This window comes from Elusimicrobiota bacterium (assembly GCA_040757695.1).
Lineage (GTDB): Bacteria > Elusimicrobiota > UBA8919 > UBA8919 > UBA8919 > JBFLWK01.
The window spans coordinates 1-57,671 of sequence record JBFLWK010000006.1; the positions used below are offsets into that span (position 1 = coordinate 1).

General features: G+C 34.8%; 63 protein-coding genes and 3 pseudogenes (1 of these 66 running past the window's edge). 2 read left to right on the top strand and 64 right to left on the bottom strand.

What is annotated here, in order from left to right; all coding sequences use genetic code 11:
• Window positions 1–117 precede the first annotated feature (117 nt).
• The 49 genes and pseudogenes from AB1349_01870 to AB1349_02110 form a co-directional block, all read right to left on the bottom strand.
• Entirely contained in the window at window positions 118–462 is a 345-nt protein-coding gene (locus tag AB1349_01870) for a methyltransferase domain-containing protein (GenBank protein MEW6556085.1), read from the bottom strand.
• Window positions 443–1,072, bottom strand: coding sequence for a class I SAM-dependent methyltransferase (locus AB1349_01875; protein MEW6556086.1), 630 nt, complete (start codon window positions 1,070–1,072; stop codon window positions 443–445). The genes AB1349_01870 and AB1349_01875 overlap by 20 nt, the downstream gene beginning before the upstream one ends.
• Before the next feature lie 17 nt (window positions 1,073–1,089).
• Complete coding sequence (locus tag AB1349_01880) at window positions 1,090–1,839, bottom strand: class I SAM-dependent methyltransferase (protein ID MEW6556087.1); 750 nt, start codon at window positions 1,837–1,839, stop codon at window positions 1,090–1,092.
• A 90-nt stretch (window positions 1,840–1,929) separates the two neighbouring features.
• Complete coding sequence (locus AB1349_01885; GenBank protein ID MEW6556088.1) at window positions 1,930–3,315, bottom strand: hypothetical protein; 1,386 nt, start codon at window positions 3,313–3,315, stop codon at window positions 1,930–1,932.
• 255 nt (window positions 3,316–3,570) lie between these two features.
• A complete protein-coding gene (locus AB1349_01890) occupies window positions 3,571–4,371 on the bottom strand; it encodes a polysaccharide deacetylase family protein (protein ID MEW6556089.1) in 801 nt (266 codons plus the stop codon).
• On the bottom strand, window positions 4,368–5,342 hold the full coding sequence (locus tag AB1349_01895; GenBank protein MEW6556090.1) for a methyltransferase domain-containing protein: 975 nt from the start codon (window positions 5,340–5,342) through the stop codon (window positions 4,368–4,370). The genes AB1349_01890 and AB1349_01895 overlap by 4 nt, the downstream gene beginning before the upstream one ends.
• Window positions 5,339–6,451 carry a glycosyltransferase family 4 protein gene (locus AB1349_01900; GenBank protein ID MEW6556091.1) on the bottom strand — a complete coding sequence of 371 codons (1,113 nt, stop codon included), beginning with the start codon at window positions 6,449–6,451 and terminating at the stop codon, window positions 5,339–5,341. Before AB1349_01900 ends, AB1349_01895 begins: the two co-directional genes overlap by 4 nt.
• A gap of 39 nt (window positions 6,452–6,490) precedes the next feature.
• Window positions 6,491–7,489, bottom strand: coding sequence for an SGNH/GDSL hydrolase family protein (locus tag AB1349_01905; GenBank protein MEW6556092.1), 999 nt, complete (start codon window positions 7,487–7,489; stop codon window positions 6,491–6,493).
• A 16-nt stretch (window positions 7,490–7,505) separates the two neighbouring features.
• Window positions 7,506–8,954 carry an oligosaccharide flippase family protein gene (locus AB1349_01910; GenBank protein MEW6556093.1) on the bottom strand — a complete coding sequence of 483 codons (1,449 nt, stop codon included), beginning with the start codon at window positions 8,952–8,954 and terminating at the stop codon, window positions 7,506–7,508.
• Entirely contained in the window at window positions 8,947–9,489 is a 543-nt protein-coding gene (locus tag AB1349_01915; GenBank protein ID MEW6556094.1) for an HAD hydrolase family protein, read from the bottom strand. The genes AB1349_01910 and AB1349_01915 overlap by 8 nt, the downstream gene beginning before the upstream one ends.
• A gap of 2 nt (window positions 9,490–9,491) precedes the next feature.
• On the bottom strand, window positions 9,492–10,526 hold the full coding sequence (locus AB1349_01920) for an N-acetylneuraminate synthase family protein (GenBank protein MEW6556095.1): 1,035 nt from the start codon (window positions 10,524–10,526) through the stop codon (window positions 9,492–9,494).
• A gap of 4 nt (window positions 10,527–10,530) precedes the next feature.
• The gene (locus AB1349_01925) at window positions 10,531–11,421 is read right to left on the bottom strand and encodes an ROK family protein (GenBank protein ID MEW6556096.1); all 891 of its coding nucleotides are present in this window, start codon (window positions 11,419–11,421) and stop codon (window positions 10,531–10,533) included.
• A 2-nt stretch (window positions 11,422–11,423) separates the two neighbouring features.
• Window positions 11,424–12,590 carry a polysaccharide pyruvyl transferase family protein gene (locus tag AB1349_01930; protein MEW6556097.1) on the bottom strand — a complete coding sequence of 389 codons (1,167 nt, stop codon included), beginning with the start codon at window positions 12,588–12,590 and terminating at the stop codon, window positions 11,424–11,426.
• 4 nt (window positions 12,591–12,594) lie between these two features.
• The gene (locus AB1349_01935) at window positions 12,595–14,271 is read right to left on the bottom strand and encodes an N-acetylneuraminate synthase family protein (GenBank protein ID MEW6556098.1); all 1,677 of its coding nucleotides are present in this window, start codon (window positions 14,269–14,271) and stop codon (window positions 12,595–12,597) included.
• Window positions 14,255–15,103, bottom strand: a complete 849-nt coding sequence (locus AB1349_01940) for a class I SAM-dependent methyltransferase (GenBank protein ID MEW6556099.1) — start codon at window positions 15,101–15,103, stop codon at window positions 14,255–14,257. The genes AB1349_01935 and AB1349_01940 overlap by 17 nt, the downstream gene beginning before the upstream one ends.
• Complete coding sequence (locus AB1349_01945) at window positions 15,090–16,958, bottom strand: hypothetical protein (GenBank protein MEW6556100.1); 1,869 nt, start codon at window positions 16,956–16,958, stop codon at window positions 15,090–15,092. The genes AB1349_01940 and AB1349_01945 overlap by 14 nt, the downstream gene beginning before the upstream one ends.
• Window positions 16,959–16,976: 18 nt before the next feature.
• Window positions 16,977–18,116, bottom strand: a complete 1,140-nt coding sequence (locus AB1349_01950; protein ID MEW6556101.1) for a DegT/DnrJ/EryC1/StrS family aminotransferase — start codon at window positions 18,114–18,116, stop codon at window positions 16,977–16,979.
• Window positions 18,117–18,268: 152 nt separating this feature from the next.
• The gene (locus AB1349_01955; protein MEW6556102.1) at window positions 18,269–19,012 is read right to left on the bottom strand and encodes a class I SAM-dependent methyltransferase; all 744 of its coding nucleotides are present in this window, start codon (window positions 19,010–19,012) and stop codon (window positions 18,269–18,271) included.
• On the bottom strand, window positions 19,006–19,821 hold the full coding sequence (locus AB1349_01960) for an SDR family oxidoreductase (protein ID MEW6556103.1): 816 nt from the start codon (window positions 19,819–19,821) through the stop codon (window positions 19,006–19,008). The genes AB1349_01955 and AB1349_01960 overlap by 7 nt, the downstream gene beginning before the upstream one ends.
• The gene (locus AB1349_01965) at window positions 19,818–20,597 is read right to left on the bottom strand and encodes a glycosyltransferase family protein (protein ID MEW6556104.1); all 780 of its coding nucleotides are present in this window, start codon (window positions 20,595–20,597) and stop codon (window positions 19,818–19,820) included. Before AB1349_01965 ends, AB1349_01960 begins: the two co-directional genes overlap by 4 nt.
• 29 nt (window positions 20,598–20,626) lie before the next feature.
• Window positions 20,627–20,755, bottom strand: a pseudogene (locus AB1349_01970) (GDP-mannose 4,6-dehydratase).
• Window positions 20,756–20,757: 2 nt separating this feature from the next.
• Entirely contained in the window at window positions 20,758–22,056 is a 1,299-nt protein-coding gene (locus tag AB1349_01975) for an ATP-binding protein (protein MEW6556105.1), read from the bottom strand.
• A 274-nt stretch (window positions 22,057–22,330) separates the two neighbouring features.
• Window positions 22,331–23,395, bottom strand: coding sequence for a GNVR domain-containing protein (locus AB1349_01980; GenBank protein MEW6556106.1), 1,065 nt, complete (start codon window positions 23,393–23,395; stop codon window positions 22,331–22,333).
• 68 nt (window positions 23,396–23,463) lie between these two features.
• The gene (locus AB1349_01985; GenBank protein ID MEW6556107.1) at window positions 23,464–25,548 is read right to left on the bottom strand and encodes an SLBB domain-containing protein; all 2,085 of its coding nucleotides are present in this window, start codon (window positions 25,546–25,548) and stop codon (window positions 23,464–23,466) included.
• Window positions 25,549–25,827: 279 nt separating this feature from the next.
• The gene (locus tag AB1349_01990; GenBank protein ID MEW6556108.1) at window positions 25,828–27,681 is read right to left on the bottom strand and encodes a nucleoside-diphosphate sugar epimerase/dehydratase; all 1,854 of its coding nucleotides are present in this window, start codon (window positions 27,679–27,681) and stop codon (window positions 25,828–25,830) included.
• Window positions 27,678–28,781, bottom strand: coding sequence for a DegT/DnrJ/EryC1/StrS family aminotransferase (locus tag AB1349_01995; GenBank protein ID MEW6556109.1), 1,104 nt, complete (start codon window positions 28,779–28,781; stop codon window positions 27,678–27,680). Before AB1349_01995 ends, AB1349_01990 begins: the two co-directional genes overlap by 4 nt.
• Window positions 28,778–29,779 carry a pyruvate dehydrogenase complex E1 component subunit beta gene (locus AB1349_02000; protein MEW6556110.1) on the bottom strand — a complete coding sequence of 334 codons (1,002 nt, stop codon included), beginning with the start codon at window positions 29,777–29,779 and terminating at the stop codon, window positions 28,778–28,780. Before AB1349_02000 ends, AB1349_01995 begins: the two co-directional genes overlap by 4 nt.
• Window positions 29,763–30,746 (bottom strand): thiamine pyrophosphate-dependent dehydrogenase E1 component subunit alpha, encoded by a 984-nt coding sequence (locus AB1349_02005; GenBank protein ID MEW6556111.1) that lies wholly within the window; start codon window positions 30,744–30,746, stop codon window positions 29,763–29,765. Before AB1349_02005 ends, AB1349_02000 begins: the two co-directional genes overlap by 17 nt.
• Window positions 30,743–31,333, bottom strand: a complete 591-nt coding sequence (locus AB1349_02010) for a sugar transferase (GenBank protein MEW6556112.1) — start codon at window positions 31,331–31,333, stop codon at window positions 30,743–30,745. Before AB1349_02010 ends, AB1349_02005 begins: the two co-directional genes overlap by 4 nt.
• Complete coding sequence (locus AB1349_02015; GenBank protein ID MEW6556113.1) at window positions 31,330–31,509, bottom strand: hypothetical protein; 180 nt, start codon at window positions 31,507–31,509, stop codon at window positions 31,330–31,332. The genes AB1349_02010 and AB1349_02015 overlap by 4 nt, the downstream gene beginning before the upstream one ends.
• 59 nt (window positions 31,510–31,568) lie before the next feature.
• A pseudogene (locus AB1349_02020) lies at window positions 31,569–32,683 on the bottom strand (IS630 family transposase).
• A gap of 57 nt (window positions 32,684–32,740) precedes the next feature.
• Complete coding sequence (locus tag AB1349_02025) at window positions 32,741–32,920, bottom strand: hypothetical protein (protein ID MEW6556114.1); 180 nt, start codon at window positions 32,918–32,920, stop codon at window positions 32,741–32,743.
• Window positions 32,921–32,923: 3 nt separating this feature from the next.
• Entirely contained in the window at window positions 32,924–33,634 is a 711-nt protein-coding gene (locus tag AB1349_02030; GenBank protein MEW6556115.1) for a class I SAM-dependent methyltransferase, read from the bottom strand.
• A gap of 1 nt (window position 33,635) precedes the next feature.
• The gene (locus tag AB1349_02035) at window positions 33,636–34,682 is read right to left on the bottom strand and encodes a glycosyltransferase (protein ID MEW6556116.1); all 1,047 of its coding nucleotides are present in this window, start codon (window positions 34,680–34,682) and stop codon (window positions 33,636–33,638) included.
• Window positions 34,683–34,721: 39 nt separating this feature from the next.
• Window positions 34,722–36,065: a BNR-4 repeat-containing protein gene (locus AB1349_02040; protein MEW6556117.1), complete on the bottom strand. Its 1,344-nt coding sequence runs from the start codon at window positions 36,063–36,065 to the stop codon at window positions 34,722–34,724.
• 10 nt (window positions 36,066–36,075) lie between these two features.
• Complete coding sequence (locus tag AB1349_02045; GenBank protein ID MEW6556118.1) at window positions 36,076–36,996, bottom strand: glycosyltransferase family 2 protein; 921 nt, start codon at window positions 36,994–36,996, stop codon at window positions 36,076–36,078.
• Complete coding sequence (locus tag AB1349_02050) at window positions 36,989–38,275, bottom strand: O-antigen polymerase (protein ID MEW6556119.1); 1,287 nt, start codon at window positions 38,273–38,275, stop codon at window positions 36,989–36,991. The genes AB1349_02045 and AB1349_02050 overlap by 8 nt, the downstream gene beginning before the upstream one ends.
• A gap of 1 nt (window position 38,276) precedes the next feature.
• Window positions 38,277–39,749 carry a lipopolysaccharide biosynthesis protein gene (locus tag AB1349_02055; GenBank protein ID MEW6556120.1) on the bottom strand — a complete coding sequence of 491 codons (1,473 nt, stop codon included), beginning with the start codon at window positions 39,747–39,749 and terminating at the stop codon, window positions 38,277–38,279.
• Window positions 39,750–39,875: 126 nt separating this feature from the next.
• A pseudogene (locus AB1349_02060) lies at window positions 39,876–40,043 on the bottom strand (N-acetyltransferase).
• Window positions 39,992–40,165 (bottom strand): hypothetical protein, encoded by a 174-nt coding sequence (locus AB1349_02065; GenBank protein MEW6556121.1) that lies wholly within the window; start codon window positions 40,163–40,165, stop codon window positions 39,992–39,994. Before AB1349_02065 ends, AB1349_02060 begins: the two are co-directional and overlap by 52 nt.
• Before the next feature lie 13 nt (window positions 40,166–40,178).
• The gene (locus tag AB1349_02070) at window positions 40,179–40,343 is read right to left on the bottom strand and encodes a hypothetical protein (protein MEW6556122.1); all 165 of its coding nucleotides are present in this window, start codon (window positions 40,341–40,343) and stop codon (window positions 40,179–40,181) included.
• A gap of 6 nt (window positions 40,344–40,349) precedes the next feature.
• Window positions 40,350–40,484, bottom strand: a complete 135-nt coding sequence (locus tag AB1349_02075; GenBank protein MEW6556123.1) for a hypothetical protein — start codon at window positions 40,482–40,484, stop codon at window positions 40,350–40,352.
• Complete coding sequence (locus tag AB1349_02080; GenBank protein MEW6556124.1) at window positions 40,481–40,828, bottom strand: nucleotidyltransferase domain-containing protein; 348 nt, start codon at window positions 40,826–40,828, stop codon at window positions 40,481–40,483. The genes AB1349_02075 and AB1349_02080 overlap by 4 nt, the downstream gene beginning before the upstream one ends.
• Window position 40,829: 1 nt before the next feature.
• Entirely contained in the window at window positions 40,830–41,462 is a 633-nt protein-coding gene (locus AB1349_02085; protein ID MEW6556125.1) for a DapH/DapD/GlmU-related protein, read from the bottom strand.
• Window positions 41,459–42,268: a Wzz/FepE/Etk N-terminal domain-containing protein gene (locus AB1349_02090; GenBank protein ID MEW6556126.1), complete on the bottom strand. Its 810-nt coding sequence runs from the start codon at window positions 42,266–42,268 to the stop codon at window positions 41,459–41,461. The genes AB1349_02085 and AB1349_02090 overlap by 4 nt, the downstream gene beginning before the upstream one ends.
• A gap of 93 nt (window positions 42,269–42,361) precedes the next feature.
• Window positions 42,362–42,592, bottom strand: coding sequence for a GxxExxY protein (locus tag AB1349_02095; protein MEW6556127.1), 231 nt, complete (start codon window positions 42,590–42,592; stop codon window positions 42,362–42,364).
• Window positions 42,593–42,595: 3 nt separating this feature from the next.
• Window positions 42,596–43,735, bottom strand: coding sequence for a DegT/DnrJ/EryC1/StrS family aminotransferase (locus AB1349_02100; protein ID MEW6556128.1), 1,140 nt, complete (start codon window positions 43,733–43,735; stop codon window positions 42,596–42,598).
• 8 nt (window positions 43,736–43,743) lie between these two features.
• Entirely contained in the window at window positions 43,744–44,706 is a 963-nt protein-coding gene (locus AB1349_02105; GenBank protein MEW6556129.1) for a KpsF/GutQ family sugar-phosphate isomerase, read from the bottom strand.
• Window positions 44,703–45,239, bottom strand: a complete 537-nt coding sequence (locus tag AB1349_02110; GenBank protein ID MEW6556130.1) for a winged helix-turn-helix transcriptional regulator — start codon at window positions 45,237–45,239, stop codon at window positions 44,703–44,705. Before AB1349_02110 ends, AB1349_02105 begins: the two co-directional genes overlap by 4 nt.
• A 110-nt stretch (window positions 45,240–45,349) precedes the next feature.
• On the opposite strand from AB1349_02110, the gene AB1349_02115 reads away from it, so the two are divergent.
• The gene (locus tag AB1349_02115; protein MEW6556131.1) at window positions 45,350–46,900 is read left to right on the top strand and encodes a sodium-dependent transporter; all 1,551 of its coding nucleotides are present in this window, start codon (window positions 45,350–45,352) and stop codon (window positions 46,898–46,900) included.
• A gap of 109 nt (window positions 46,901–47,009) precedes the next feature.
• The gene (locus AB1349_02120) at window positions 47,010–47,675 is read left to right on the top strand and encodes an HAD family acid phosphatase (GenBank protein MEW6556132.1); all 666 of its coding nucleotides are present in this window, start codon (window positions 47,010–47,012) and stop codon (window positions 47,673–47,675) included.
• Window positions 47,676–47,694: 19 nt separating this feature from the next.
• On the opposite strand, the gene AB1349_02125 is transcribed toward AB1349_02120, so the two are convergent.
• The 15 genes from AB1349_02125 to htpX all read right to left on the bottom strand — a co-directional run.
• Window positions 47,695–48,027 (bottom strand): helix-turn-helix transcriptional regulator, encoded by a 333-nt coding sequence (locus tag AB1349_02125; protein MEW6556133.1) that lies wholly within the window; start codon window positions 48,025–48,027, stop codon window positions 47,695–47,697.
• A gap of 65 nt (window positions 48,028–48,092) precedes the next feature.
• Window positions 48,093–48,800, bottom strand: a complete 708-nt coding sequence (locus AB1349_02130; GenBank protein ID MEW6556134.1) for an NlpC/P60 family protein — start codon at window positions 48,798–48,800, stop codon at window positions 48,093–48,095.
• Between the two features lies 1 nt (window position 48,801).
• On the bottom strand, window positions 48,802–49,185 hold the full coding sequence (locus AB1349_02135) for a tetratricopeptide repeat protein (protein ID MEW6556135.1): 384 nt from the start codon (window positions 49,183–49,185) through the stop codon (window positions 48,802–48,804).
• A gap of 47 nt (window positions 49,186–49,232) precedes the next feature.
• Window positions 49,233–49,979, bottom strand: coding sequence for a LysM domain-containing protein (locus AB1349_02140; protein ID MEW6556136.1), 747 nt, complete (start codon window positions 49,977–49,979; stop codon window positions 49,233–49,235).
• Between the two features lie 68 nt (window positions 49,980–50,047).
• Window positions 50,048–51,574, bottom strand: coding sequence for a YifB family Mg chelatase-like AAA ATPase (locus AB1349_02145; GenBank protein ID MEW6556137.1), 1,527 nt, complete (start codon window positions 51,572–51,574; stop codon window positions 50,048–50,050).
• A gap of 20 nt (window positions 51,575–51,594) precedes the next feature.
• A complete protein-coding gene (locus tag AB1349_02150; protein ID MEW6556138.1) occupies window positions 51,595–52,989 on the bottom strand; it encodes a tetratricopeptide repeat protein in 1,395 nt (464 codons plus the stop codon).
• Window positions 52,990–52,992: 3 nt separating this feature from the next.
• A complete protein-coding gene (locus AB1349_02155) occupies window positions 52,993–53,361 on the bottom strand; it encodes a YraN family protein (protein MEW6556139.1) in 369 nt (122 codons plus the stop codon).
• The gene (locus tag AB1349_02160; protein MEW6556140.1) at window positions 53,339–53,953 is read right to left on the bottom strand and encodes a ribonuclease HII; all 615 of its coding nucleotides are present in this window, start codon (window positions 53,951–53,953) and stop codon (window positions 53,339–53,341) included. Before AB1349_02160 ends, AB1349_02155 begins: the two co-directional genes overlap by 23 nt.
• The gene (rplS, locus tag AB1349_02165; GenBank protein ID MEW6556141.1) at window positions 53,937–54,314 is read right to left on the bottom strand and encodes a 50S ribosomal protein L19; all 378 of its coding nucleotides are present in this window, start codon (window positions 54,312–54,314) and stop codon (window positions 53,937–53,939) included. The genes AB1349_02160 and rplS overlap by 17 nt, the downstream gene beginning before the upstream one ends.
• 133 nt (window positions 54,315–54,447) lie before the next feature.
• The gene (gene trmD, locus AB1349_02170) at window positions 54,448–55,140 is read right to left on the bottom strand and encodes a tRNA (guanosine(37)-N1)-methyltransferase TrmD (GenBank protein ID MEW6556142.1); all 693 of its coding nucleotides are present in this window, start codon (window positions 55,138–55,140) and stop codon (window positions 54,448–54,450) included.
• Window position 55,141: 1 nt separating this feature from the next.
• Window positions 55,142–55,372 (bottom strand): KH domain-containing protein, encoded by a 231-nt coding sequence (locus tag AB1349_02175; GenBank protein ID MEW6556143.1) that lies wholly within the window; start codon window positions 55,370–55,372, stop codon window positions 55,142–55,144.
• A gap of 13 nt (window positions 55,373–55,385) precedes the next feature.
• Window positions 55,386–55,655, bottom strand: a complete 270-nt coding sequence (gene rpsP, locus AB1349_02180) for a 30S ribosomal protein S16 (protein MEW6556144.1) — start codon at window positions 55,653–55,655, stop codon at window positions 55,386–55,388.
• Between the two features lies 1 nt (window position 55,656).
• On the bottom strand, window positions 55,657–56,310 hold the full coding sequence (gene rpe, locus AB1349_02185) for a ribulose-phosphate 3-epimerase (GenBank protein MEW6556145.1): 654 nt from the start codon (window positions 56,308–56,310) through the stop codon (window positions 55,657–55,659).
• 307 nt (window positions 56,311–56,617) lie between these two features.
• Complete coding sequence (locus AB1349_02190; GenBank protein MEW6556146.1) at window positions 56,618–57,364, bottom strand: PASTA domain-containing protein; 747 nt, start codon at window positions 57,362–57,364, stop codon at window positions 56,618–56,620.
• Window positions 57,365–57,671, bottom strand: the final stretch of a protein-coding gene (gene htpX / locus AB1349_02195; GenBank protein ID MEW6556147.1) for a zinc metalloprotease HtpX. The gene runs 560 nt beyond the window's last position; only the last 307 of its 867 coding nucleotides appear in the window; the start codon falls outside the window, past its right edge; it ends in the stop codon at window positions 57,365–57,367. It abuts the gene before it with no gap.

Sequence of the window (57,671 nt, forward strand, 5' to 3'; positions counted from 1 at the left end):
AGTTCATATACAGCGTGACTTGCTCGTCTTAGCTCCACATATTACATTATACAAAATTTGGCAAAATTTGTCGGTCGCCTTCATCCCCGCAGCAAGCTGCGGGGTATTCGGCGACATTTAAATAAATGTTTCATCCGGATATGGAATTGATGAAACATTTGCGGCTACAAAATCTACATTTTGTTCTAGATGATAATTTCTAGCAATTTTTTTGGCTTCTTCTATAAAAAGCGGGGATATATCAATTCCAACACCTTTAAACCCTTTTTCTGCCAGTTTCAAAACCGCATAGCCAGTTCCACAGCCAACATCAAGAAAAAAACTATCAGTAGATTCTGGTTCTAAAAGCGACAGATAATTTCTAAAATAATCATCTTTATGCTTGTTTAATCTTTTGAGGTATTCTTCTGATGTTTTATAGAATTCTAATAGTTGTTCTTCGTCAAATTTTTTTTGTATCATCAATTTTTCTCCCTATTACCCAGAACGCATTTGACCACCATATACTACATACAAGTGGAAGTCTCTGGACAAGCCACAAAAGCCACCACAGATAAAGTTTTCTTACCCAGTTGATATCAATAATAACTTTTTCATACTTAAAATTGCAATATTCAAATAATCTCCTCATATTAGAGATTGTGAATGAATATAGATGCCCCCTGTGTGCTTCAAAATACTTATCTTTTAATACTCTCGCAATGCTAATCTCGGTTGGTAGACATATTATTGTAATACCATTCTTTTTTAAGACCCGGTTTATTTCTCTGAGTAGAAACACCGGTGAATCCACATGCTCTAAAACATGCGAACAGAAAACAACATCAAATTCAGCATTCTGGAATGGAAGCGGTTGATTTATATCTGTTTCTTTTACTTTTAAACCTTTCTGTCTACAAATATCAACATTCGGGCTTGAAAGATCTATACCAATAGAGTCCTTTGAGAATGTCTGAAGATATTCACCTGTTGCACAACCAATATCCAGCACTTTCTTCTCAGCAAGATATGGTTTTACATACTTATATGATGCCAGAAATTGGCACGGTGTTTTATGTTCAGAATAATTCATACAGGATATAAATTCTATTAACCCCTTTTTCCAAAAATCAATCTATATCTTCCTCGTAAAAAATAACTTAAAAAGCCAGCTGACAACAATTTGTAAAGGAAGGGGGTATATAGTTTCAGTTTATAGGAAACATAATACTTTACATCCTGCAGACAAAAACCAGCGTGCTCAAACAGGTTTGTCCAGCCGTCAGGATTCTGTTTGGTTGTAAAATCAATATTAGCTCTGTTAAAATATCTTGGCAGTATTTCTAAGATATTGCGCCTTTTTACTTCATGGATTATAACTATCCCATTCGGTTTTAACCATAAACCATATTTTTTAATCAGGTTAAATACACTATCAGGAATTTGTGTTAGTTCAGAAATATCTTCGTTAGTAATATAGAGATGATGCATCACATCATTTAACATAACTACATCAAACGAGTTATCTTGAAAAGTTAGATTAAAAATATCGCCTTGAACAATAGATATTTTCTCTTTAAGTCCATAGTTATTTACCACATCCAAAAATAATTCTTTATTGCTGGCAACATTACCATGTCCCAAGTATTCATCAACTGCAACGATTTTAGATGCATTTTTTATTAACGCTAAATAAATTGAATAAAGTCCCGCACCACAACCAATATCCAATACATTCTTACCGGTAAAATCAATATCTTCAAGATCAAGCGAATAAATTATTTTCTGTACATTTCTAGATAACAGGTGATATCGTGGTATGTATTTCTTTTTTATTAGTTGCTCAAATTTTTGCTTCATTTTTATCTACAAGATTGAACCACGGAGAACACAGAGAGAAAATCACAGGATTAAGAATTGAGAATTAAGAATTCTGTTTTCTCTGTGAACTCAGTGCCTCTGTGGTAAATTGACTTTTTCAATGGTTTCAAGATACATTTTGTAAAACATCGCAGTAAAGAACCAATAGAAAAAGACAGTATTTTGATGTTCCCAGATTAACTGCACATAAACCCCGAAAAACATCATAATTGAGCCAGCAATAACTGCCAAACAAAATGTTTTTAACTCCGGTGTGAATGAATATTTATACACTTTCCAGCTGAACTTATAAATTTTGTAATACATATACCAAAAAAGAAATAAACCCAGAAAACCGAATTCACCTATTACAGGAACAAGCCCGCAAGCACAGCCCGCATCATGACCCATTTCTAACTGTCCCCAATAATTAAATGTCTCCATTGTTATCCGACTTTTTAATTTATACGAAATATAACTCCAGAACTCGCCCGGTCCATAGCCAACAAGAATATGAGTAAAACTTTTTTTAACATAATTCCAGACAAGTTCTAACCACAGGTATCGGTTTGCACCCATGTCGACATTGAATTCCCAATCAACAAAGTTTTTGTATATATTATAGTAGCGTAATCCTGCAAATCCTTCGCTTATGTGCAATCCTGAAAACATTTCGCCTATAACAAAAAACGAAAAAAACAAAATTATTAAAACTGAAAATATCAAGATGGTGTATTTAAATAACCGTTTCTTAAAAATCAGTTTGGTTTTATAAATCCACAAAAAAACAAGTGGTGTAAGAATAATGCCATATCTACCCTGTGAAAAAATAAAAATAATTGAAATCATTATCAGTCTTAAAATATTTTTTTTACTCATATTCTTTTCTTCTATTATCCTGCCGAAAATAAAAAACAACGGTAATATTGCTACATATGTTAACATATTTGAGCCACCGGCTCCAAAACTACCTTTTACCGTATCAGGCTGCCACCAGTGAGTGATGAAAGTAACTTCTGCTATTTGATACAGCATTAACGGGATATTGAGCACCAAAAATGTATCTATAAAAAAGGTTGTTAACCTGTTTACTTCGTCTCTGGTGATATTGAGATTGACAATTAGAAAAAATAATAAGATATACTGTAAATAGCCACGCAAACCAAGTAGAGTAACATAAAAATGCGAACCATTAACAAAGCCAGAAAAAATACCTGTCAACGCGATTGCAACAACAACAAAAAAAATATCTTTCTTCAATTTGAATAGATTCTGTTTTCTAAATAGTGTTACGAATAATAGAATATAAAAAGTAACATCATCAGTTAAAGTTAGCCTTTCGGGTAATCCTAACTGCTGAGTTAAGAAATACTGGAGCATAACAAATATAATCAAAAACTTTAAGACAAATATTGGTTTGTAAACCGATACAATTAAGAGTGTAACGAGAATACAACTAAAAATAAAAGTCAACATATAGAACTGGTTCTTGAAAAAAAGAGATATTGCCAAATAAATAGCAGCCAGAACCAAAAATTTTGGTATTATATTTAATATATTTTTATTTTTTAGGAGAAGCGTATTCATTTTTTTATATTGATACCGTTGAAAAACCTCACCACAGAGACACGGAGAACACAGAGAGTAGGGGCACAGCATGCTGTGCCCCTACTACTACAACCTCTGTGATTTTCTCTGTGCCTCTGCGGTAAATTGACTTTTTCAACAATCTCATATTCTTTTTTTGAAAATGCGATATACTTTAAGAAAATCCCAAGACCCTTGAACTTTAGCAGTAAAATCGTCAATAGTATCTTGCGGGTCAATTCCAATTCTATACAAAATCAGCTGGTTGGTTTTCTTGGTATTCCTGCCATAAATGCTTGTGCAGGCTAATTTAAGTTTTGCTTCTGTTAGAATTGAAATAATGCTTTTATTAAAAGTATTCAGTTCGCCAAACGGGTATGTAAATGAATCTATTTGCTCGCCTAAAATATTTTCAAGAATAGTTTTTGATTTGTTGATTTCGTTTCTGGCTTCTTTTAGCTGAATTTTTGTTAGAATTGGGTGACTATGCGTATGACAGCCAAAAGACATTCCTGCTTTTTTCATTTCTTTAATTTGTTCAAAAGTTAACGGGTTTAAGCCATGATAGCAGTTCCAATTTTTGGTAATATCCAGTTCTTTGCTAACAAATCCAGTACAAATAAAGAAAGTAGCAGGACAATTATATTTTTTTAGTATTGGTAACGCATAATAAAAATTATCTTCGTAACCATCATCAAAAGTTATGGCAATCCCCCCCCCGTTGGTTTGAAAATTAAAAAAATCTGTTACAGATAGAATCTGATAGTTTGAGGTAAGAAATTGTATTTGTTTTTCAAATTCAGCCGGCAGGATTGAATCCGGATGTTCTGGATTTACCGAGTGATACATCAAAATAGTAAATTTGGGTTGATGGTTAAACATTTTGGTCAGACAAAAGATTTTACCTAAAATCCTTTTCATAACTTGTTTCTGTTGAGTTTTCATTTTTTAACTGCCTGAATAAAAGCCGAACTTGTAGTTAAATCATCATTAGACATGTTCTTGAACCGTGCGGCAAGTTGTTCCCTTGTGATTCCTGAAATATCTGTAGTATTGATACTGCAAACAATCTCAAATCCAACTTTTTGTATATAGTTAATATGTGTTGAGTATGGTTGTCTGTTGGGTATCATGGTTTTCTTGCCTTTAATCAATCTCCATACAAAATCTGAATATGCCAAATGGCCATTCCACTGTTTCGTTATTCCATCACTTTTGAAATCAATCTCGTGTGACATAAAACCACTCGGTTTTAACCACCGATATAATACCTGATATGTATAAGCGAGATCGTCAACATACTCCATTACCGCTTGAGAGTATATCATATCAACTGATTCTTCTTTTACCGTTTTTGAATCGGACCAGGGAACGCAATAGGATATTTGTGTGTTGTTTCTATTTCTACTACCTGAATGTAAAATTGCATTTCGTATAGATTCTATCCTTTCCGGCTTCAATGCTTTATCAAGCCGTTCGTCAGTCAGAATATGAGCTGGAAATTTATATGACTCCAGGTATGGTTTAACTCTTGGGAATTCGGTTTCATCTGGAATTTTTTCGCGTTTTTGGAATAAGGATACCAACTCATCAAAAATGGCAATATTTCTTTCAGTATTAGCATATTTTACAACATCAAATGCATAGTAATTGTTTGCCCCGGATAGTAAAGCAGCCAGTCCGATACCAAGTGAATCGCCCGGTCCCAGTTCAGCAACAGTATCTGGCTGTGTTGACAGACCATTTTTATACGCCATCATAAGATGTCTTAACCATACAGAATAGCAGTATCGTGCACTAATCGTTCCACCTGTACCGGTTGAACCGGGTTTATACAGCCCTAGAATATAAGTTGCGATTCCGCTCAATACTGGAAAATGTCTGGTAACTTTTTTTAATACTGATTTAATACTCATCTTTTAAAATGTTCTATCAATGTTTTTGCACGGGTAGCCCAGTTATATTTTTCTTCAACCTCTTTTCTTGCCTGTTGCCCGATTTTTAACGCCAGTTCTGGATTCTGTTGAACAAATTTAATCGCATTTATCCATTCCTCAGGTTTATTATGCGGAACTAATATTGAGTTTATTTTATCTTTAAGCACTTCTTTTAATACCGGCAAATCAGATGCAATTATAGGTTTCCCGGTTGCCATATATTCAAACATTTTCATCGGCGAGGTATAATCTCCTATATCCTCTTTGCCGCCAACAGGAAAGACATTCCTCTGATTGGGTAATAAAAGTATATCTAACCTATTCAACATTTCCGGTATTTTAGTATTAGGAATGAATCCTAAAAACTTGATATTCAAAATATCCTTTGTCTTATTTTTCCAATAATGAATATCCTCTTCAAGACCACCTATTATAATAAATTCAGCATCAGAAATATACTTTGCTATTTCAACTATTATTTCCATACCTTTACCTTTATACAAATGACCTGAATATCCTACTTTTAAAGGCATTCCATTTTTCCAATCAAAATATTCTACCTCTGGAAATAGTTCAATATCAGCGCCATTTGGTAATACAATAATATTATTCGGCTGAATTCCCCATTTTATATACCAATTTTTTAAAGTTTGGGTTACTGTTACGATTTTAATTAGAGATTTGGAATAATTAGATATTTTTAACGATAATTTCTCCATTAAAGAGAAAGGGCGTCCATGTAAATCAATTATAAATGGAATTTTAAAAAGGGTTGCCCATATAACAACATGATTGATCATTGAAACTACAAAATTAGCTTTTACATTTTTTGCAATTCTTATTGCCTTATAGGCAAATCTTAATGTTGGGGCTGGTGATTTCTTAAACGGGATTTTTATAATTTCAAATTTATGTTTAGTCCCGTAGAAATTGAAAATATCGTCAGTACTATCGTTGTTACCATATTCTGGTATTATAAGAATAACATCTATACCACACTGTTTAAAAGCTTCGCACATTTTCATTATAAGCAGCGTGTGGGCTGTTTTATAAGGAATTTTTGATATTGCTATATAGATTAATTTCATACCATTTAATCAAGTGTCTATCTGATAAGTTTATTTTCTTCAACCACAGCAATTAATTTTTGGGCATATATTTGATGCATCTTGGGTGTAGGATGCTGGCATGAGCATCATCAAATAATTCTTTAATTCTTTCTTAAATTCTTCCTCACAATTAACAGCAATAAATCCAGCAGATATTGCGGCTTCTTCTGCTTGATGATACCATCTTAGAAATACTCTTAATGCCTTATTGGGTTTATTATAGTCAGTTGGACCACTATTACTTGCACCTTCATTCAACGAAATAAAAATAGGTGGATATGGAGTAACCTCGGCGCTCATCCTGCGTATATCCTTCAATGCTCTTACAAACTCTTTCCAGTCATTTGAATCCTTATTATAGGATCTATCCACACCACCAATCCAAGAAGGCATTTTACGAAAAGCAATCAGCAGTCCTTCGTAAATTTTAGTAATATATTCCGTTGTCCCTTTAAGTTTATACTTCTGCAACTTTTGCTGAAGCGGTTTTATTTTTTCTCGATAATAAACTCTCTCCGGTGTATCATTTGAAGACCCCGGCTTGGGGTCATTGGTACAGAAACCTACAATAACCAAATCGGGTTGTAACTGTTTATAATATCTTCTGATATCCTCACATTCTTGTGTTGTAGGACCACCTGATCTTGCAAAAGTTAGGACTTCAATTTTCTTTTGAGGATGTTTTTCTTTCAAATACTTTTCAAGCAGGTTGGAATATCTCTCATCTTCAGAAACCCCAGCACCCCAGGTAAAAGAATCGCCTAAAACAATTATACGGAAACCATTTTTTAACGGGACAAGTTCATAGTTTTTATCTCGGAACCAATAAGGATTTGTTCTGACCTTATGTCCCCAGGTGTAATTTATTATATCATTCGGTGGAAAGTTTTTAACTAATCTTCCCTGCGTATACCAATAGTATAATTCCATACAACCAATAACTACTCCTAATAAAAACAAAAAGATAAAAATTTCTACAACCAAGAATGTAAGGTATCGTTTAATCCTGCTTAGCATAAAGTTGCTAAAATTGTTATCTGTTTTCATTTTTGCTGATTTTAATTATTTCTTTTGCCCAGTATTTTAAATCAAAATTAAAATGTAAAAAAGTAATTCCACCTGCTATAATGATTAAATTTCTGAGAATAACATTTCCAGTTTGTGTAGAAATATTGATTTTGGTTAGCGAGAATATTATTACAGATGCAATAATTCCAGGATAGATTAACTGCCAAACGAAATTGAATATCTCTTTTAAATTATATCTCACTACTTTTAGATACATTCTAAAGTATAACAACGACATTAGCAAATATGCAAGAACATCAACAATTACCAGATTGACAAGGGAGTGCAGATTGAAAAATTTTAGAATGAAACTGCTACCAACAAAAAAAATTATTCCCATCATTATTGTATAAAAAACATAAACTTGTTTATCAATGGTGGGGGCAGAAAGAATAATGCTAATATATGAAGTCGGTAGCCAGAAGTAAATTGCTAAAAGAAATAAACCTATTAAAAGAATTGAGTCAATATATTTTGGCAAAAATGATTGAATAAACCAGAAAAGATTGATATATGCTAGGCTAATAATAATACTTGATAAAATCGTTATTACCTTGATGATTTTTATAACATCTTTTTTTACTTCTTCAAAGCCTGCTCGTCCTAATTTTTCCATAATATTAGGGTACCAGATTCTTGAGAAAACCATTCCATAATTTAAAAACATTGTCATAACCGTATGGGCAAGTCCCCATAATCCAACTGCTCTAAGACCTAAAAAACTGGCAATAATTCCTCTTTCTGCCCATTGATAAACACCATATGCGTTTGATTTTAAGGCAAATGGGAGACCAACTTTTATTTGACGTTTCAATTCAACTTTATCAATCTTTAATTTGAAATCAACTTTCAGTTTTCTTATGAGATAGAAAATAACTACTACAGTAACGACTACTGGAATAATCAATGGTGCATAAACGCCCCAAAATGAAATAGTTCCAATAATTAAGACCGAATCTAACGCAGATGAAATAACAATCGCATTGCTATAAATAGCAAACTGTTTTTGAATAGTACTTTCAGTAGATAAAATTCGCTCTATTTTCCCAAGAAAAAGCACCAACGCAGAACAAATTATCCCGATTTTGACTAATGGATTTTTATAATAAAAAACCAACAAAATAGCTACAATGGTCAAAAAAGATGTTAAAAGCAATTCACAACTATATGCATTGTTACGAACTTTCTGTTCTGTTGTTATTTCATTTCTGCCTCTATAAAAAGGAATTTCTCTTAAGGCAATATCAATAAAACCAAGATTACCATATTTTGCAAGTTGTTTTATAATTTCAAGTATTTTTAATAAGCCATAAAATGACGGGTCAAGATATTTAACTACAAAAAATCCTTTGACCAGTTCAATTACCTGAGTAAAACCAGTTGCTGAAAATACTTTTACAAAATCTCTAAACATATAAGTTTATAATTTCTACAAGCTCTCTAAACACACCGTGACCACCGCTTTTTTTTAACTGGAAATGGCAAGATTTTAATACTTTGTCGTCTGGAATATTTTTGGGACAAAATGATAACCCAACTGACATCAGCAATTCTAAATCATTTATATCATCGCCAACAAACCAGACATCTTTTAATGATACTGAATATTTTTTCAGTTGTTTTTTTACTGCTGAAACTTTATCTTGTATTCCCAAAAGCACTATATCAAGTTTGAGTTTTTGTGCTCTTAAAAGTATGTGCCTGTCTTGTTCGCCACTAACAAAACCTGTTTTTATTCCTAGTTCTTTCAGTATTTTGAATCCCTGACCATCCCTTATATTGAAAAATCTTGCTCGTGTTCCGTTATCCAAATAGAGAACATTCCCATCAGTTAAAACACCGTCTACATCTGTTAAAACTACTTTAGGTAATATTATTCTCATATAAGATTTATATCTACCACCTTTTTTGTAACATAAACTTAATATACTTTTTTGATAAATGTTCATTTTTACAAAAGATCCTCTGGCTTTATCAGTTCATCTTTTTTAATATCTCGCTTCAACTTCTTGCCTAACATCATCCCCAAATAATATGCAGGAACTCCCTCTTCTGGTGCTAGTAAAACAACATCTTCTCGTCTTAAATAATCATTTGCGTTCAGATTTCTTGCCGCTACTATTGTTCTGTGGTGTTTGGTTCTGTTTTCTTTTTCTTCTTCAAGAAATTCTTTTTTTTCAGTCCCTATACAATTTAATGCATCCTTTATTGCATCCGCCATGAATCTGAAATCCGTTGGTATCAAACTTGCTTTCTGGTCAGGTCCTGGCAGATTATGGCTTAAAGTAAAATGTTGTTCAATTATCTTCGCACCAATAGCAACTGCACATATTGAAGGCACAAAATTGGCACAATGATTAGAAAAGCCGACGATTGGCGCAATATTTTGTAAGTCTTTTATTGCCAAAACATTTAATGTCTCAATAGCTGCAGGATAACACGATGTGCACTGAAGAAGTGCTACATCTGTCTTAGGATAAAATGCTTTAGCGATACCATATGTAGCCATAACCTCTTCTCTTGTTGCCATCCCGGTTGATAAAATTACCGGTAAACCATAACTGGCAGCTTTTATAATCAGTTCATGATTTGTAAGAAGATGAGATGCTATTTTAATTGCTGGGACACCTAATTTTATTACCTCCTCAAGTGCCTGCAAATCAAATGGTGTGCACATAAATCCTATATTGTTTTTATCAGATGTCTTTTTAAGTTCAGCCAGTTGCTCAATAGAAAACTCAAGTTTAAGTTTATGTTCCCTGTATGTTTTTCCCAAACTTGTTGGTTTAAGGTATGGTGCATCCAGCACTTTTTTCTGAAAACATTTCTCTATTGTTCTTTTCTGAAATTTGACGATATCGGCACCGGATTCAGATGCAGATTGTATCATATCTTTTGCAAGTTTCATATCACCATTATGATTCAATCCGATTTCTGCAACAAGCAACACATTTCTTTTTGTTAAATCTTTGCCTAAAATTTCCATTTTCTTATCCTTTTTCTTGAAGTAATTTGATAACACCACAAGGTACAGATTTCCAACCTAATTTTGATTTATATACTTGAGCGTGTTCTAACAGCGGATGTCTTTTATATATATTTCGCAGACAATTCCTTAAAATATCCTGAAAAACGGGATGAAGACCTATCGAACCATTTGTTACTATAGCCGAAACAGGTACTGATAATAATATTGGTTCCAATATTTTTGCCCATATTTTTTCTAAATCTATCAAAAACTTTTTTCCATATTTTTTTTGGTTTACTAATAATGATAAAAGGTCCTTTTTTTTAGAAATATCTGATAATTTTGTAATCCGTTCTATTGCCCAGCCGGAACTGATTGTCTCAAGACATCCTTTGCGTCCACAATTACACCTTAAATTACTTCCGATATTACAATGTCCTATCTCACCAAGACCAGCGTTCTGTCGGCTTACAACCTTTTTGTTGAAAACCAATTCTACAGCGATTCCTGTGCCAGCCATCACAAATAAAAAGTTATCCAAATTTCGCCAATATCTTGCTTCACCTTCTGATGCTAATTTAACATCGTTATAAACAAAGACAGGTATATCCAGCGCTTTGCTTAATTTCTCTTTTAGTGGATATGGTCCGACTAAAAACTGATTTGGGCCACCATATACAACACCTTTTTTTTCATCAACAGGACCGGTAACTGCTATAAAGAGAACATCAATCTTAGAAGGCAATGTGCCTGCAACAAACTTAACCATTTCATCATAGGACTTAAAGACAGGTGTTGATATTTTTTTCCAGAATGCTATATTATAGTGTTTCCTCCCCTTCCTATTATGATATATTTTTGTATAGGACATCTTTGTAGCTCCACAATCAATACTTACAATATTTTTATACATTTTTAAGGAAGTGATTTGACAAATTTTTCCATTTCTTTAAAATTACCTTCTAATTTAGTGAAAATTTCTTTATACTGCTGAAAACCATTATTGAAATCATCTTGAAAGTTCCTTATTGTCGTCTCAATTACATCAGGACTATTATATGGCAATTCCCTGTCGGAATTGATGGTATTGGCAAAACCTTGTCCTCTTACATCTTCATAAATAAGATACGACGGTTTTTTTATACTTAAAAAATAAAGATGGGCATGGAGCCGAAAACCTATATGGAGATCGCAAGTATCATAAAATGCAATTTTTGACAAATCGCCTGTCGCTTCTGTAGTTTTATATCCAAGATTTTTTGCTATTTTGATAAGTTCATTCAATCTTCTGTTTTTAGACCATGGTAGAGATTGTTTCAAACTATTTTTTATTTTTGACATTATTTTTTTCATACTTTCTTTGCCTATTTTATCTTTAAGTTTTACAATTCCTCTTACATAGTATAATGCATCAGTTTCTACTATTCTACCTTTATGAACACTGAGATATATTTCTTGTTCTGGAAAAAGTTTTCTTAATGTTTTAATCATCTCTTTATTTAATAGATACAGTCGGGTATCATGAACAAGATTCTGTGCTGTCGTAAAAACAATTTTTTTAACCCCGCATTTGTCTGGCAGGTTAAATTTGAGCCCAAAATACTTAAGGTTGTACCATGCAGGGTCCCCGGTCATTATCACATTCTCGTATCCGTATTCATTAAGCACCTTTTGCGTTAATATATCTCTAACACTTGAAAATCTGCAATTATTATGTATAAAATTCAGAAACAGCGCTGATTCAATCGTAAACTTAAAATTTTTGTAGCAGTCCATTGTACCGCCAAGCCCCCAGCCGAATGGGATAACTGGTACCTTGAGTTTCTTGAAATTAGTTACTACTGGTATGCGGGCAGGAAACAGATCAGGAAAATATAAAGGACCCCCGCATATAAGTATTGCTCGGGTGGTATTTATTTTGTCTAAATAATCATCAAGTGGTTTCTGATAATCGACCCCTTTGTCAAGCGAAAGTTCAAGATGTTTCTCGCCGGGTTTGAAATAATCAAGTAATTCCTTTATTCTTTGATGATACAGAAAATCACCTACATTGGTACGAACAACACTTAGTAAAGTATACATAGAATTATACCTTAATTTTTTTACTATACAATAAATCAATGATTTCAGGATTAGGCGAGCCAAATGCTGGTCGAACCTCTCTTATGTCTCTTATACAGTGGTTAAATCCGGATGGCTCAAGTGCAAATCCATGTCCATAGCCGGGAAATGCATGGTTAATGGTAAGATGTTTTTCTATAATTGTTGCACCAAGTGCGACAGAAACTGGAGCCATTATAATCCCATTCTCATGGTCGGAAATACCTATTGGTACTTTCATATATTCTCTCAGCAATATCAAATTAAAAAGACAAAAATCGTCAGGCAATGATGGTCTATGTCTGCTTGTGATAAGAATACCGGCAAGTGTTTTATTCGGTTTGGTCATCGCCTTTTGAAAAAAATTTACTAATAGTGGGAAATGTTCGTCTATAGCAATGCTAGCAATCACCGGCATATTACCTGTATATTTAAGGAGATGGTTCCTGTTATGAGATATCCTGATAAAATCAAAACCTAATTGTTTTGTAAAAGATATATCTTCTTTACCTAATGGAGAAGTAGCAACCAGCATGCCAAGATTATGCGCATATTTGATTAGATATCTGTATTGATTTTCAGTAAATTCAATATAGCGATTTATATCTTCACGGGTTTTGCCAACCTCGTTCATATAGGTATGCAGAACAAAATCATCTATATTTTCAGAGTTTCTACAGATGGTAAATTTAACAGCATCTGCGCCAGCTGATTTTGCAACATCAATCAACTTTATTGCAACATCAAAATCACCATTGTGGAACCGATTTATTCCTGCTATGACAAATGTACAATTTGATTTACCAATTCGCCTTGTAGCATTTATTCTAAACTCTGGTAATTTATTCTGTTGTTTATTTAAAAGCTCCATAAACTTAGCAGCATGCTTAAAACTATGAAATATTCTTGCGCCTGGGTTTAGTGATTGCAAAGCAACATTTTTTGATTCGAATAGTTTTTTCTTTTTGATAAGTTTAGCAAAATTTTCAGTATAGTCAAAATGATGTTCTTTATGGACAGCCCAGGCATTTGTACTTACAGTAAATGGATAACCTTTTTGATATACCCTGAACGCTAAATCAATGTCTTCCAGCCCCCAAGAACCATTATAATCTTCATCAAAACCATTTACCTCATTGAAAATTTTAGCTGGGATTGAAAAATTACATCCATAACACATTTCATATGGTCTTTTATGCTCTTTAAGATTCTTAGAAATTACAAATTGAATATGCCTCTCATCAGATGGAAAACCAACTGCTTTATTTCTGATTCTATATCCTATAACAATCCCACCACCTCCACCACCAATCTGTTTCTGTGCTTCTAAATGTGCCTCAATAAAATCTGTACAGGGAACCATATCACTATCAAGAAAAATCAATACTTCTCCATTAGACAATTTGTTTCCTTTGTTCCGAACAGTTGCTAATCTGAATCCCTTTCTTTGATGGGTAATATATTTTAAATTTTCTATACGATTAAACCTTTTCTCTAAAATCCATTTTTTTATAGAATAATCTGACCCATCGTCAGCAATAATCATTTCATAATTGTAAATTTGAACAGTTTTAAACCAAGCAATAATATTTTCAAGGTGTTCATACTGGTTATAATGCGAAACTATGATTGAACATTTTTTCAATCTACTTTCTTGTGGCATTTTTTTCCCTCCTGAAAAGTATCGTCATCATACTGCCCCAGAATGGCGGAGAAATTTTTACTTTCTTTCTACCGTTTTTGTAAATAATTCTAATATCTTCTTTAATCTTTTTATAATCTTTTTCTGGATTAGCATATGGTGTTTCTAGATAAAAATGATGGTGTGCTATTTTTATAAACCCAAACTGTTTCATTAATATTGAAATTGTATTTATATCAAAATAAAAAATATGTTCGGGTGGAATGAACTGATTCCATTTTTCCCGATACATTTCTGCACAGAACGACGAAACATCCGGGGTTGCGGTAATAAAAATATATCCATCAGATGCTACGTAATCTATAATATCGTATATCGCTTTCTTTGGATTAGGGAAATGTTCAATCGTTCCTCTCAATACAACACAGCCAAATTTTCTTCCAAATTTAGATATTGATTCCGTGCTACCACATATAACATTCAGACCTTTTTTCTTCGCCGCCAGGACCGCACTTTTTTCTAATTCAATACCAAAACATTCAAACCTGTCTTTAAACTGATATAAAAATGAGCCATCACTGCAACCGATATCAAGTATTGTTCCAGCGGTTATAAAATTTTTTAGCCAGCTGGCTTCAATTCTATACATTGTTTTTCTCTGTTCCCATGAATTTTTATCTTTAACTCGGGCAGTATAATACCCCTGATAAAATTTTGTAAGTTCTTCTTCGCCAGGAATTGGTTCTATCCATACCATTCCACATTTTTTACATTTCACCGATAAGTAGTCACCTTTTTGTGCCCACTTTTCAGTTTTTATATTGTTACACACAATACATTTAGTTTCTTGCATTAGACATCTCCAATACCAACTTTTCAAAAATCTGGGCTGATATATTTGGGTTGCTTAAACTTATATATTTTTCTCTGAAATTCGTATCGTTTTTTGAAAACCCCTTTTCAATAATATCTTTGAGTATAGTATATAATTCTTCCTGCCAGCTATATGTATTATAATCTATTTTCCATACTCTTTTTTCCAGAGATTCCCTCGCAACTTCTGATATATCATAAACACCGGTGTCAAGCCAAATAATTTGTTTGTCCGTAAGACATGCATGATACATTGCGGTTGCTGGGGCTTCTAATATAAACACATCTATTTTGTTAAGTAAAGTTTTTAATGGCTGGCTGTTAAACTCAATATCTTGTCGTCTTAGTTCTAATATAAAATTTTTCAATGGCTCCATGAATTTATCTTTATAACTTGCTTTAAATATTTTTCTTATAGCGGTATCAAATTTCTGAAATATTTTAATAATTTCAATTTGTAACAAAAAAGCTTTTATATCCGGAAATGAGAAATGTGGCCCCCATCTAAAATCAGCCCTGTATATATCTGGGATATAGGCAACTGTAATTTTATCAGTTATTGACTGATTTTTTTCAGTCTCTTTTTTGATATTATCATATAGTATGAATAGTTCAGGATCAGGCACAAAGAATGCTTTATTCTTATTTTTCCATTCAATATTTTTATGATACCTAACGCTTTCAGGCCCCCAGAATATAAAAAAATCAGACATTGAGAATGCTGTCGCCTTAAAATAATCTCCAACATCAAAATATCCAAATGCACCATGTTGATACCAAAAAACAGGATTTCTTTTTTTTAATAAAAGCGTAATGAAACTAAGTTCAAACAGCATTGAACTTCCGCACAGCACTATTCCTGAAAACCCAGAAAATTCAGTGATACTATTATATATATCTACTGCTATCTGAAAATGTCTGTGAAGTTCTTTTACTATCTGTTTTGTCAGATTAGGATATTTTATTAGTACCCCAGACCTTATACAAGTATTAAACCTTTTAATTATTTGACCAAAAGAGTTTATTATTTTTAAGTCACGGTTTTTATTCTTCATTGGCTTTATAGATAACAATTTCTTGTAGACAGGATACCTGTATGGAGCAGCTGAATTTATACACCAGATAGGCATTTTATGTCTTTCTGATATTAAATCTGCAAAATATCTTGTTGAATAAAATTCATCTACCAGAAGTATAGCGTTCTTCGTTCTGGCTCTTATATATTTTTTTAGTGGCTTTACTGTTAATATAAAAGATAAAATACTTCTGATAAATTTTTGTATCTCTTCTTTTATAGAAACATTGGTTAAACTGGCAAAATCAGTTTGTATAAACACAGGCGAAAAAGTTTCTAACTGGATATTTTTAAATTCTTCATCTGCTATTATATCTTCTATAATAAAACTGTATGGAAGCGCTTGTTCTTTATCTAATTCTGTTTCACTTTTTTTGAAACAAATTATTTTTTTTACTCCGTTTTTTCTAATAAAATTTTTTAGTAATACATACCGAAAACAATATGAATCAACATATCTTTTAAGCCACATCTTCTCGGCTGAAATAAAAATATCAAACGGGAAACTATTCAGAAATTCAGTTGCATATTGCATAAAACTGTCAGTTAATATATTCATCAACTTAAAGTTCTCTTCCCCGACTGTGTCCAGATAGACCTGTGAGGTATAATCTTCAAGAATCCTAAAACTTTTGTCTGTTTTCATCATTCTGTAAACAGCTTCGGGAACTGCAGGTGCGTATAGCAGATTTTCATCAACTTTTTTCATTTCTATAAATTTATCTACTTCAATTTTACTTTCAAGTATAACTAAATCCATATTAGGAATCTATAACAATTATTCAAATTCAGTGATAGTTTTTTTCAATATTTTTGCCTGGTTTTTAGCATATTCAAGGTTCTCATAGTTTGTTTTTAACTGAATAATTCTTGGCTGTATTTTTTCTGCAATAGGACAGAGAAAACTTAAATTCTCAAATACCGGCTCCAAATAATTTAATTTCCAAGCAGCATAAAATCTATCACCACCATTTGCTTGAAATCTCGTTCTGAACTCTTCCCATTTTACTTTTGAGGTATCAAGCAACATAGCATATGTCCAATATGTATTCTTGTATCTTTTCGGTGTTTTCTGTGGTGTAATCAGTTTTGAATCTGCTATTGCTTTTTCATACAACCGGGCAATTTTACATCGTTTTTTTATAAACATATCTGCTTTTTTGAGTTGAACCCTTGCAACTGCCGCACAGATTTCTGGCATTCTATAATTGTAGCCAATAGAGTCATGTCTTTTAAAATCAGGATGCTGTACATCATCCTTAGTTATTTTGCTTTCTGACTGTCTGGCTGAAAGAGTTGTGTAGCCAAGATTACTAAATTTTCTAGCTTTTAATGCAAGTTCTTTATCATCAGTAACTATCATTCCACCATCACCGGTTGTTAAATGCTTTGAACGCTCAAAACTAAATATTGACATATCGGCTATTGTACCGGCGAGTCTTCCTTTATACTCAGCCAGCATAGATTCGGCATCGTCTTCTATCACATATAATTTATACCTCTTTGCTATTTTCATTATCGGGTCCATATCAGCACATAAGCCATACACAGAAACAGGTATTATTGCTTTTGTTTTTCTGGTTATTTTTCGTTCTATTTCTTTGGGGTCAATAGTAAATGTATCAGGATTAATATCCGTAAAGATAGGAACAGCACCTGTATAAAGAACCGTCATTGCTGGGGAAATAAATGTCAACGGTGGAACAATAACTTCATCACCGGGGCCAACACCGATTGCTCCAAGACAGCAATGAATTGCAGAATTGCCAGAATTCACTGATACAGCATATTTTATACCCAACCTTTTAGAAAATTCGTCTTCAAGTTTTAACCTGTTTTCACCAGTGAATCCAGATTCAAACATTTTTGATATTGCATGCAGTTCTTCTTTCCCAATTCTCCAAAATTGTCGATTCATCGCGTCTCCTGTTCCCAGACCATATGCAAGATTCGGTGTTGGGTTTGTGGTTAGGTTTTATCCAAGTCAGACTTGATTTTAACTAACCGTGGTCGAAGCATCACCGACAAGAACTGATATGTCTCTCGGCGTACTTATAAATCTCTTTCAGATTACTTATTCTTCCGTGCGATAATTTCAAAAAGTGATTCTATAGAATATCTAACTTTTGGTTTATATTGGGTTATTTTAATAGATTCAAATTCAGATTTATCAAAAACCTGTCTTATTTCATTTTCTGTCATGTAGAAATCATAAAAACTAAATAATTTATGCCGAAATATTTTTCTCACCGGCGACAAATATGTTGCTATAATTTTTGCAAGATTATAAGAAAAACTGTTTTTAATTTGTATTGATTTTTTATCCATTATTGTTAAAAACAAAGAACCTTCTCTCTTCAGCATTTGATATATTATATTACAGATATAACTATTGAATGGGACTTTCAAACCGAAAACACCAATAGCACATATCAAATCATATTCTTCATCAGCAAATTCTGCGTCAAATATATCAGCACAAACCAGTTCAATATTTTTAACTTTAATGTTTTCTTTATCAACAGGATTATTTCTTGCAATTTCAAGCATTTCCATTGATACATCAATACCAACTAATTTTTCTACATTTTCATGAAAATAGGAAAAATACCTCCCCGTACCACAACCTATATCAAGTGCATTAATACTTTTCTGATAGCACCTGCATAACTCGTTAATCTTGGAACCGAAATGCCTCCTATGCTCGGATTCTTTAATCTCTTCGTCTATTTTTCTATAATTCTCATATCGTGTTCGATAATGCTCTTTCACTTTTTCAATAATTTCCTCATGGGATAACAAATCCTTCACCATATTGACCAACCTCCGTCAACCATCAGATTATGACCGGTTACATAACTTGAGGCATCCGAGGCAAGAAAAATTAACGCTCCTACAACCTCATCTTTATAGGACATCCTATTCATCGGGGAGCGAGTTGAAAAATTTTTCACAAAAAGAGCTTCGTGGTTTGCAAAAACACCATGAGGCGATAGTGCATTCACTCTGATATTTTTAGTCGCCCAATAGGTTGCCATGTGCTTAGTAAAAGCTATAACACCACCTTTACTTGCTGAGTAAACTGCCGGGCATCCAATATTTGTATTAGTATAAATCCTTTGGTCAGGACTTACTACTCCATATGTTGAAGCCATATTAATGATATTGCCTTTACCTTGTTTTATCATCTGTCTGCCAATAATTTGTGTACACAGGAAAAGACCTCTCAGGTTAACAGCCATCACATCGTCCCATTGTTTTACTGTATATTCTTCAAACCTATTTGTGAATGTTTCTTTTGGTTTGTGTTGCGCATTATTAACCAGCACATCAACTCTGCCGAACCTAGCAAGAGTAAGTTTAAGCATTCTTTCCACATCTTCCTTATTAGAAACATCTGTTTTAATCCCGAGCGTTTCTACTTTATAATTTTCTTTTATCCTTTCCGCAAGGGAATCACATTTTGATTGGTTAATATCAACAATCACTGGGAAGCCACCAAACTCTGCTACTCCACAAGCAAAAAATTCACCCAGAAGACCTGTTCCACCTGTAATTATTATAACATTGCCTGCGAGGTCAAACTTCTGCTTTATGGTTTTTTCATCAAATTTGTCTTTCATCTAATTCCTTCCTCCTTCATACTCTTTTTTAAGCCCTCTGCTCTTTCTATACCTGAATTTATTTTTGTAAGTTCCGGTTCTCTTTTGAGAAGATTTATGATATCATTCATAAGAAATATCTTCCCCGGCTTATATAATCTTTTATAAACTTCCTGAGCAAATACAAAATCCTGCTTATAATCAATCGTCCATCTCATACTTGAATAGTCAGTATCGTTGTGAAAGTCAATCACCTTAAACCTGCCTTTATTGTGATAAATAAATGGGGATACATGTTCTCTTTCATACTTTTTTTTAGCTTCCTGCCAGGCAATTTTAAGTACTTCAAACGAAAACACTTCAATATCTATACCTTCTGGATATGTTGGTTTTAAATAGTTTGCAACAAAATCTGCATCTTCGGTAAAAAATATCTCTATACCTTTATCAATTATCTCAGGGTCTTTGAAAGGGTCATCAGGGGTTATTCTTACTATCACTTCAGAGTTAAATTTCTTTGCAGATTGATAATATCTATCCAGTACATCATACTGGTTGCCTATATATACAAGATAGTTCTCATTTTGGGCAAACTCAACGATTACTCTATCTTGGGGGTCATTAGAAGTTGCAATGATGATATTGTCAATATATTTTGAGTACTTGACTCTGTTTAATACATGCCAGAGTAATGATTTGCCATCCGCAAGTTCCATCATGGTTTTACCTGGCAATCTTGTAGAACCCATTCTTGCTTGACAAATTGCAGCTATTTTTTCAGGTTTATTCTTATACATTGATTTTTTTATTTTCTAAGAAATTCATAAATTCTTCCTGTATTGAATGTACTCGTTCTTCTGATAATTCCGTGCACCTCATAATCCTTTGATAATAAAAATTCGGTAAGATACGAACCGTCCTGTCCTGTAATACCTGTAATCAATGCTTTTTTCATGTTCATTCCTTATCTTTTCCTAAAAGCCATTTCCAGCAAGGAATAAATTTTATCTTTTTACCTTTAATTTTTTCCTCGCCTTCATAATCAGATGTAATGACAAGCAAACGATGGCATTTAGTTTTTTCGCTAGCTTTCAACAAAGAGAAAATCTCTCTTTTCTTAGTATCATAGTCTTCAAGGTTGTAACAAACCTGAATTAGTTGTTGGACGCCTGTTCCATCCTTAATCAGAAAATCGGTTTCGTAATGATTGTTATCCTGCCAGTAATAAATTTCGTCCCGGCTCCGCCAGAATTTTCTTCTTATCAATTCAACCGCAACCACATTTTCATAGAGATAGCCCTTTTCCTGACTAAACTTGGTGGAGATGGCATTTATCATGCCCGTATCAACCGTGTAAATTTTTCTTGGCGCAGTTAATCTTTCTTTTGGTTTGTAAGAAAATCTTTCAATCTGAAAAATTAAATAAACTTCATATAAAAAAGAAAAATAATTTTTTGCCGTGTGAACGCTTTTCAGAGAAAATATGTTTTTTAGTTTATTAAAAGTAACTTTTCTGGAAAAATTTGAAACCAAATAACTGGCAAATTCCCTTAGCGTATTGAAGTATTTTAACTTATATCTCAGAACAATGTCTTTGCTTAAAATCGTTGAATATAAAGAAGTCAGATACTTTTTATAGTCCTCTCCTTGGACAACCTCAGGAAAACCACCTGATAATAAATAATTATCCAGATGTCTTTTAATTGAGGCAGTTTCTTGCGTGGTAAAATATTTCTTTTGATAGTCAAGGTTATGAAAGTCCAGATATTCACGGAAAGAAAAGGGATAAAGTTCCAAAGCAAAATGTCTTCCGGTAAGATGGGTCGCTAATTCTCGCCCGAGCATCCTGGCATTTGACCCGGTAACAATTAAGTTAAACCCAATCCTTTTCAAGCGATTCAGGAAAAGTTCCCAGCCTAAAATATTTTGAATTTCATCCAGGAGAATAAAATCTGGTTTTTGAAATGTCTCGTAAATTGCCTCAAGCACCAAGTTTAACTCGCCGGTTTTTAAATAAGCGAGCCGCTCATCATCAAAATTCACATATGCGAAACTTTTATCCGCTAATAGTTGATAACCCAAAACCGATTTCCCCGATCTTCTTGGACCGGTAATTATCTTTATTAAACCAGACGCCAATAATTTTTTGTATTCACTTAAAAATTCTCTTTCAATAATTTTTTTATTTTTAAAAGAATCTTTAAGTTCTTGTCGCTGGTCAACTAAAATCTGTTTTATCTCTTTAAGGTTCATCATCGTCACCCGCTAATGCACAAATTTTGGTATTTTTATGCATTCAGAATGCACAATCTCAAATTAATCACTTCGTGCATTTTTTAGCCACTGAAAACACTGAAGGCACTGATTTTTTTTCTGTGTGCTCAGTGCATTCAGTGGCAATTATTCAGTTTCCGATACAATCAAACAGTAATGTATAAAGATAATAAGCGTGCTTTGTATCCGGTTTAACAGGTGCAGAGGTAAATACCGGCAAATCCATAAAGTTCAACACAGATGCAAGTCGCTCCCTTCAATTTTTCTTTTTTTTATTCCAATTACTTAAACCAACCCATATTTTTTGGAAGTCGGTTTTAATACTGTTTAAATTTTGTTGGAATTCTTCATATCCGGTTGACTTTTGAGTTTGGATACTGGTAAAAAAATAGTTAACAAGCACCAAAAAAATACTAACGCAAAAACCACCTACTGTAGAACCAGTCAGAACAACTAATCTACGCGGACCTGACTTATATAAAGGCACTACTGCTTTTTCCAGAACAGTAATTGGTGCGATATCCTGATTTTCTTCAAGCCGAGTAAGTTCTAACTCTTTATTTAATGACAGATACAGTTCTTCCTCCATTCTGACCGCTCGTTTCAGTTGCTCTTCTTTTAACTGCAATTCCGGTGATTTACTAATAGCACGGTTCATTTCCTGGAATCTTTTTAAGTTATTTTCAGATTCTTTCAGCCGGGTTTCTGTTTCTTTAAGTTTCTCTTCAACAAATCGGCGTCTAGCACGACTTCGCATAGAAAGAAACTCTAACGATGCGGTTTCTAATTCTGCTGCGATTGAATTTGCTAGTTCTGCTGAAACTTCTGATTTTCCTGTAGTAATTTTAATTGTTAGAATACTGGTTTGAGTATCAGCAGCGGTTTCTATTGTACCGACTAAAGTATTATATAGTGTCTCCTCTTTTACTCTTGGATTATCTATCCCTTTTATCTTAAAAAAATCTAAAATGGCTGTTTCTGACTTTTGACCATTTATTGATATTTTTTTGTTGGCTAACCTTAAAAGAAACCCGCGACTTTTTAGCATTTCGGTATAAAAACCAAACCGGTCACGACCTAACGCATCGCTATATATTCCACCACCTGATTGAGTCCGCGTGGTTAATGCTTCAATTCGTGAAAGCGCACCACCTGCTTGACCAACAAACATCTTAACCTCAGCGGTATACTTTCCGGGCTTAAATATCAACATAACCAGTGAAATTACTGCTACCCAGAAACTAAAAAGAACAACAAATTTCCAATGTTTTAATACCGGATTAACCACAGTTAACAAATTAATCTCATCATTTTGTGTCATTATAATTCTCCATTAGATTTAGTCCTGACGGCACTGAAGCCCGTAAAGGGCTGAAGTGCCGTCTACTGTCATTTTGTGCTTTCTTTAGTTTTTTCTTCAGTTGGCTGTTCTTTTTTGGTTATTATTTCTTCCTTTTTTTTCTCTATTCTTTTTGGGACTTCAATAGTGCAGCCCTCGTAAACTGGCGGGTCAGCCCAGAAACTCCGAACTTTTTTTACTATACCATTCGGATAGATTATTCGGATCCGTTTTCTATCACCTGTCTCGGTTTTTACACCACCACAAGCCTCAAGATAATCATCAAAATCCTTGCCTATATATTGAACCACACCCGGTGTCCAGACCTCGCCTTTAACTTTAACCACATATTCTTTTTCCGGGATAACTAATTGGTCACCATCAAACAGAATCGGGTCGTAAGATGAACCTCGTTTTTGGATTGCTTTTTTCAAGTCCAGATTCACCCGACCTAAATTTTCATAAGTCCGAGTCAGTTGGGCACCTTGCCAGAAACCTGATGGCAACACGCCACCTGCCCGTTTGACCAAATCAGAAACCCGTTCTTCCCGTTTCTGTAAAACATACATACCCGGGAATTTTACCTCGCCTTTTATCTCTACTTTTCGTAGTGGTACGAACTCCGGATTCTCGTAAATAACAATCTCATCATTACTTTGTAAAGTATCGTTTTCTTCGCCAGAAAGGACATTAGTCAAATTCAAACTGATAACTTCGCGTTCTGGTTTATCAGGTTTATATTTGAGCAGGTCCATTTTGTCCATACAAACCGTTTTTCTAAAATCCATGTCGTCAAACCCGCCGACTGTATAAAGGATATCCTTAATAGTTAAATTATCGCTTAACGGATACACACCGGGTTTTTTTACCCTGCCTCTAACTGTGATATACTTTTTACCGCCTTTTAACTCATAGCTAGCATATGTTGTTATTTTATCCATCGGCTGCAAGAGGAATAGTGTAGATAATGCCGTCTGTAACGAAAAAGTAGAAAAGATAGTTGTAAAATCACCACGGGTTCGTACTAAATCCGCTCTCTCCGACAATGCATCCTGATAAAGCCCACCTGCTTTGTCAATCAGCTCATTCAATGTCATGTGCGGCTTATACGCGTAGATACCCGGACTCTTGATACCTTCTCCTTGGATTTCTACAAAATTATCTTCTTTAATCTGTGGTGTTTTCGGGATAGTTACGCTGTCGCCATCTGTAAGTTCAAAATCTCTTGATTTATTCTCAGTATTATTCAGGTCAATATAACTTTTGCCTTTACCAGGTTCCATTCTAACAAGATGAACTGTCTGTGGATATGCAACAGGTGTGAACCCGCCAGCAATCTCAATCAAGTTATTCAATGTCTCGCCTTTTTTCAATTCATAAACTGCAGGTCGTTTTACCTCACCTGAAATTGTGACCTCGCTGCCTTTTACAGGGACAAAAACAACATCACCTGCTTGAAGTTGTAAGACATTATTGTCTATTTTACCCTTTAATAGAAAATCATATGAATCAAAACTTAACTCTTTGCCACTGGCTTTAACAACTCTTATATCCCTTAACGAGCCAGACGGCTTTATACCGCCACTTACTATAAGTGCATTAAAAACAGTTGCTTGTGATGCTGGAATAAGATATGCACCGGGTGTCTGCGTTTCGCCAGAAGTCGTTATTCTGACACCTTTCACCTTACCAATGGTGACATCAACAATTGCGCGAGAGGTACCGGGACTGTACGGGTTTATCTGCGAGGAATACACTTTCGCCATCTGCCCGATAACACGGCTTTTGAGTTGCTCATATGTGAGCCCATTGACAAACACTCTGCCTGCTTCCGGGATATCAATATAACCCTCATTATTGACTTTTAACAGATAGTTAAAAGTTAACTCACCCCAGACATCTATTGCGATTTCATCACCAGGACCGATAAGATAGTTAAGCGATACCGGACCAACCAATTCTTCAGGCGATACTTTCTGCTTAAAAAACCCATAACCATACAGAACTGGTGTGGAAGGAGTAGATGGCAATACCTTATATTTTACCTCTCCATTGACACGGTTGAATAGCGAAAACACAGCAGATATGACAACTACCAAAATACCTAAAAAACCAACTCTTTTCTGTTTTTGCATTTTGCCTCCAATAAAAGTTATTTTATAATAACTATCGTATTTTGTCAATGTGATTTTTGTCACATTGCACAATTCCGACAGCCAGTCCGAGTAATGTCCAGAACGCAAACTGTGTTGCAGACCACAACATCCAATCTGCTATAAATTACATGCTCAAACCATCTGGATCAAGTTAATAGGACGCAGATTTTCGCAGAAAAAACAGATTTAAAATTTATATTTTTATAATCTTCGTAATCTGCGTACATCTGCGTCCAAAAAAGAAAATTCCTATACTATTTAATTATCTGTGAAATTAGAATTCGGAACATAATTAGGCACCATTTCTTTGACTTTCTGGATTATTTTTGCTTCATCTGTTAAAGCAGACAATCGTTCCAATACTTTTATTTCTTTACGAATTTTAATAGCATCAAATTTTTCCGGTTGTGATATGTATATTTTTTCGTTCTTTGTCACTTTATCCTTTTCCTTATCTAAAAGTATTTCTTCGTAGAGTTTCTCGCCCGGACGAAGCCCGATAAATTTTATCTCAATATCTTTGCCAGGTTTCAGTCCTGATAAGGCAATCATGTTTTCAGCTAAATCCGTTATCTTTATCTGCTCACCCATATCTAAAATAAAAATTTCGCCGCCAGTACCAAGCGCACCTGCCTGCAATACTAATTGCGCTGCCTCGGGAATACTCATAAAATATCTTTTTACCTCTGGATGCGTTACTGTAACCGGACCGCCTTCTTCAATCTGCTTCTTGAATAAAGGAACTACACTGCCCGACGAGCCCAGCACATTACCAAACCGAACCGCTATGAATTTTGTTCTGCTAACCTTCGCTTTTGCCTGTAAAATCATCTCTGCAATTCGTTTTGTCACACCCATAATACTCGTCGGATTTACCGCTTTATCGGTAGAAATCAGGACGAATCTTTCTACTTTATAATGATTTGCCGCATAGATAAGATTCCTTGTGCCTATAATATTAACCTTAACCGCTGAAGATGGATTCCCTTCCATAAGCGGCACATGTTTATGGGCAGCAGCGTGAAAAATAACCTGCGGTTTATAGGTGGTAAAGATATGTCTTAGCATACCTACATCTCTGATATCACCGATGATAGTTTTATATTTTACTTCCGGATATTTTAAGTCAAATTCAAGCCCGAGATAATGAATAAAATTTTCATGATTGTCAAAAAATACGATTTCGTCAGGTCTAAAACGGGCTATCTGACGGCATAATTCCGAACCAATTGAACCGCCTGCACCTGTTACCAGAATCCGTTTGTTTTTAAGATAAGAACTGATTTCGGTCTCGTCTATATTTACTGGTTTTCTGCCTAAAAGGTCTTCAGGCTGAACCTTGTGTGGTTTTAATTCAAGCCGACCTGAAATAATTTTATCAAAGCCAGGCACAATTTTTATACTTGCATCTGTAAGTTCACAATAAGAAAGGATACTTCTTATCACTTCACCTTTCGCAGATGGTATCGCTAAAATCAGTTCTTCAACATTATATTTAGCAACAATATCCGGTATAATTTTTTTCCCACCAAAAATTTTTACACCAAAAATTGAATGTCCTTTTTTAGCAGTGTCATCATCAATAAATCCGACAACATTCAGTCCTGCAAGCGGGTTATTCTGACATTCTCTTAAAACCGCAATACCGGATTGACCTGCACCGATAATCAAAACATTTTTCTTTTTTACTGTTTCTGTTATCTGAAACTTTTCTCTCAAAAGCCGAGTAAAAAATCGCACACCTGCTATAAACGCCGTGCATAAAATGAAATCAATTATGAAAACAGACCGTGGATAGCCAATGAATGTGTGATAGAAAAATACCGCTGATGCAAAAACGCCGCTGGAAAGAAAATTGGCCAGTATTATATTCCACAAATCAACAATACTGACATACCGCCACAGCCCTGAAAACAATCCAAAAAAATAAAAGAAAAGAAGCTTTACTACAACCAAAAGAGGAAGTGTTTTAGAAACCGCAGTCCAATTTTCCTGTGGGAATGTGAATTCAAACCGCAAGCAGAATGCTCCGAGATATGCAGTAATTATTAATGCTAAATGAAATATTATGATAAGCGGTCTACGAGATTTATCAATAAATTTCTTTATCATTTTTGGAAAAATTCTTTAATGGTTTCTATTACAATTCCAATCTCTTCGTTGTTGAGTTCCGGATACATTGGAAGTGATATTACCTCTGCCGATATTTGTTCTGTCTTCGGCAATTTGAAGTGAGACAGTCCGAGTGCTGTTTGTTTATGTATTGGTGTGGGCCAAGAGACCAAAACCTCAATCCCGTTTTCTTTGAGATATTTAACAAGTTCGTTCCGCTTTTTTGTTCTTATGACATAATTCTGATAGGTATCAAAATAATCCGAACCTGAAATCGGATGAATTAAAATGTCTCCGACACCGGATAGTTCTTTATCATAGATTTTTGCGATTTCACGGCGCCTTTCAACCCACCTCTCAAAATAATTCATTTTCATATTTAGAATCGCGGCATGCAGATTATCCAGCCGCGTACACCAACCGAAACATTCTATAACTTCCACCGACTCAACTCTGCCGTTATCTCTGAATGCACGGATTTTTCTTGCAAGAGCGTCATCATTGGTGCAAACCATTCCGCCGTCGCCTGCAGTTCCCAATAATTTTGCTGGATAGAAACTAAAAATTCCGGCGGTTCCGAATGAGGCACATCTCCTTCCTTTAAACTTTGCACCAAGTGCCTGTGCGGCATCTTCTACGACAATCAGATTGTATTTTTTGGCAATCTCCATTATTTTATCCATCTGACAGGCGTGACCATTTAAGTGAACAGGGATAATTCCTCGTGTTTTTGCTGTTACTGCTTTCTCAATTTGGTCAACATCCATATTAAAATCATCTTTTATATCAATAAGAACTGGTTTTGCTCCACATTGAACAATCGCTCCAATGGTTGCAACAAATGTATGGGAAACTGTTATTACTTCATCACCGGGTTTGAATAATGCCTGTGCTGAAAGATAAAGAGCATCTGTGCCTGTATTTACACCTATAGCATATTTAGTCCCAACATATTCTGCAATTCTTTTTTCAAAATTTTCTAAATCCTGTCTTAAAATAAAATCTCCGCCGGACATTATCTTTTCCCAGACACCGTCAAATTCTTTTTTCAACATCTGATACTGCTTCGGATAATTTACGAATCGTACTTTATAAGTCACACAAAACCTCGCTTTCTTAAAATTTTTTTGACCGCTTCGGTTATTTTTTTATAGTTGGGATAATACGCATTTTCCAGAGTGCAGCTCGCAGGTGCGGGACAATCAGATAGAGCAACCCTTATTACCGGTGATTTAAGATACCGTAATAAATTTTCTGAAACAAATGCCGATATTTCGCCAGACACACCGAATGATTTCCAACCGACATCCGCAATAACCAACCGTCTCGTTTTTTTCACGGAACTTAAAACCAAGTTTTTGTCAAACGGCTTGACCGTTCTTAAATCAATCACTTCCGCATCAATCCCGATTTTTTCCAGTTCAATCGCTGCTTTTATCGATTGATACGCCATATAAGAAATACCAATAACAGTAACATCCGTACCTTTTCGTCTGATAATTCCTTTACTGATTGGTATTGAATAGATTTTTTCGGGAACATTTTCTTCAATGGAATACAGCCATCTATCGTCAATAAAAATCACCGGATTATCATCTTCAATTGCGGAAATCATTAGTCCTTTGGCATCAAAAGGTGTAGACGGCATAACAACTTTTAAGCCGGGAATATGTGCAAATATAGAATGAAACACCTGCGAGTGTTGTGCCGCCTGTTCGCCACCGCGATTTATTATTCCCCAAATAACTACCGGCACTGACATTTTTCCACCAGACATATAATGCCAGTTTGCCGCCTCGTTTATAATCGGGTCCATTGCATAAAGCATAAAATCCATTCTCGGATGAACGATTACCGGCCTCATACCAGCAATTGCTGCACCAACGGCACTACCAGTAATCGCATTTTCGGAAACGGGAGTATCAATTATTCTTTCAGTACCAAATTTTTCAAGAAGTCCTCTACAAGTATTACCTACATACCATGGACTTTTCACACCCTGACCAATAAGGAAAACGGATTTATCTTTCGCCATCATCTGATGAAGTGCTTCGTTTATCGACAGTGAATAAGATAATTTTCTATTCTTTGAAGACATATTTTGTTAATTCACTTTCTTTTGGATATGGACTTTTTTTTGCAAAATCATATGCGACTTTTACTTTTGCTTCAATTTCACTTTTTATCTTTTCTATTTTTTCTGGATTTACAATTTTATTTTTGAGAAGATAATTTTCAAATTTTTTGAGCGGATCTTTTTTCTGCCACCTTACTATTTCCGCTTTCGGTCTTATATCGGTACGGGTTCCCTGAATGTTGTCGTCAGGACCTACATGACCGCGAAGCCGATAAGTCAAAAATTCAATAAAAACCGGACCGGCGCCAGAGCGACATAATTCGGCAGATTTTTCTGCGACTTCATAAACTTTTAACACATCGTTGCCATCTACTCTGAAACTTTTTATACTAAACGGCTTGGCAATTTTGTAAATATCATTATTGGGACGGCATTCTTTTATTGGCATATGAGTTGAGTACAGATTATTTTCACAGGCAAATATAATTGGTAATTTTTTAAGTGCTGCAAAATTAAGTGATTCGTAAAGCACACCTTCACCACAAGCACCATCACCAAAGAAACTTACTGCTATTCTTTTTTCTTTTCTTATTTTTGAAGCGAGTGCAGAACCTACTGCTAATGAGATTGTACCTGCTACTATTGGCGCGGCACCGAGCATATTATTTTCCAGTGAACAGACATGCATTGAGCCACCACGACCTTTAGAGCAGCCGGTTATTTTACCGTATATCTCTGCAACCATTTCTTTCATACTGCCGCCGTGTGCAAGATAATGCCCGTGAGAACGGTGGTTCCCAAAAATATAATCATCCTTTGTAAGTGCAGCACAGACACCCGTTGCAATCGCTTCCTCACCTGTGTAAAGATGGCATGGTGTTTTTATCTCGCCTTTTACTATCGGCTCTACAAAACTCTCTTCACAGAACCGAATTCTGAGCATTGTTTTATAAAGATTGATTAAAAAAGAAGGAGAATATTTGCTCATCTATTCAGCACCTTAAAAATCGTCTTAAAAATTATCACTGAATCAATCCAGAAAGAGTGTTTTTTAACATATTTTAACTGAAGCCGTTTTTTTTCAGGCCAGATTTTTTCCTGATATGCTTTTTCAGGGTCTAAACTTCCGGCTAAAATCGCACCTTCATCAGAATCCCATAAAGATGCCCAATCAGTAATACCGGGCTTCACAGTTAAAATCTTTTTTTCGTCGTCGCTGAACATATCTACATAAAAAGGCACCTCGGGACGGGGTCCTACAAAACTCATCTCGCCTTTTAAGACATTTATCAACTGAGGCAGTTCGTCAAGTTTATATTTTCTTAAAAATTTACTGACTTTAAGTAACCGTGGGTCATCATCAGCAGTAGACGAAGCACCGATTTTATCCGCATCTACAACCATAGTTCTGAATTTAAACATCCTAAATGTTACCCCATGTCTACCAACCCTGACTCCACGATAAAATACCGGTCCCCTGTCTTCTTTTTTTATTAAAATACCCACAAGCAAAAAAAGCGGCGACAGAATCAGAAGTCCTAAAAACGAAAAAATAATATCAAACAATCTTTTCATAGTGATGGTTTAAATTTCTTCAAATACTGGGCTTGCCGATACAACTCAAATGCAGTTTTGAGTTTTTTCTCAAATGGCTCTCTGGCAAACAGCTGACGACATTTTTCCTTTGACTTAAATAAACTCTTCCGGTATTTTTCAACATCTTTTTGATTTTGAGCAATCCGATTATTCATAGTATTTCTTCATAAAATCATCAAACTTGTCAGATAAATTATGCTTATGCATTGTAACATTAGTTTTTGATAACATCATAATGCCTGCCGAGTTTTTTGCTGGCAACGTTCTTTGTAAATTGCCACGACACACCGATTTTTTGCCGGTTGCGGCGTTTTGCCCAGTGCTGAACTTCACGGGAAAATTTGGTCATAGTTCCCAATCGTCTGTCAATACATTGCTTCGTAAGTGCTGAAAGTTCTATCTCCGCCATATTCAGCCAGCTGGCTTTCTTGGGAGTATAGACCATCTGGAAACGCTGAGTCATCCAAAACGCATCTTCCGGCAGAAAGTTTTCGTAAAACGAAGACGGAGAATGCGTGTTGAGATTATCCTGGACCAGCAAGATTTTCTCGGCATCGCGATACTTTTTCTCAAGTTGTCTCATAAAATCAGCATAGTCCTTTTTCGTTCTTCGCTCTTTGACAGCGACAATACGTTTTCCCGCTAACGGCTCGACAGCGAGCATGACGCAGCAGGTTCCGTTTCTTTTGTAATGATGGTCTTCACGCAAAACCTGTCCCTTTTTCATATGTATTGGGGCAACGACATCTTTAAGCAGCTGGCACGGACGCTCGTCAAAACAGACGACCGGTCGCCGCGGGTCATATGGACGCTCGTATACATCAAGAACCTCTTCCATGCGCCAGATGAACGCCGAAGTAATCTGACCGATGCACCATTGTTTTTTCAGGTGAGGGCTAAGTTCGTTTTTTTTAAAACCCTCTTCACCGTCTGATGTGAAATGTTGTCTACTATGTCCAACTCGACCATCGTATCGGCAATCAGACGCAATGTCCAGCGGTTGCGGCCGTTCGGCGGCTTTGAGCATGCTATTGCTGTGATTTTTGCTTTGTCCCGGCCGGTAAATTTACCCGGAGCACCGGGACGGGGCTGCTCTTTGATGGCTGCTTCCAATCCGTCGTGCACATAGCGGTAACGCACAGTTCGCACCGTGTTGCGCGCCGTACCCAATGTTTCTATTATCTGGGTGTCAGTTTTTCGCTTGTCAGCCATCAGTAATATCCGGCACCTTGTCAGAGTTCGTGCCTTCTGGACTCCTTTGGCTATTAGTTCTTTCAAATACTTCCGCTCTTTCGGTTTCAGTGCTACAAGATTCTTCTTCTTTCCCATGTATGCTACCTCCTTTTTGGAGATAGTATACAATATTTTTTGTTTGTTGTCAAGTATTTATGTTACACTACACTTAACTAAAATATCTTTTAAAAATATATCTATATCTTTAGTTGTAAAAGGCTCGGTATAATAAATGGTTGCCACAGCACCGCCAATAGCATACTCTTTAAGTGTCCCCGCCTGACACATTCTATTTATCACATTGAATACTTTTTCTATTTCTTCGTTTTTCATCTTTCAATTTTTCCTTAAAATTGTAACCATCTGACCTACTAAAAAAGGGAATAATTTTTGCAGAATAAAATAAAAACTCGGAATATTTTTGGAAATGAACCGCCCAACCGGCGGCACTAACGCACCTCTGTAAACCTTAAAAACTGATGTTTCGGAACCGACACCAAAAAGATTGGCAATTCTCTTTTTTGATAAACCCTTATATGTTTTGTTAAACGGGTGAGAATATCTCCAATCAATTAGCATGATGTAACCCCCTTTTTTAGTAACCCTTACCATTTCTTTCGCTACTTTATCAGACAAATCATCATCCGTCATTTGAAGAAACATTGTTGACTCCATAACGCAATCAAAAAAGTCATCTTCAAATTTCAGGCAACCGGCATCGCCATGCGTCCAACTGATATTGGGAAATCTATCTTTTGCCTTCACAATACTATCTTCAAGAATGTCCACACCGTAGAGATTTGAAGGTGAAAAACCCAACTTAAGAAGATTAAGGATACTCGCTCCATTACCACAGCCAACATCTAAAACCTTTACAGTTTGTGGCTCAAGTTTTGTTGATGCTATGGCTTGAATTATTGACCTGTCAAGGGCGAGTATCTGAAACAAAACTTCCGGATTTTTTAATAGGTCATTTCTGTCTTTCCCTTTTCTGTTATAGTACTCTTTGTAAATCTCGGTTGTTTTTTGTTCAATCTCATTTAACATTTCAATTCACCTTTGCTTTTTTAACGCATATCAGCCAAAAATTTTTAGAAACCAAAACTTTCCCTAAACCAACAATTGAACCAAAGCCATAAGCAATATGAAGTGCCGCAAAAATAATTGGTAAGACCAAAAAATATCTGAAATTTTTTTCTTGAATTGCTATTTTAGCAGAAAAATATAAATTTGCCAATATATAAGCCAAAATTATTATTAAAAAAAGATAAATAAATACTGTGCTAAAAAATGATAAAATCAAACTTCCGAACAAACTAGCTACAAAAACCAAAGGAATAAAATGCCTCAATCTAACAGGTATGTGCTCAGTAAATTTCATCGGATATATAGCCCACACACCATTTCTGAAATTATTTTTACAGAATGATTTAAAATCCGAGCGGGTATAATAATAAGAGATTATATCTGGAAACAACATTATCTTACCACCACTTTTTTTTAGCCGGATATTGAATTCCATATCCTGACTACTAGAAAGATTCTCGTTGAAATATCCAATTTTGTCAAAAATTTCTCTTTTGTAACAGCCACCAAATACAGTATCCGTTTCTTTCGGTTGGTTTGCACCTGTCCTGAAATCTGAATTTCCAACCCCAAAACGACTTGTTAAAACATTTATAATCGCTCTACCAATAAAAGTATCATTCTGTGGTGAAGTTACCATTCTCCCACCAACATTGTCTGCATTATATTCATGCAAATATTTTATACATTTTGAAATATAATCTTTTTCATAAGCAGCATGCGCATCCATTCTTATAATAATTTCACCTTTAGCATTTTTAATACCAATATTTAATGCACAAGGAGTGATTTTTTTCAGATTCTCCAAAAGTTTGATGAATGAATATTTTTCACTGTAATTTTTAACTATTTTCTTGGTCTCATCATCACTCAGCCCATCAACAACTAAAACCTCAAGATTATCTTTTGGATAATCCTGAACAATAATAGAATCAAGACATTTACCAATGAACTTTTCTTCATTCCGACAGGGAATAATAACTGAAACGACTGAAACAAATGATTGCATAATTAAAATTCTTTTTAATTACTTTAAACTATAGACCATTTACCAATAATCAATAATCAATATGGGTTGAGCAATTCCATTTTCAAATATGGTATCTGATTCTCCTTGTTTTGCTCCTTGTATGAAAATTGAGAGTTTATTTAAAAGCAATAAAGTGGTATCCACTACGGGTTCCCAATTCTTAATATATCCTGTAAAAATAGAATAAGTTTGCCAGTTTCCTTGGCATTCTATTGGTTTTTTTAACAATATTATATTTTCCACTTCTCTATATATTATTGCAAGGTTATCGCCAATCTGAAATATTTCTGGACGGCTTATCGGTAGTGATAAAGTACCCATACCAGCAAGCTCAAAATCTAAGTTCCGTGATGTAACTTGCTCCACGGCAATTAAATTGTTGTGTTTAAGATCGTAGGAAATCATATAAATTTGAGGTATGCCTTTCTTATCGTTAGCATAATACACTATTCTGAATATATATCGTGAATCTATAAAAGCACCACACTGATTTATAAGATTGCTACCTTGAGGAATAATCATTAGAGGAGGAATCTCTCTCCTGCCATCTATTGGAAGATCTATTAATTGAGCACTATTGCTATCTTTAAAAGTTAATCCAAAATTGTCACTATAAATTACATAAATATTTTCATTGGAATTAGGATTATCGTTTTTGACACGACACGTGTATGCTATAGCAACATAATTATCCCTTATGCCAATAGTATTTATGTAAACGGAAGCAATATTATTTGCCTTTATAAGTGAAATATGGTACTTTTGCCAAGTTCCGGTTGATGTATCGTATTTATTTATTGCCATAGTATTGGCATCGTCATTACGATATACCAACAAAAGGTGATTGCCGAGATTATAAAACTGTGGGTAGGTTATATTCTTACAGGGAAGATTCAATAAATGAAAATCGGTTGAAATAATATCAATTTTTCCTTCTTGGAGTGAAACAATTTTAAGTTTTAGATAATATGGCACTGTTGCATGAGCACCACAGATTAGATGTAAATAACCGTCGTTTGAATATCCCATATTTATTGAACAATGCCCATCGCCTAATAATCTAGCCATCATTTCATTTTTAAGTGTTCTGTAGAATACACGATTTTTTGTTAAATCTCTAAAAGCCAACACAATGTCCCCTTCACTGCCAAAATATGATATAATCTGAACATTATTTAGAGTCATTAAACCGCTTTTCCGGAATACCGAAAGGTTTATGCTGCTCTTTCCATATCCCTTGGTTCTCAATTGCAGAATATTGATATTTCTTTGACTTTTGAACTTTGCGATGTTATTACACCCTTCTGTTAGTAAGTTTTGAGAAACCATGAGATAAAAAATTAATGCTATTTTGTTTATCATTGAAATAATTTTATGAATTAAAAACAATTTTTATTACTTCAAAATATATATCAAACATTTTTCTTTGCAAAAATATTAGATAAAAAAGACAGCGAAAAAAAGAAATAACTAAAATCATTCCTTTAACGATAAGGTAGGATAGGTGGCTTTTATGTTTTCTAAAAAAATTCAATATCCCTTTAACTTCTTCCTTTATAAGTGATGGCTGATTTTCAGTGGTCTGCTTTCCGTAATGAATCACCTTTACAGCAGGATAAAAAATAATTTTCCACCCCTTCTTTTTAAATCTGTAATGCCATTCTGTTTCTTCACCATAAGCCAATGAAACCTCATCCATCAGCCCTACTTCTTGAATTGCTTTTCTTCTAACCAACACACATGCCCCTTTTACTGTGTCTATTTTGCATATTTTGTCATGCTTCCAAAATCTTGATGCACCTTTTTTGTAAAATAACGATACTAATTTATATGTAAAATTATTAAATGGAATTAACTTTCTAACTCCTGTAAGGTTCAGAAAAACTGTGAATAAAGACGGAAAACTGTAAGTGGATTGCTGTAAGGAAAAATCTGGATTTAAAAGTTTGGGACTAATTACCGCTACATCAGGGTGTATATCTAAATAATTTATGAGTTGTTCTATCGCTTTATCTAATAACACTGTGTCATCATTTAAAATAAGAATATATTCTCCACCCGTTATTTTTATAATATGGTTGTGATTGGCAGCAAATCCTTTTTTTTCTTTATTTATTATAATATGTACTTCAGGAAATTGGATTTTTATTTTTTTTAAGATTTCTTGTGAACTCAAATTTGAAGTGACAAAAATTTCTATTGGCCATTTATATGTTTTATAGATAGATTCTAAACATTGTAAAATGAGTTCTTCGTTTCTTCCTATAACAATAGATACATCAATCTTATTCATAGATTTCTCTTTTTTTTAATTTTATGGCTATCAAATACATACTGAATAATAACCATGATAGTAAGATGGTATTATAGTTAAATAAACTTACAACGGGACTCCAGAGAGTAATAAAGTAAAAGAATACTAAACTTTGGATGTGTGTAATTTTGCCTTGAACAACTCCACGATAAGACCATCCACCAATTATTCCAAATATAAAAAGAATAAGAAGTGAACCGTGTAAAGTAAAATCTTCTATAAGTCCACGAAAAATTGTATAGACATTGGTAAATTCTCTTGGAGCAACTTCAACAGAAGATATATAAATACCTATATGCCGTTTGGTTAAACCAATTAAATCATACAATCCTGCAAAACTAAAACATCCAAGTGTCGGCTCCATTTTTTCTATCCAGTTTTGCTCAAACCAATATGAAAATGCTGATATCTCTCCAAAAAACCACGATCTGTTATGAGACCACACTTCGGGAAGTGTTCTTTCCCAAGTTTTCCAGTAACCATATCTAGAAAAGGCAAGGGCAAAAAACATAACTATAATAAAAATGATTATCCCAAAGATTGCAACAAAATATTTTATATTGAAAAGTTTGGTCCTACCGCTATCTAATAAAATTTTACTAGAAAGATAAGAGGAAACCCATAAAACCCCAGGAATCAAAATACTAGCACGAGTAGTTTGAACAACTCCGGATATTACTGCTGGTAAAAACGGTAATAATGATATTAAGCGACAAGCTTTTGATGAACTGAAAGCAAATAAAGTACCGCCCAAAAAAGTTCCAAGATAAACAAAAGTTAATAATATCCTTGATAAAAATGGCGGTTCATAACCTTCCAAATAACGAGCAATAGAAAATACTCTACCCATTTCTTTGACGGCATCAAAAGAAAATAACGAAAAAAAAGAATATCCCTTTGATTGAAGAAGAATATACACTGATGCTAACCCAAGAATTGTGGAAATCAATATAATTTGCTTTATGCCAGGTAATTTTAATTTATTGTTATTAATTGCTGTAAAATGGGTATCAATCTTAAACAAACCTCGTCCCAAACCGATTATACTACCAACATAGACTGCAAAAGAAGCAACAAAAATCCATAATATCACTTTTGACCCGACATAATAATCTGGTGCTCCTATAAAAGATATTACAACAAAAACTGTCCAATATAAAGTGAAGAACACTCCGGGAGACAACCAGTTACCTTGTTGTATCCTAGCAAATAAAGTTAATGATACTAACAGCAGCACTGTAATAATTAATCCGTTCATTTTATGCTTTTATTATTTTAGGAATTTGTCTTAACCATTCTATTTTTAGCGACCACAAAATTGAAAAATAAAGGATGAACAAGAAGATCTCAAAAATCACAAAACGATAAGAATAAATCAAAAATGGTTTGCTCAAAATTGCTACGATGTGTAATAAAATATTGATAATTATTACTTCTAACAAGTTATTTGTCCATTTTTTTTGAACTTCTTGGTTTATTTTTATAATCGGAAAATAGGTTAAAATTCCTAAACATATCACGCTAAAACTAAAAGCAATACCTAAATTAACAATTGGAACAAAAAATTTAAATATACACAATAACATTGGCGTTGATAAGAGAAAAATACCTAAAGATACAAAAAGATTTATGGTGTTCAATGGTTTAATTGCAACTGCATCTAAAATATTTCGCATTCCTATATAAAAGACAAAAAACATTATTGAAACAAATATACTACGTAACACCGGAACCGCGTCTAAAAAATCAGCACCAAGCCAGTATTTTACAATAAAATCAGCGAAGATTATTAGTTGAATAGATACAAAAATGGATAAATGAAAAATAGATGCAAGAAAAAAAACCAAATTTTCCTTTATTGTTTTTTCTCGCCCCTCTCTTATCAAACTGCTAACTTTGGGAAGAATAATTATACCTAACGGTGCCATTGCACTACCTGCTGCACTCAGTAAACTTTGACTTATTGAAAGATACCCTACCTCTTGAATAGATACAAAATGAACTGCTATAATTGGTCCCAAAGATAGAAGCCCGAAAAAAGCAAAATCACCAAAAACTCTTGGAAAAGAATAAGAAACTAACTCTTTCAAACATTCTCTTAATTGTCCTTTTTCACCGTGAATAAAAAATTCGTTGATAAAAAACATAAAAAATATCCCAGTAATTACAATATTACTTATACCGATTAAACTTATTAGTCCTGCAATTCTTATAGTTTTAATAAATAGCAAAATTAACAGCGGCACTAAAGCTATATTTATAATCTGGAAACAATTAAGGGTTTTAATTAGTAATCTGCCACGAAAATATGAATAGAGCAATGTGTGTGATACAAAACCAAATATAAAAAAAGAAGATGGTAAAACAAAATTGACATAATATGGAAATCTAAAAAATATTTTAGTAAATTGTATTTTGAATAGATTTGCAAAAAGCAAAAAAATAAAAGTAAAAATTATTACTATGCTTGCTCCCGTTTTTATATATGCACTTCTCTGCTTTTCATCCTTTGAGATTGCTATATATCGTGGCATCCCAATCCCTATTCCCAAAAGCAATATAGGACTTAAAAAACCAACTATCCGTCTAATTAAAGTATATTCTCCTATACCTTTCGGTCCAAAATTTTTTGCTACTAACCTATAAATAACGAAAAATGTTAATAGAATTATTGCCTCAGTAATAAATGTGAAAGAAATATCTTTTAGTATAGGTCTTATCTTAAACCTCATTGTTTTAATACTGAAATTCCAAATTTTTTTTATTTTAGTCCCTTCATTAAGTATTTTATATTCGCTGTTGCAGTAGTTGTATTTAGCATAATTATTTTCAAACTTTAAGGTGGTGCCTCATTCACAGACCCAGCCGATTTGTTTTGCAGGAACACCTACTACTAACGCATAGTCAGGCACATCTTTTTTGACAACCGCACCGGCACCGATAAAAGCATACTGACCAATAGTTGTCCCACATACTATCGTGGCATTCGCACCGATAGTAGCACCTTTTTTAATAAGTGTGTTTTTGTTGTACCTTCGCCAATTTCTACATTTTCATCAATATAAACCGTTTCATGGACAAAAAAAGTTTTAGTGTTTGCTGTTTTAACCGATATTTTTTTAGCAACATTTTCCTGTTTGTTCTTCATTTCAACTCTATAATCACCTTTTTAAATACTGGGTTTGTCGATACAACTCAAATGCAGTTTTTATCTTTTTTTCAAACGGCTCTCTGGCAAACAGCCGACGACATTCTTTCTTTGATTTAAATAAAATCTTTCGGTATTTTTCAACATCTTTTTGATTTTGAGCAATCTGATTGTTCATAGTATTTTAAAAGCATACATAATATAGCCGATTGACAAAAGTGTTAGCATGCCCTTTTTCTAAAAGGATACGGGCTTCATCAATCGCTTCCCGAGCACGTTCCAGACGATACAACACTAAAGTTTTTGTCTCTTTTGTCATAAAATTATACCTTCCTTTTCAATATTCTGATGAAACGGCATTGCACGATATAAAGGAGTATTCCACTGCTGGCGACCATGAACAATTGCTGATAAAACCTTCCCTGTTTCTAATTCTATAGGATATAATTGACGACAAATAAGATCCTCTCTTTTAAGTGAAACTTCACCGTCAACCAATACGAGTAAGTCATAATCTGCTTCTTCTGAAGCATCACCTCTCGCCCGAGAGCCGTAAAGGATAACCTCTGCAGATGGCTCTATGTTTTTAATTACTTTGCGGCATCTTGTCAACAAATTTTGCTCGTCTTTAGTCATAACCTTAATCTCGCTTAACTGTCTCATATTATTTAGTTCTTGTTGAAAAGTTATCAACAAGAATTATTCTAGCCACTTTATCAGCCACTTTATCAAGTATCTCATATTTGCTGTTGCAGTAGTTGCATTTAGCATAATTTTTTTCAAACTTCAAGGTGGTGCCGCATTTACAGACCCAGCCGATTTGTTTTGCTGGAACACCCACTACCAACGCATAATCCTGAACATCTTTTTTGACAACCGCACCGGCACCGATAAAAGCATACTGACCAATAGTTGTCCCACATACAATCGTGGCATTCGCACCGATAGTAGCACCTTTTTTAACAAGTGTTGGCTTGAATTCATGCTTGCGTTCTATAAATGCACGCGGGTTATACACATTTGTGAATACGCAGGAAGGACCACAAAAAACTTCATCTTCCAGTGTTACACCTGGATATACAGAAACATTGTTTTGGATTTTACATCTATTGCCGATTCGGACATCAGGTCCTATCATCACATTCTGACCAATAATACAACTCTTGCCAATTCTTGAATTTTTGAGTATATGTGAAAAATGCCAGACCTTTGTACCTTCGCCAATTTCTACATTTTCATCAATACAGACAGTTTCATGACTAAAAAACTTTTTCTCGGCAGATTGTTTGCTTTTCATAATTTTCCTTTCTCAAAATACTCAACTATAAAGACATAAAATACAGAAAACATAAAACCAACAATTGTTGATAATAGTACAATTTTACTCCTCTGTGGTGCGATTTTTATTTTCGGTATTGTTGATTCAGCAACGACTGTAGCGGGCTTTGTAGAGTATTTCAGTTCCATTTCTTTCTGTCTTAATTTTTCTTCAAGTTCTGATTGCCTTTTTAATGCGTTTTCTTTGGCAGAAATAAGTGATTGAAATACCAACCCTTGACCCATTGTTTCTGCCTTTTCTTTTTGTACAAATTTCTTATCAAGTTGTTCTATTTCATTTTTTGTAGAGCCAATTTGCTCTTTTAACTTATTCATTTCGTCATCTACAATACTCAATGCGCTTTTTATTATTTCATCCTGCCTTTTCAGAATTAAGGAAACGATTTCATCAACCAATTTTTTGGCTTTTTCAGGTGACCTGTCTTTTCCGGATACTAACAGATAACCTACTTTGTCTTTAATACTAAACTGTTTTCTAATTTTATATGCTTTTTGTCCATCTTTTATTCCTAACTGCTGTAATAATTCTCGCAAATAGGGATTAAGCGGATTCTTGAATAATACTTCTAATATCTCAGCAGTTTCTATCGGTGTTTTCTGTATCTTTGCCGGCTCAATAATTGCAGTTGTTTCATAGACAGGTGGTAAAAGTAATGAAATTACAGCAGACACAACTGCACAGCCAACTGTAAGCCCGACGAGCAATTTCCATCTTTTCACAATCACATTTACATAGTCCCTTAAATCAATCTCCTGCTCTTGCATTGTTTCCTCCAGAAACACAAGATTACAGCGATAAAATCGCCGATTACAACGATGTCATTAACCGACGGATTTCACATCGTCTGTTGCCAAAATTTAAAAATCAACTCTGAATTTACCGACATTATTGCCATCAAATTTTACTTGAAATTCTTTTTCCGGGATGTAATTTAATTCCAGTCCGTCCATCGCTGTTTTAAGAGCATTTTGATATATCCTCTCATTAAACCCAGGACCTAATTTTGTATGAACATAATAGCAGGATTTAATTATATTTCCCGTCAATTGGTCTCTATCACTGTAATCTTGTTCTTTTATCGCTGTCATCTTTCATAATCCTTCTTTTATTTTCTCAACAATATATTTTATCTTCTCCTCGTCCAGTTCCGGATACATCGGAAGCGACAGCGTTTCATCCTGTGCTTTTTCAGATACAGGAAAATCACCTTTTTTGTAACCTGAACTTTCATAAACTTTCTGAAGATGCAGCGAACACGGATAATATATCTGACAGGCAACACCGTTTTCCAATAAATACTTCTGGACTTTATCTCGGGTTGCTTTGTCTTTGAACCGAATCGTGTAATAATTAAACGAGTGTTTGCAATTTTCTGAAACCTTAGGCACAACCGCGGTATCTTTCAGTAATTCATTATATTTTTGTGCAACTTTATTTCGCATTTCAGTCCATTTATCAATATATCTTAATTTTACCGAAAGAATCGCTGACTGAATTGTATCCAGTCGTGAATTAAACCCATCCAGTTCAGAAAAATACTTCTGTCTCTGCCCGTGATTCCGAAGCGCCTTTACATTTTCATAAATCTCTTGGTTATTAGTAATTACCATCCCACCGTCGCCAAAACAACCGAGATTTTTTGCCGGAAAGAAACTGAAACAGCCGGCATCGCCGAAAGAACCAGTAAAACGATAATCGGTAGATGGTAAACGGTATCTTGCAGAGAAAGATTGTGCGCAATCCTCAATATCCAGTAAATTATTTTCTTTAGCAATTTTTAGTATTTCCGACATCTCACAGGGATGACCGTAAAGATGAACAGGCAAAATCGCTTTCACTTTTGCTTCTTGCTTCTTGCTTCTTGCTTCTATGCACTCTCTTATTTTCTTCGGGTCGATATCATATGTTTCCAAATCAATATCCACGAAAACAGGCACACCGCCCGCTTGAACAATCGCCTCTGATGTTGCTATAAATGTAAATGGTGTTGTAATAACTTCATCACCTTTTTTGATACCGCAAGCAAGAAGTGCAATCTTTATCGCATCCGTTCCGTTTGCAACACCAACGGCATATTTTGTGCCGCAGTATTTTGCGAATTCTTCTTCAAATTTTTTTACTTCGTCGCCTAAAATAAAATTTGTTTTGTTTAAAACATTCTTTATTGCAGCGTCAATTTCCGCTTTAAGCCCTTCGTAATTAGCCTTCAAATCAACCATCTGAATTTTCATAAAACTCCTTAAAAGCCTTTCGCCAGAATATCTTGCATATGTATAATACCGACGACTTTTTTTCGTCTGTTAAGCACGGGTAAAACTACAATCGTCTTTTCTCTGTTCTGCATTATGTTAAGCGCATCTGTCGCCTTTATATCTGAATATACAAATATCGGTTGGGGATTCATAATATCTTTGATTTTTTTTGTAAATATATTTTCTTTTCGTTCCAAAATTTTTCTTATGTCGTAATCAGTTATAAAACCAAGCAGTTTCTGGTTTTTATTTATAACCGAGACAGCGCCACATCTTTTTTTTGTAATTTCTAAAAGCATATTTTTTATTGAATCATCAATTCTGATTGTTGCGTTATTCTCGCCAGTTCTCATAATATCGCCAACTGTCAAAAGCTGTTTCCCTATCATTCCGCCAGGGTGAAGCAGTGCAAAATCATCCGATTGAAATTTTCTCATTTTCATCAGTGTAATCGCAACCGCATCACCCACGACAAGCGCAGCGGTTGTAGAATTGGTTGGCGAAAGATTCAATGGGCAGGCTTCACTACCTATTTTTGTGAACAAAACAACATCTGAGTTTTTAGCAAGTATTCCTTCAAGATTGGCTGTTATAGAAATTATCTTGGCACCTATTTTCTTGATTGATGGCAACAGCCCCAAAAGTTCATCGCTTTCGCCTGATTTACCGATAGCAAGAATTATATCGTTTTTATGAACAACACCTAAAGAGCCATGCATACCTTCTGTAGGATGTAAATAAATCGCAGGTGTACCTGTTGATACCAGTGTGGACGCTATTTTTTGTGCAATGTTTCCTGATTTCCCAACACCGGTTACAATCACTTTCCCTTTACAATTAAAAATCATCTGAACCGCTTTTTTATATGATAGGTCAACATCTTTTCTAACAATTTTTAATGTTTCTATTTCGTTTTCTATTACATCTTTTATGTTTTTAAGTATATTCATACATTCAAGCCCTTTTCAGCAAGATACGAAATTAAATTAACACAGTGCTTGTTAAAAACATTTTCAGAAGTGCTCAATATCACAAACGGAGCAGTTGTTGTTTTTCCATTCTTTATTCTGCGATAATAATTTATATCCGGGATATCAAGCTTCTTAAATGCGGATTCGGTTAAATCAGCAAGTTCGTTATCACCATCAATAAAAAAATTTTTTATACCGGAGTTATATTTTTCAAAAATTAAATTTTGGATAGTGCTTCTGATATGCGACAGTATTGTTATTGTTCTTAATGTATAATTATACGATTTCCGTGCTTTTTCAGAAAAACCCTTCGGGGTTAAAAGATATCGGATATTGCGACGGTTAATCTGTTTTATTTTTATGTAGCCGGTTTTTGTAAGACGTTTTATTATAAGATTCGTCAGCCCTAACGAGATACCAAGTTTCTTGGCAACCACTCGCTGGTTAAAAGAAGCGCTATTGGCTAATTCCTGTATTATTGCAAATTCTCGGTCTGATATCGTCGTTTCCATAAAAACCACCAATTGTTCAATTTTTGAACATTATACAAAAAATAAAGAAATCTGTCAAGTAAAAAAATGTATTTGCAATTTTTTTATTTTTTTGATATAATTATAAATGTATGAATAATAGCAGACAATCTTGGGGTTCTAAATTAGGAGTGATACTTGCAGTTGCAGGAAGCGCTGTTGGACTCGGTAATTTTTTGAGGTTCCCGGTTCAAGCGGCACAGAACGGTGGCGGTGCATTTATGATTCCTTATTTTATCTCATTCCTTTTACTCGGTATCCCGTTAATGTGGATTGAATGGACGCTCGGCAGGTTCGGAGGTGGTTTTGAGCACGGCACTGCACCTGGTATTTTTCATACAATGTGGCAAAAAAATAGATTCATAAAATACTTCGGTGTTATCGGCATTTTTGGTCCTATTGTAATTTTTATCTATTATACATATATTGAATCATGGCTGTTGGGTTATACTTTTTTTACAATAACAGGTAAATATACAACTGCTACAACACCTGAAACAATGAAATCGTTTTTAGCCGGCTATCAAGGATTGGCAAAAAACGATTACTTTTCTGGAATCAGTACTGCTTATACTTTTTTTATTATTACCTTTATTCTGAATATCGTCGTTGTATATTACGGGATAAAAGGTGGTATTGAGAAACTTTCAAGAATTGCGATGCCTGTTTTATTTATCTGCGGAATTTTAATTACTATACGAGTCCTTACACTCGGCACACCTGATATGACAAAACCTACCTGGAATCTCAAAAACGGCTTGGGTTTTTTATGGAATCCGGATTTCTCTAAATTATTAAGCAGTAAGGTTTGGCTGGCAGCAGCAGGCCAGATTTTTTTCACACTTTCCGTCGGAATCGGTGTGATTTTAACATATGCGTCATATCTGAAAAAGCAGGATGATGTTGTCTTATCCGGGCTTACCGCAGCAACGACAAACGAGTTTGCAGAAGTAATTTTAGGCGGCTCTATTGTGATACCAGCTGCATTCGTGTTTTTTGGCCCTCAAGAGATTGTGCCGATTGCAAAAAGCGGCGCATTCAATTTGGGTTTTGTAACAATGCCGTTAATTTTCGGAAAAATACCGTTTGGCTTGGTTTTTGCAACATTATGGTTTCTGCTGCTTTTTCTCGCAGGTGTTACTTCGTCGGTCTCGTTAGCACAGCCAGCAATCGCATTTTTAGAAGATGAGTTTGATTTATCACGCAAAGAAGCGATTGGTATTTTTTCAGTTGTCTGTTTCGTTTTATGTCAGCCTGCAATATTCTTTTTAGGACAAGGTGTTGTTGATGAATTGGACTTCTGGGGTGGAACTTTTTGTCTGGTTTTGTTTGGGACTGTTGAAGCGATTTTGTTTAGTTGGGTGTTCGGAATTGATAATGCGTGGGATGAGATGCATATCGGTGCGGATATAAAAATTCCAAAGTTTTATAAGTTCATAATCAAATATATCACTCCGCTGTTTCTGATTTTGATTCTGATTTTCTGGTTTATACAGGATGGATTGCCTGTAATTTTCATGAAAAATGCTTCGGCTGAAAATTTTAATTTTATGGTCCTGACACGAATAATGCTGGTTGGGCTTTTTGTACTTTTAGCAGTTCTTGTCAAAATTGCTTGGAATAGAAAGGTAACCACAAATTAACACGAAAAAAATATGATATTTTCAGGCTGGCTTTTTTTATCGGTTTCATGGTTTTTTATATTATCGCTGATAGTTTTTTGTTTCACAAAAATCTTGAAAGAAGACAAAAATGCAGGTTAAAGGTAAAAAGTTAATAGAGCGGATAGTGGATAGCGTAAAGAGAATAGCGGATAGAAATCCAACTGCTAACCGCTCTCCTCTTTCCTCTATTCTCTCTCTGCTATTTGCTATTAGCTATTTGCTGTTTGCTGCCTTTACCGGCTGCGCTACAGCACCAAAAGTTCAGCAATCAATCAATGTCGGGTTTGATTGTGATGATACACTTCTTTTTTCTACACCAGCATTTGAGATAGCGAACAAAAGCGAGTATTCCGAATACTCAGATGAATGGTGGGCAATCGTTAACAAAAGTGATGAAGGCAACAGTATTGTAAAAAAAGTAACAGAAAAAATTTTGAACGAGCATAAACAGAAATGTGACGAAATTTTTGTGATTACCTCACGCGAAGATTTTGAAGGTGATATTTTAAGAGATTTTTTGAACAAAACCTTTGGTATTAAAAAACAGAATATTTATTTTGAACATAAAAAAGCAAATAAAATTAAAGAACTTAATATCTCAATTTTTTATGGTGATTCTGACTCGGATATTACTGCAGCACAAGAAGCAGGTGCAAAAGGGATAAGAATCTTACGCTCTCCAAAATCTTCCTATAAAGGTAAATATCACCCCGGCCAGCTCGGCGAAGAAATCATACCAAATTCAGAAGAATAAAATACTAAATGTTCCAATACTACAGGAGTTCATCAGAAAGGTCGGATTTTTGTGGTGGTTTCTTATTGATAGGTTTAACAGTTGGTTCAGGTGTTTTACGAGTTGGCTGTTTTTGATATGGTAAGTTTTGTATAAATGCCGGGTCTTCTAAAATCGGCTGCAGGGAATCTGGGATATGGCCGGTATAGATAGTAAGCATTACAGGGTCAACAGATAGGGCAGTAGCAAATTTTTTTATTGTTTTGTCGTCAGAAGGCGGGTTTCGTTGTCCTTGAATAATTTTTGAGATAAAAGAAGCGTCAACACCACACTTACGGGCAAGTTCTCTGACGCCGATATGTTTTTCTTTCATTTTTGAAGTGACTATCCTGACAAACGAATTCATTTCTGAGTTCTTAATTCTGAATTCTGTTATTATTATAGCGGTCGGCGGGCACCACTGAACCTTTTTCTGTAGTATGTTTCGTTCAGCGAGTTTATGGTGACCTTTTTAGCACCGTAAGAGGCATGGATAAATTCATCATTACCGATATAAAGCCCGACATGGTTTATTCTTGACCGATACGGATATTTTCTAAAAAAAACCAAATCGCCTGGTATCAGTTCATCCCGTTTTATTTTCTTGCCCATCTTAAATTGAAGCCGTGATGTTCTCGGCAAAATCGTCCCTAACGAGCTGTAAATCATCTGCATAAAATACGAGCAATCAATTCCTTTCTCAATATCTGTACCGCCGTATCTATATGAGACACCTAAAAAATCAAAAGACAAACTTATCAACTCATTAAGTACCTCGTCTGAAATATCTGTATCCGTCTCTTCAACTTCAGCAAGTTTATCAGGATTGAACTCGTCCACAAAACCTGCTGATATATTCTCTTCTGCTAACAATTTTGCGATTACAAACTCCACTGTTTCTTTTTGTTCATATGGACCGACAATAATTTTGTAGTAGCCGTTAGAACTTAAAATTACTGGATAGTTATGGCTGGCGAGATATAACTGATGTGTTATTGCTTCATCCTTATCTTTGAAAAGTCCTGCTTGGATGAAATATTCGCTGTAAAGGCAGGTAAAAGGTAAAAGGTAAAAGGTAAAAGGTAAAAGGTAAAAAAATTTTTTCATCTTAATAATTCATTACAAAACCATATCGGGTTTCAACCATTTTGATTCTTTCATAGTCGGGATGTTCGTCCAAGATTTTTTTGTAAATTTCTTTTGCCTGAGAAAATCTTTTAGTATCTTCATAAATAACACCAAGCCGATACATTGAATCCACCAGGAACTGCGAGGATGTATAGTTTTCTAAAACCCGGTTAAAACAGAATTCCGCTTTGTCAGGTTTAGAGAATGTCTGGTAAATATCGCCGAGATAGAATTGAACTTTTGGTGCCCACTCTTTGTCTGAATTGTCATCTATAAATTTCTGTAACTTTCCTGTTTTAATAAAATTAGTCGCCCAGTAAATAATTACAACAACTATAACGACAAAAAGTAAAAATTTCTTCATTTAACTATTACAATTTTTAATTTTGCATTTTTAATTTTTAATTGCCTTTACTGCGGTTGCTTTTTTATCATATCGCCAACCATCACAGGTTCCCGAGCCATTATTACCCTGCCTGTACAGGTTTCACTCTGTACATCTGTTGTGATTTCAAGCACACCTATCTTTCTTATAAGGTTACCAAGGTTTTCATTTGTTTCAGGGTGAATAATACTTCTGTCTTTTCTATAAATAGTATATCTGTCAAGCGCTTTTACATTCTGTTTTTTTCCTAAATCCAGAAAAACAATATCGCTCTGTCCGATAATTATTTTTCGGTCTTTTTCACCTGAAACATAACCGTCAAATTCCCAGTTCTCACCCGCAATAACGGAATCCTCTTCAGCTTTTTTAACAGGCGGCGCAGGTTCTTCTTTTTTAATAACCGGAGCGGGAGCAGGCGGTGCGGGAGATGTGGCTGCAAGAGTATCTGTAGAAACAGCAGGTTCTTCTTTTTGGGTTTCAGCCGTTACAACTGTATCTTCCACTTCTACAGGAATAACTAATTCATCGCCTGGAAATATCCAATGTGGATTCTTGATAAATTTGTTGTAGGAATGAATTTTTTTCCATTGCAAATAATCGTTGTAAAACTTCTGTGCTATACTGGATAGCGTATCGCCATTAACAACAGTATAAACCTTTAACTGCTGTTTAGCATAAAGACAGGTAGTAAAGGCAGGTAAAAGGTAAAAGGTAAAAGGTAAAAATATAGAAATAAGTAAAGGCAAACCTAACCATCTAGTTTTCTTTTTCATAAAACCCCCTGATATATAATAAATAATTATAAAGAATTTTTCAGGTTTTGTCAATAGAAATTTTGGTATTACATATTTTTATCCAATGACCGATACTGTATTGCTTCTGCAATGTGCGAGGTTTCAACACCTGACGAACCCGCGAGGTCAGCAATGGTTCGGGCAACTTTTAAGATTCTATCATGTGCACGTGCAGAAAAACCGAGTTTGTCCATTGCATGTTTCAACAGTTTTTTACTCTCATCGCCAATCTCACAGTAGAACTTTATCTGCTTAGATTCCATATGGGCATTACAATAGATATTTTTTTCAGTTTTGAACCTTTCTTTCTGAATCTGGCGTGCTTTAACAATCCGTTTCCGTATATCAGCTGACGAATCAGCAGCCATTGTATCAGATAGTTCTTCAAATTTTACTGACGGCACATCTATATGCAGGTCAATTCTGTCCATCAACGGGCCTGATATTTTGGAGATATACTTCTGTATCACGAATGGTGTGCAGGTGCATTCTTTCGTCGGATGACCGTAGTAGCCACACGGGCAGGGATTCATTGCTGCAACCAGCATAAATCTGGCTGGATATGTAAGTGATGCCTGTGCACGAGAAACGGTAACGATTCCGTCTTCAAGTGGCTGTCTTAAAACCTCTAAAACATTTCTATGAAATTCTGGCAATTCATCTAAAAACAGAACACCATTATGTGAAAGCGACACTTCGCCAGGTTTTGGATATGAGCCGCCGCCAATTAAGGCGACATCTGAAATCGTGTGATGCGGTGCACGAAACGGACGGGTAGCGATAAGTGCTGAATGTACACTTGTAAGCCCTGCAATAGAATGAATTTTTGTGGTTTCAATTGCTTCTTCAAACGACATCGGCGGTAATACCGTCGGGATTCGTTTAGATAGCATTGTTTTGCCACTGCCAGGCGAGCCGATTAAAAGTATGTTATGCCCGCCAGCGCAAGCGACTTCTATCGCGCGTTTAACAAATGACTGTCCTTTGACATCTTTGAAATCAAGATTATAACAGGACGAGGCAGAAAAAATTTTTAGCAAATCAATTTTATAACTGGCTGGTTTGGTTTCAATAGTAATTATTTCTACTGCTTTTTTGAGATTATTTGCTGGATAAACATCTAACCCGTCAACAATCGCAGCCTCGTTTTTGTTTGCTTCCGGCAGAACCAGCCCGTCAAACTTTTCTTCATTCAGTTTGATTGCTATCGGAAGTACCCCGTTGACCTTTCTGATTGAGCCATCAAGCGAGAGCTCGCCAACAAGCGAGTATTTGTTATTGCTCGTTTTTATCTGCTCGGTAGCAACCAGAATCCCTATCGCAATAGGCAGGTCAAAAATCGCACCTTCTTTTTTTACACCTGCAGGCGCCAGATTGACCGTTACTTTTTTGGTAGGAAAATCATAACATGAGTTTTTTATTGCCGAGATTACGCGGTCGCGTGATTCTTTTACCGAGGTATCAGGCAGTCCAACAATTGAAAATGTTGGGAATCCTGCAGATATATCAACCTCTACAGTAACGATGTAACCGTTTATGCCATAAACAGATGCTGAATAAACTTGCGAAAGCATTTTTTACTCGCTTTTATCTTTTATAAGTTTTCCTGGATAATCTCTTTTAATTCAGAAAGTGATGGCAGTTTGAATATATCCCGTATAAAAATTCCGCGGCGTGTAGTTTTTCGCCAGGACAGATATGCAACCTTATTAGTTTTGCTTACCTGTGGTAATGATGACGAAAAATAATTGTCGTTGACCAGAGTATCTGTCTTTTTAGTTTTGAGATTAACGATAAAAACACCTTTGTTTTCAAAAAGGTCTCTGACTACTTCGTCTTTGATACGGTATTTTCGGCGCCACGAGCCGAGAAAAACAATATTCTCAATATTTCCTGTAAATGTCGGAAATTTATTAAAAAAATTGTCAGAAACAATCTCCTCCGGAATTTTTTTATCAATATCTAAAACATACACACCGGAGAAATCCAGCGAATCAATTTTGCCGTCATTATTTGTATCTCTTCGTCGGGATAGATAAACAATTTTTTTATTATCAGGTGAGAATTCAGGAAAAGAATTATCAAATCTGTCTTTTGTGAGTTGAACAGTGACTTTAGTAGTGATATCTGTTAAATATACTGAAGACGCATCCCTGAAGTCAATTTTGCCATCACCATTAGTATCCGTCCGCCAGGAAGCGTACAGAACAAACTGGCCATTGTTTGATATAGATGGTAATGTATTTTCATATAAATCCGGTACCAATTCCGAAATTATTTTTGTTTTTATATCAACGGAATAAATCCCGGAATTCCCGCCCAACCGCCGCCAGCCACAAAAAACAACTGATTTCCCATTGGGCGAAAAAACCGCCTTTTTATTATATATCTCGTCGGATACGAGAACTTGTTCGTCGCCTTTTTCCAAATCAAAAATAAAAATTGCCGGCGAATCCTTGCTGTCAATTCTACCATCATTATTTGTATCTCGTCGGCGAGAAAGATAGATAACATACCTGCCATCCGGCGAAAACGAACAATCAGAGTTGATATATCTGTCATCTACAATCTGTTTTTCATTTCTACCATTTGTATCTATAATATAAACACCGCCATTATCAAGATGATTCAGTCGGCCATCATTATTGGTATCTCGTCTTGCAGATATAAAAACTATTTTTTTACCATCATTTGAAAAACTTAAATATGTATTATAAAACTGGTCAGACGATATTTTTTTATAATTTGTGATTTCTGTAATATTTTGGATTATTTCATCAGACGCTTTAAGCTCTATACATCTTAAAAGGTTTTCTTTTGTTTTTACAGTATCGCCTTTTTTGAGGTATGCTTTTGCGAGATAAAACTGTGCTTCGCAATTATCCGGATTTTTAGAAAGCATTGCCGAAAAATGGCTGATTGCATTGTCGTATTTACCGGTATTTAATATTTCAATTCCTTTTTCTAAATTTGATTTAAACAAAAACATATTTTAAATTGTGAAACCAGAAGGAACAAACGCATTTTTTATATGTTCAATTTTATTCTCACAAATTGCAACAACATCAAAACGGTAATTTGTAGTCAGCGAATTTTTTTTAATATAGATAATCGCAGCATATGCTAAATTTCGCTGTTTGTAGCCAGTCACAGAATACTCCGGTGCACCGTATTTGTCAGAACCTTTTCTTGTTTTTACTTCTATAAAAACGATTGTATCATCATCGCGGGCAATAATATCAAGCTCGCCATATCTGGTTCTGAAATTTTTAGTAATGATTTTGTAGCCGGCATTTTTGAGAAATTGTTCTGCCTGGAACTCACCTGATTTCCCAAGTTCACCTTGTGATTGATGCGTCATAGATTTTTACCGGTTTAAAACTTTTTCTGTGAAGTTGACAGGGACCAAAATTGTTTATTGCATCAATATGCAGTTTTGTTCCGTAACCTTTATGTTTTATAAAACCGTAATTCGGAAAATATCTATCATACCCAATCATCAACAGATCTCGTGTAACTTTAGCAATCACAGATGCAGCCGCAATAGAAGCACTTTTTGTATCACCATCTATGATTGTAATTTGCGGAATTTTTATATCTATCGGTTGGTTACCATCTATAAGCACCAAACAGGGTTTCAAATTCAATCTCTTAACAGCAAGTTGCATTGAAAGTTTGGTTGCTTTCAGGATATTGATACGGTCAATTGTGAAATTATCAATAATACCAACCTGGCAGTCAATACAGTTATTAAGTATTTCATTAAAAACTGCAAATCTGGTTTGGGTTTTAAGTTTTTTTGAATCATTAAGATTTTTGATAAAGAGATTCCGTTTAAGTATTACAGCAGCTGAAACAACAGGTCCTGCTAAAGGTCCTCTGCCTGCTTCATCAACACCAACCAAAAAGCCTGCACACCGAATTTTTTTATCAAACTCAAACAGTTTTTTCATTACCAGATTGTTCTGTGGTTGATTTTTCTTCTATCCGTGCCGCTTTACCAAATAGTTTTCTTAAATAGTATAGTCGGCTTCTGCTGACCTTACCGCTTTTGACTATTTCAATTTTTTCTATACAAGGCGAGTTCAACAGAAAAATTCGCTCAACACCACTTCCAAACGAAACCTTTCTTACAGTGATTGTTTTACTGTTTCCTGTACCACGTTTTCTTAATACAGTGCCTTCAAAAATCTGTGTTCTTTCTGATTCACCTTCTACAATTTTGTAGTGAACCTTTACTGTATCACCCGGTTTAAAATCAGGATAGTTCTTTTTTACATACTGATTTTCAACAAAACTTACAAGATTTTCCATTTTATCCCCCAGATATAACGGCAAATTCCAAACTACGGCAATTAAAAATTATAAATTAAAAATTAAAAAGAATAAATTGCTACATTGCTAACCATTCAGCCATTCAGCCATTTAACCATTTAATGTTTTTCAGTTATTTGATTCTCTTTTTTAGCAAATCAGGTCGCTTTTTGAGAGTATTCCGAATTGCACTTTGTTTTCGCCACTCCATTATTTTTTTGTGATTACCTGATAAAAGTACTTTAGGAACTTTTAAATTGCGAAAATTATAAGGTCTCGTATAGACAGAACTTGTAAGACCATCAGACCAATGTGAATCTTGTTTAATGGAATTGCTTTTTGCTACAACTTTTGGTATCAAACGAACTACCGCATCTACAACGACCATTGCTGGGATTTCACCACCAGTCAAAATGTAATCACCGATTGATAACTCTTCATCTACAAATTTTAATACCCGTTCATCTACACCACCGTAATGCCCGCAAACAAATATCAGATGCTGATATTTAGCAAGTTCTTTTGCCTTTTGTTGATTAAAAACTTTTCCCTGTGGTGAAAGAAGAATCGTTCTACAATTTTTAATTTTTAATTTTGAATTTTTAATTGTTTCTATCGCTTTAACAATTGGCTCAGCCATCAGAATCATTCCAGAACCGCCGCCGTAAGGTTTATCGTCAACCGTTTTATGTTTCCCAATTGCGAAGTCACGAATATTTGTAATCTGTATATCTACCAATTTTTTTTCAGTTGCTTTTTTTATTATACTTGCTGAAAAAACATTCTTAAAAACTGCTGGAAAAAGTGTAAGAATATCTATTAACATTTTATTCAGCAATTTCTACTCTGTAATGCTCGTTGTTTTTTGTTGCAGATGCAGAAACAACCTGACGGATTGCTTTTATAATTCGTCCTTGTTTACCAATTATTCTGCCTTTATCTGTCTCATCAACTTTTATTTTTACAACATTTCCATAATCCGTCTCGGCAATAGAAACCACAACACTCTCTGGTTTATCCACAAGTGCCTTAACAATGTATTCAACAAGTTCTTTCATATAGAAAATCTCCTTATTTATTCGCGTCTATTTGCGTTTCTTGTATTTGGGATTTTTTTAGCAAGCCTTTTACCGTATCAGAAACAATCGCACCCGCTTTTATCCAGTAATTTATTCTTTCAACATTTAACGAGATATCTTTCCCGTTTTTATCGCGTGGATTGTAATAACCAAGTTGTTCTATCGGTTTACCAACAGTTCGTTTCTTTGAGTCAATTGCTACAACACGATAGATGGGCTTAAGTAATTTCCCTATCCGTTTTAACCGAATTGCAACCGCCATATTAAAACCTCCTTAATTTTTCTATACTTTTTTCAATACCCAACCCAGCATTGAAAATAGAATTCCCAGCAACAACGATATCACTACCTGCATCTACAACAGATGATATTGTATCAAAATTTATTCCACCATCAACACTTATTTTATAAGTAAGATTTTTAGCTTCTCTGATTTTTTTCAATTCTGCTATTTTTTTTAAGGCAGATGGAATAAATTCCTGCCCGCCGAAACCGGGATTGACACTCATCACAAGCACTAAATCTGATTTGTCCAGATATTTTTCTATCACAGTAACCGATGTCGCAGGATTAATAGCAATGCCAGCTTTAAGTTTGAACGATTTTATTTTTTTTATTACTGCTGACGGATTTCTTACCGCTTCTATATGGAAAGTCATCCAGTCACTGCCTGCTTTCACAAACGATTCAATATATCTTTCTGGCTCTGTTATCATAAGATGTGTATCTAAAATTAAACTGGTTTTTTTTCTTAATGATTCTACAACAACCGGTCCTATCGTGATATTCGGCACAAAATGGCCATCCATTACATCAATATGCAAAATTTTTATACCTGCAGATTCACATTTTTTTATATCTTTCAATAGATTAGAAAAATCTGCTGATAATATAGATGGTGCAATCTCAATACTCATTATCATGGAAAGATTTTTTATTCCCCACTTTAGTGGGCTTGTTTGTTTTTCAGTGTTTTCAGTGGCAATTCTTTCAATTTCCGATACAATGAATATAGAGCAAGTGCTCTATATTCCGACGACAAAACATATAGAGCAAATGCTCTGCAACCTATCTGTGACTATCCAAGTTCATTTGTGATTGCTTTTATAATTTTCTATACTTCAAGTGTCAATCAATTATGCGATTATCCTGTAAATCCTGTCAGAATCTTTTTTCGCCGACTGAAGTCGGGTATAAATCTTTTTTTCAGATTCATATGTCTGTCTAATTTGTGGTTTCGCTTTTCTCTTTAACAGATATCCAGAACTCTACTGGCTTTTCTTTAGTAATGACATTATCACTTTCAGGTGTTTGTTTGATTATTGTATTTTCAACTTCCAACGATATAGTGTCTTTAACCGTATTTATATTTTTTATGATGATACCATTCTGGTTAGCCCACTCTTGCGCTTCTGTAATATTTCTGCCATTAAAATCAGGCATAAGTAACATACCTTCCGGCGGACTGCCTAACGATACAACTATATTCACAAGTGCATCTTTGGGAACTGTAGTATTCGCTGGTGGTTCTTGCGAGGTTATTTTTCCTTTTTCAAAAATAATTGAGTATTTTTCTGATTGCTCACCTAAATCCAGCCCGTTTTTTCGCAGTATCAATTGCGCTGACCGAACTGTCTGATTGATTAAATTCGGTGTAAAAATAACCTCGCCACCAGAAGAGATAATTACATTAACTGCTTTGCCTTCTTTTATTATACTGCTGGCTGGCGGGGTCTGTGAAATGATTAATCCTGCAGGCACATTGGGATTAAACTCTTCACCACTTTTTTTAAGATATAAATTCAGTTGTGATAAAATATCCAGCGAATCCGCGATACTTTTACCAATAATATTAGGGACAATTCTGTCTTTTTTGCTATGAATCAACGCATCTATTAACCGATTTATCCCAACAACAAACGCAATCACCGCTATTATCACCCACAAAATCCACAGTAATACTTTCTTCATTTAATAGATAATCCGCGGTCCCGCCGCCATTTTTTCAAGTCGTTTCACCCGTTCCTGTATCGGCGGATGTGTTGAAAACAACTTAAATATTGCATCGCCTTTTAATGGATTGACAATAAACATATGTGCAGTTGTTGGCTCAACATTTGATGAAATATGTTTTGATTGACTTTCCAATTTTCTTAAAGCAGCAGCAAGTGCCATCGGCATTCCTGTCAGTTTCGCAGCACCTTCATCTGCACCATATTCACGGGAACGCGAGATTGCAAGTTGAATAAGCAGTGCTGCTATCGGTGCGATAATTGCA

Excerpts from the sequence above, each read along its gene's own strand:
- AB1349_01950 (MEW6556101.1), bottom strand. The coding sequence starts at position 18,116 with ATGAATCGACAATTTTGGAGAATTGGGAAAGAAGAACTGCATGCAATA.
- AB1349_01925 (MEW6556096.1), bottom strand. The coding sequence starts at position 11,421 with ATGTATAAAAATATTGTAAGTATTGATTGTGGAGCTACAAAGATGTCC.
- AB1349_02115 (MEW6556131.1), top strand. The coding sequence starts at position 45,350 with ATGAATAATAGCAGACAATCTTGGGGTTCTAAATTAGGAGTGATACTT.
- AB1349_02190 (MEW6556146.1), bottom strand. The coding sequence starts at position 57,364 with ATGAAGAAAGTATTACTGTGGATTTTGTGGGTGATAATAGCGGTGATT.
- AB1349_02005 (MEW6556111.1), bottom strand. The coding sequence starts at position 30,746 with ATGAGCAAATATTCTCCTTCTTTTTTAATCAATCTTTATAAAACAATG.
- AB1349_02045 (MEW6556118.1), bottom strand. The coding sequence starts at position 36,996 with ATGAATAAGATTGATGTATCTATTGTTATAGGAAGAAACGAAGAACTC.
- AB1349_02145 (MEW6556137.1), bottom strand. The coding sequence starts at position 51,574 with ATGCTTTCGCAAGTTTATTCAGCATCTGTTTATGGCATAAACGGTTAC.
- AB1349_02140 (MEW6556136.1), bottom strand. The coding sequence starts at position 49,979 with ATGAAAAAGAAAACTAGATGGTTAGGTTTGCCTTTACTTATTTCTATA.
- AB1349_01965 (MEW6556104.1), bottom strand. The coding sequence starts at position 20,597 with ATGTATAAGAATAAACCTGAAAAAATAGCTGCAATTTGTCAAGCAAGA.
- AB1349_02030 (MEW6556115.1), bottom strand. The coding sequence starts at position 33,634 with ATGTTAAATGAGATTGAACAAAAAACAACCGAGATTTACAAAGAGTAC.
- AB1349_01915 (MEW6556094.1), bottom strand. The coding sequence starts at position 9,489 with ATGAACATTTATCAAAAAAGTATATTAAGTTTATGTTACAAAAAAGGT.
- AB1349_02125 (MEW6556133.1), bottom strand. The coding sequence starts at position 48,027 with ATGAAAGAAAAACATATCGGCGTCAGAGAACTTGCCCGTAAGTGTGGT.
- AB1349_02130 (MEW6556134.1), bottom strand. The coding sequence starts at position 48,800 with ATGAAAAAATTTTTTTACCTTTTACCTTTTACCTTTTACCTTTTACCT.
- AB1349_02050 (MEW6556119.1), bottom strand. The coding sequence starts at position 38,275 with ATGAACGGATTAATTATTACAGTGCTGCTGTTAGTATCATTAACTTTA.
- AB1349_01885 (MEW6556088.1), bottom strand. The coding sequence starts at position 3,315 with ATGTTGACTTTTATTTTTAGTTGTATTCTCGTTACACTCTTAATTGTA.
- AB1349_01870 (MEW6556085.1), bottom strand. The coding sequence starts at position 462 with ATGATACAAAAAAAATTTGACGAAGAACAACTATTAGAATTCTATAAA.
- AB1349_01985 (MEW6556107.1), bottom strand. The coding sequence starts at position 25,548 with ATGCAAAAACAGAAAAGAGTTGGTTTTTTAGGTATTTTGGTAGTTGTC.
- AB1349_02100 (MEW6556128.1), bottom strand. The coding sequence starts at position 43,735 with ATGAAAATTCAGATGGTTGATTTGAAGGCTAATTACGAAGGGCTTAAA.
- AB1349_01920 (MEW6556095.1), bottom strand. The coding sequence starts at position 10,526 with ATGGAAATTTTAGGCAAAGATTTAACAAAAAGAAATGTGTTGCTTGTT.
- AB1349_02120 (MEW6556132.1), top strand. The coding sequence starts at position 47,010 with ATGCAGGTTAAAGGTAAAAAGTTAATAGAGCGGATAGTGGATAGCGTA.
- AB1349_01880 (MEW6556087.1), bottom strand. The coding sequence starts at position 1,839 with ATGAAGCAAAAATTTGAGCAACTAATAAAAAAGAAATACATACCACGA.
- AB1349_01895 (MEW6556090.1), bottom strand. The coding sequence starts at position 5,342 with ATGAGTATTAAATCAGTATTAAAAAAAGTTACCAGACATTTTCCAGTA.
- AB1349_01935 (MEW6556098.1), bottom strand. The coding sequence starts at position 14,271 with ATGCCACAAGAAAGTAGATTGAAAAAATGTTCAATCATAGTTTCGCAT.
- AB1349_02010 (MEW6556112.1), bottom strand. The coding sequence starts at position 31,333 with ATGAAAAGATTGTTTGATATTATTTTTTCGTTTTTAGGACTTCTGATT.
- AB1349_02035 (MEW6556116.1), bottom strand. The coding sequence starts at position 34,682 with ATGCAATCATTTGTTTCAGTCGTTTCAGTTATTATTCCCTGTCGGAAT.
- AB1349_01905 (MEW6556092.1), bottom strand. The coding sequence starts at position 7,489 with ATGCTAAGCAGGATTAAACGATACCTTACATTCTTGGTTGTAGAAATT.
- AB1349_02040 (MEW6556117.1), bottom strand. The coding sequence starts at position 36,065 with ATGATAAACAAAATAGCATTAATTTTTTATCTCATGGTTTCTCAAAAC.
- AB1349_02110 (MEW6556130.1), bottom strand. The coding sequence starts at position 45,239 with ATGGAAACGACGATATCAGACCGAGAATTTGCAATAATACAGGAATTA.
- AB1349_02000 (MEW6556110.1), bottom strand. The coding sequence starts at position 29,779 with ATGTCTTCAAAGAATAGAAAATTATCTTATTCACTGTCGATAAACGAA.
- AB1349_01960 (MEW6556103.1), bottom strand. The coding sequence starts at position 19,821 with ATGAAAGACAAATTTGATGAAAAAACCATAAAGCAGAAGTTTGACCTC.
- AB1349_02090 (MEW6556126.1), bottom strand. The coding sequence starts at position 42,268 with ATGCAAGAGCAGGAGATTGATTTAAGGGACTATGTAAATGTGATTGTG.
- AB1349_02150 (MEW6556138.1), bottom strand. The coding sequence starts at position 52,989 with ATGTTTTTGTTTAAATCAAATTTAGAAAAAGGAATTGAAATATTAAAT.
- AB1349_01990 (MEW6556108.1), bottom strand. The coding sequence starts at position 27,681 with ATGATAAAGAAATTTATTGATAAATCTCGTAGACCGCTTATCATAATA.
- AB1349_01975 (MEW6556105.1), bottom strand. The coding sequence starts at position 22,056 with ATGATGAACCTTAAAGAGATAAAACAGATTTTAGTTGACCAGCGACAA.
- AB1349_01930 (MEW6556097.1), bottom strand. The coding sequence starts at position 12,590 with ATGTATACTTTACTAAGTGTTGTTCGTACCAATGTAGGTGATTTTCTG.
- AB1349_01910 (MEW6556093.1), bottom strand. The coding sequence starts at position 8,954 with ATGTTTAGAGATTTTGTAAAAGTATTTTCAGCAACTGGTTTTACTCAG.
- AB1349_01945 (MEW6556100.1), bottom strand. The coding sequence starts at position 16,958 with ATGGATTTAGTTATACTTGAAAGTAAAATTGAAGTAGATAAATTTATA.
- AB1349_02135 (MEW6556135.1), bottom strand. The coding sequence starts at position 49,185 with ATGAAGAAATTTTTACTTTTTGTCGTTATAGTTGTTGTAATTATTTAC.
- AB1349_01875 (MEW6556086.1), bottom strand. The coding sequence starts at position 1,072 with ATGAATTATTCTGAACATAAAACACCGTGCCAATTTCTGGCATCATAT.
- AB1349_02015 (MEW6556113.1), bottom strand. The coding sequence starts at position 31,509 with ATGAATAATCGGATTGCTCAAAATCAAAAAGATGTTGAAAAATACCGG.
- AB1349_02095 (MEW6556127.1), bottom strand. The coding sequence starts at position 42,592 with ATGACAGCGATAAAAGAACAAGATTACAGTGATAGAGACCAATTGACG.
- AB1349_01900 (MEW6556091.1), bottom strand. The coding sequence starts at position 6,451 with ATGAAATTAATCTATATAGCAATATCAAAAATTCCTTATAAAACAGCC.
- rpsP (MEW6556144.1), bottom strand. The coding sequence starts at position 55,655 with ATGGCGGTTGCAATTCGGTTAAAACGGATAGGGAAATTACTTAAGCCC.
- AB1349_02065 (MEW6556121.1), bottom strand. The coding sequence starts at position 40,165 with ATGAAGAACAAACAGGAAAATGTTGCTAAAAAAATATCGGTTAAAACA.
- AB1349_02080 (MEW6556124.1), bottom strand. The coding sequence starts at position 40,828 with ATGAGACAGTTAAGCGAGATTAAGGTTATGACTAAAGACGAGCAAAAT.
- AB1349_01955 (MEW6556102.1), bottom strand. The coding sequence starts at position 19,012 with ATGGTGAAGGATTTGTTATCCCATGAGGAAATTATTGAAAAAGTGAAA.
- AB1349_02160 (MEW6556140.1), bottom strand. The coding sequence starts at position 53,953 with ATGAAAAAACTGTTTGAGTTTGATAAAAAAATTCGGTGTGCAGGCTTT.
- AB1349_02070 (MEW6556122.1), bottom strand. The coding sequence starts at position 40,343 with ATGAACAATCAGATTGCTCAAAATCAAAAAGATGTTGAAAAATACCGA.
- AB1349_02075 (MEW6556123.1), bottom strand. The coding sequence starts at position 40,484 with ATGACAAAAGAGACAAAAACTTTAGTGTTGTATCGTCTGGAACGTGCT.
- AB1349_02025 (MEW6556114.1), bottom strand. The coding sequence starts at position 32,920 with ATGAAAAACGAAGAAATAGAAAAAGTATTCAATGTGATAAATAGAATG.
- AB1349_01980 (MEW6556106.1), bottom strand. The coding sequence starts at position 23,395 with ATGACACAAAATGATGAGATTAATTTGTTAACTGTGGTTAATCCGGTA.
- AB1349_02085 (MEW6556125.1), bottom strand. The coding sequence starts at position 41,462 with ATGAAAAGCAAACAATCTGCCGAGAAAAAGTTTTTTAGTCATGAAACT.
- AB1349_02055 (MEW6556120.1), bottom strand. The coding sequence starts at position 39,749 with ATGAGGTTTAAGATAAGACCTATACTAAAAGATATTTCTTTCACATTT.
- AB1349_02105 (MEW6556129.1), bottom strand. The coding sequence starts at position 44,706 with ATGAATATACTTAAAAACATAAAAGATGTAATAGAAAACGAAATAGAA.
- AB1349_02175 (MEW6556143.1), bottom strand. The coding sequence starts at position 55,372 with ATGAAAGAACTTGTTGAATACATTGTTAAGGCACTTGTGGATAAACCA.
- rpe (MEW6556145.1), bottom strand. The coding sequence starts at position 56,310 with ATGAGTATTGAGATTGCACCATCTATATTATCAGCAGATTTTTCTAAT.
- trmD (MEW6556142.1), bottom strand. The coding sequence starts at position 55,140 with ATGTTAATAGATATTCTTACACTTTTTCCAGCAGTTTTTAAGAATGTT.
- rplS (MEW6556141.1), bottom strand. The coding sequence starts at position 54,314 with ATGGAAAATCTTGTAAGTTTTGTTGAAAATCAGTATGTAAAAAAGAAC.
- AB1349_02155 (MEW6556139.1), bottom strand. The coding sequence starts at position 53,361 with ATGACGCATCAATCACAAGGTGAACTTGGGAAATCAGGTGAGTTCCAG.
- AB1349_01890 (MEW6556089.1), bottom strand. The coding sequence starts at position 4,371 with ATGAAAACTCAACAGAAACAAGTTATGAAAAGGATTTTAGGTAAAATC.
- AB1349_01940 (MEW6556099.1), bottom strand. The coding sequence starts at position 15,103 with ATGCAAGAAACTAAATGTATTGTGTGTAACAATATAAAAACTGAAAAG.